This window comes from Lactobacillus melliventris, assembly GCF_042679465.1.
Lineage (GTDB): Bacteria > Bacillota > Bacilli > Lactobacillales > Lactobacillaceae > Lactobacillus > Lactobacillus melliventris.
In genome coordinates this window covers 143,583-201,253 of sequence record NZ_JBHTMT010000003.1, presented here as the reverse complement: position 1 = coordinate 201,253, position 57,671 = coordinate 143,583, and the positions used below count along the sequence as shown (strand labels likewise).

Genomic DNA, 57,671 nt, shown 5'->3' with positions numbered 1-57,671 from the left:
TTCTGGGGCTTATGGTATTTTCAGGCCATAGCTGGATTCGTCACAATAGTGATAGTAATTGCTGTTACCAGCTTTTTTAAGATTAAGTACGGTCAATATTTACTATTAATGGTGCCATATCTTATTTCCGCTCAAGTTGATATTTCGTGGTTCTTTCAGGGATTAGCTGATTTTGGTCGTGTTGTGTTAAAAAATACTGCGGTTAAGCTGGTTTCTGTCATTCTGATCTTATTATGGGTAAAAAATCCAGGCGATCTCTGGAAGTACATGTTGATCATGTCAGTTTCAACAATGCTAGGATCATTTGTTTTTTGGTTTGACATTCACCGCTATGTTGGTGGGCCGGTCAAACATTTTTACCAATATCGCGCAACTGTTAAAGCAATCATTACCCTGTTAATTCCGCAAATTGCTACCCAAATTTATACTTCTCTCGATAAACCTATCTTGGGTCTCTTTCAAAATTCGACGCAGGTTGCCTTTTATGACAATTCCCAAAGAATTTCTAACATGGTTTTGGGGATCGTCACTAGTATCTCTCTGGTAATCATGCCTAAAATGGCTGGTGAGGGGAAAAAAGAACAACGGATAGTTTTAAAAAAGTCCCTTGAAGCGACAGTGATGCTGGGAACTTTGTTTGCAGTTATTATTATGGCTAATACCAAGGAATTTGTACCCTTCTTTTTCGGTCATAAATTCATTCCTATGACGCCATTGATGTTTTTCTTTACTCTCACTATCATTATGATTCCAACTGGCGGAGTATTCGCTAATCAATTTGCGCTTGCCAATCATCGAGATCGCGATTATGCCATTCCAGTCATAGTTGGTGCTTTCTTGGAAGTAATATTAAGCTATTTTCTGGATCAACTGTACGGTGCAACAGGTGCTATGATAGCAATTTTAATAACCGAGTTTATAGTTTTACTTTTGCGTTTGTGGATTGTGCGGGATGGTTATGATTTTAAATACTCTTTTCGTGAAATTCCTAAGTATTTTATAATTGCCGTTATTGTTTTGGCATTGGGTCTTCTTTTACCCCAAATGTTTGCTTCGGCATTTCTTAATATGCTCTGCAAATCAATCATTATGTTTGTTTTATATATCGCGTTAATGTTTTTGTTAAAACTTGATTTTAACCAAGACATAATTTTATTATTGAAAAAATTTTTTACCAGAGGTTAATAAATGATTCCCAAAATAATTCATTATGTGTGGGTAGGGGGTAACCTTAAACCACAAAATATTCAGCGCTGCATGAAGACCTGGTCAAAGCACTTGCAGGATTATCAAATTATTGAATGGAACGAACACAATTTTGATATTCACGAAAATAAATATGTAGAACAAGCATATCAAGCTAAAAAATGGGCCTTTGTTTCAGATTACATTCGAGCTAAAGCAGTCTATGAAATGGGCGGTATCTATCTGGATACGGATGTTTTAGTTTTGGATAATTTACACGATTTGTTAATTAATAAAGCTTTTGTCGGCTTTGAAAATAAGGATAATCCTTTTACAGCAGTATTTGGAGCGGAAAAAGGTCATCCACTGATTAAAGACATGCTTTCTTATTATGATGACCGTAATTTTACGTTTGACAAACAAGACCAATTAGCAGGAGTGAATACTGTTTCCGTATCTGACATTTTAAAAAATAAATATGGCGCACAGCCCAATAATCAGGAACAGAAGCTAAAGACGGGTATTCACGTTTATCCGGATGGCGTACTTTGTAATCCTTCTGCGCAGTCAAAGACCATCCATGTTTTTACCGGCACATGGATGGAAGGAGCTAAGCCGTTAAAAAGAAAATTAGTGACGGCTCTGAAAGTCAGGATCAAAACGAAAAAAGAGGCAGCACTATATGCCAAAGTTTTCAGATAATCTGACTGAAGAAGAATTGCAGATCTTGGTGGAAGAAATTTCTTTCAAATATTTTGGCAAACAATTTAAGCACCAAGTAAAAATTAATAAGCGCATGACAACAACTGGTGGTCGGTATCACTTAGGTGATCACCACATTGAAATTAATGCGCATTTTTTAGTGCCGCAATATTACCAAGAGTTGATCGGTATAATTAAGCACGAATTGACACATTATCACTTACATTTAAATCACAGAGGATATCGTCATCAAGACCATGACTTTAAAGCTTTGCTTAATAAAGTTGGCGGATCAAGATATACACCAGATATTGGTCTTAGACGCAAAAGCAAAGCAAAATACTTATACGTTTGCACAGTTTGCGGACAAAAGTATTTGCGAGTTCGCCGGCTAGATTTGCGACAATATGCGTGTGGTCATTGTAAAGGTAAATTGAAGCTGGTTGACTACGGATGAATTAAAAACAATTTTAAAATTTGTGATTTGACAAAATGTTAGGTACCAAACTATAATTAACTTGTAAAACATATTAGGTACCTAACAATTTGCTATTTTAGTTTAAAGGAGGGAAATAACTGTTTATAATTTTATAGAATATTATAGTTAAAAATAGGCAATTGCTATATAATAATCTTAAGAAAGAACAAAACATAGAAAGGATTGTTATATGGCTAGCTATAAGATTGGTGAAATGGCTAAATTGCTTGGTGTTACTGTCCGTACTTTACAAAAGTGGGATAGTAATAAAACATTAGTTGCACACCGCACACCAACTAATCGTCGCTATTACACTGAAGAACAAGTCGAACAAATTTTGCATAAATCCGGTAGTAAGCAGAAAGGTAAAATTATCGCTTATGCTCGAGTTTCAACTTATGGGCAAAAGAAAGATTTGCAAAATCAAATTGATTTTATTCAAACCTTTTTAAATGCCAAGGGCATTATTATGGATGAAGCAATAACTGATATTGGCAGCGGATTAAATTACAAGCGTAAAGCTTGGAATAAGCTACTTGAAGAAGTCGAAGCAGGTAAAGTAAGTGAAATTTATATTACCTATCAAGATCGTTTTATTCGTTTTGGTTATGATTGGTTTGCTGGTTTTTGTGAACGGCATGGTACTAAAATAATTGTTTTAAATCGTAAAAAGACCTCTCCTGATCAAGAATTGGTTGATGACTTAGTAAGTATCATTCAAGTTTTTTCTTGTCGCTTATACGGATTACGTAAGTATAAGAAGCATTTGGAAGCTGATAAAAGCTTAGTTGGGGAAGATACTGATGATAGTAACTAAAACTCAATTAGTCAGATTATGTCCTAATCAGATAATGACTAAGCAGCTTGTAGCCTTGTGCGACTATCGTCGTTATTGTTGGAATCAGGGCTTAGCTACTTGGAATGATATGTATGAAGCTAATACCATTAATCCAATAGATAACCCTAAGCCCAACCAATATCGAGTACGTAATGAATTAGTCGCTAACAAAGAAGATTGGCAAGATAAATTATCAGCTCGTTGCTTGCAATTAGCAATTAAAGACTTGGCACAGGCATGGCAGAATTTTTTTGACAAAGCTCAACCTGATTGGGGCAAGCCACAATTCAAAAGCAAAAAGGCGGCCCGTCAAGGCTTTAAAACAGATCGAGCTAAGATTATTAATGGCAAGTTACGTTTAGACCGTCCTCGAGGAGTGGTTAAAGAAGACTGGTTTGATATTAAACTAGCAGAAAAGCCACAAATGACGAAATTGTTAACCGTTAGTATCTTAAAAGAGAGCGGACATTATACAGCAGCTTTAACTTATCAATTTGAGCCTAAGGTAAAGGCAAAAACTGGTCAAAAAACTGCAGTTGATGTAAATGTTGGTCATTTTAATTGGACGGGCGGTAACTTACAAGTTTTACCTAGGAAACTAGTTAAACTATATGAGCGTATCAAACATTATCAACGTCAACTGGCACGTAAGCGAACAGTAAATGGTTTAAAAACAGCTCTTAAAAGTTGTAATTACCAAGCAGTGAAAAACAAACTGCAACGTGATTATCGTAAAGTTAATAATATTCAAACTGATTTACTGCAAAAGTTCACGACTAAGTTAGTAACTGATTACGATCAAATTGTCATTGAAGATTTAGATGTTAAAGCAATGAAAATGGGAATAGCATCTAAAGGTTTACATCGTTCAATGTTTGGAAAGTTTCGGCAGGAATTAGTTTATAAGTGCAAGTGGTATGGTAAAGAATTGGTTTTAGCAAGCCGCTTATACCCATCCACACAACGTTGTGCTAACTGTGGTTACATTAAAACTGGTCCAGAAAAGATCAAGCTAGCAGGCAATGTTAAGCACCATACTAAGCACAATGAGTATATTTGTTATCAGTGTGGCTATAAAGCCGATCGTGATGAAAATGCGGTGCGTAATTTATTAGCACTAGCCAAGTAAAAAGTAATAATGGGGCAGGATATGTCCTCAAGCTGTAAGAGTTAGTCAATGTGATCACCTCAAGAGAGATATCAGAAAACTAATGAAGACGACAGTAAGTAAAATAAAGAAAGGAAAAATATTTTCTTTCGGAAAGTAGAAAAAACAAGAAATTCTGCTTTCTTCTATGTTTTATATATCAGCTTAATAATGAGTCAAACAAGTGATCAATTAATGAAACAACTTCATTTTATTATGCGTGCCAGTCGCTACTACATGTTTCAGAATAAAGAGCCGATATCTGGTCAAAAACGAGTTTTAGCAATCTTAAAGTTGGAAGACGGCCTAACCCAAAATTATCTGGCTGAGATTTTGGCTCTGAAGCCCGGGTCTTTAGCAGAATTGTTGAAAAAAATGGAGTTAAAGGGCGGTATCCGACGTGAAGTTGATGAGCAAGACAAACGGGTTAAACGAGTTTATCTAACAGAGAGCGGAAAAGAAAAGGCCACAAAGTTAGCCGAACAAAAAGCCAAGCAAGATACTGCGCCATTTTTTGCCGGTTTAACTGCAGAAGAGCAAGACCAATTCGGTCAGTATCTGCAAAAAATTGCTGCGGGCTGGGATGATGATTTTAAGGATAAAGCCAGTTCTTTTGTTGATCCGGCCTATCGGATGGAAAGAATTAAAAAATGGCGTGAATATGCCGCTGAGCATAACTTTTCAAGATCAGATATGCGCGCTATGTGTCATCATATGCATGAACGGCATCACTACCATCATGACTTTCCTCGCACTGATTTTAACAGAAATTATTGCGATTATGATAAGATGCACGGTTATGACCGCGACTTTTGGCGTAAATTTTGGCATAATGAAGATGAAGATTTATAATTAGCAACATGATTAAAGTTTTTCAATTATTGAAAAACTTTTTTATTTAGTCTAAATAAGGAAAGCCGGTATCTTTTATGGCATTTGGGTCACGTAAAGATGGAAAGCAAAATGTTAAAATTAGTGACTTTTTAGACCTGCTAAAAAGTTTAAATGTGAAAAAGTCTTTGTTCATAATTGGTTTACTACTTAGTCTTGTCACAAGTGCAGCCAATTTAGCATTACCTTTATTAACCAGGCAGCTGGTGGACACTAGTAAATGGGATAACTTTAATTATTCAAGTTTAATTATTATCATTGTAGTTTTTGTGTTGCAGCTAGTTTTAGGAACTTTGGGCGGATACGTACTGCGCTATTTTGGTGAAAGCGTAGTCAAGACCCTGCGTGAACGGTTATGGGCTCACCTGTTAAAATTACCTGTTACTTATTTTGATGCTAATAAAGTGGGTGAAAGCAGCTCGCGACTAGTCAATGATACTGGAATAATAAAAGATTTACTGGCTTCGCAGTTTCCTAATTTTATTACCGGCGCAATCCAATTATTTTTCTCATTAATCATTTTATTTGTGATGGATTGGGAAATGGCCACCTTAATGTTTGTCGTAGTTCCTATTGTGGTAGTAATTTTATTACCGGTTGGTCGCATAATGGTGAGACTAGGTCGGAAACTACAAGCGGAAACAGCCAAATTTAATGGTGAGGTCAGTGAAAAACTATCTGAGGTCCGCTTAATTAAATCCAGTAACGGTGAAAAACATGAGCAGGAAGCTGGTAATCACCGAATCAATAAAATTTTCACCATTGGAGTTTTAGACGCACGCGTCGAAGCTGTTTTACAGCCAATCATTATGACCTTGATGATGGCTGCTTTTGCCGGCATTTTGGCTTTTGGCATTATTCGCGTTGGTCAAGGTTCTTTAACAAGTGGTTCATTAGTGGCCTTTTTACTGTACTTATTTAATGTTATTGGCCCTGTTGCCAATTTTGCCACCTTTTTCTCCCAGATTCAAAAAGCCTTAGGCTCAACTGAACGTATCCAAGAAATTTTACGAATAGAGCCCGAAAAGAATTTGGGTCAACAGACCTGCGATTTAACTAATAAAACTTTAACTGCACAAAATCTGAATTTCAGCTATGTGAAAAATGAACCAGTTTTACAGTCAATTTCATTTGTTTCGCGGCCTAATTCTGTGATCGCTTTTGCTGGTCCCAGCGGTGGCGGGAAGTCAACTATTTTTGCATTACTAGAGCGGTTTTACCAACCGGATAGTGGCAAAATTACTATTGGAGAGCAGGATATTCAAGATATTGACCTGGCAAATTGGCGCTGCCAAATAGGCTATGTTTCTCAAAATAGTGCTATTTTTTCTGGTACAATTCGGGAAAACCTGGTTTATGGTTTAACTAAAAAGATGACCGATGAAGATCTTTGGCATGGACTTTCTTTGGCTTATGCGGACCAATTTGTCCGTGAATTTCCTGATCAGATGGAGACTGAAATAGGTGAGCGCGGAATTAAGCTCTCTGGTGGTCAAAAGCAACGCTTAGCTATTGCCCGAGCTTTTTTACGTGATCCCAAGATTTTAATGCTGGATGAAGCTACTGCGAGTCTCGATTCAGAATCAGAGGGAAAAGTGCAACAAGCACTCGATAAACTGATGGTTAACAGAACTACTTTAGTAATTGCGCACCGACTGGCGACGATTGTTAATGCCGATCAAATATATTTTATAGAACACGGTAAGGTTACAGGCCATGGAACCCACCACGAATTGATGCAAAAGCATAGTTTATACGCTAAGTATGTCACCGAGCAGATGGTAAATTAACCGCTTTTAAATAAAAATGATTAAGAAAACTCTTGTGCTAAATTCAATTTTGGGTTATAGTATTGAATGTGTTGCGGGCATGGCGGAATGGCAGACGCGCAAGACTAAGGATCTTGTGATCGCTTTTAGATCGTGGAAGTTCGAGTCTTCTTGCCCGCATTTGCTTTGATGGAGCTTTGGCTCCATTTTTTTGTGCTTAATTTTTTTAAGCAGATTTATTTTGCAACCAACTAACTTTATTTTAAAAATTAATTATATTGCATAGTTTTATAATTAAGAGAGGTTATACTTAAGAAGAGATTTTTTTAAAGCAAGGGAAAACAAATGGCGAGAAAACGAAGAAGCAAAAAGTTATCTAATACAGCAATCATTATGCGCACTTTTATTATTTTATTTTTGTTAATAATTGCTTTTGTGGCTTTTCGTTATTATCGGAGGCAGGCAATTCAGTCTGAGCAGATCAGACAAGAGCAGCTTGCGCGTGAAGAGGCAAGACAAAAGATTATCAGACAGCATAAGGCGTTTATCCGCGAAATTGGCCCGATAGCTAAAGAAGTGGATAAATCTTTTGATCTTTTACCTAGTATCACAATTGCTCAAGCCTGTCTCGAAAGTGATTATGGTAAAAGCGATCTTTCCCAAAAATACAATAACCTCTTTGGCGTCAAAGGCAATAACCCTAATACTTCTGCTGTCTTGAAAACCAAAGAATTTGAAAAAGGTAAATGGATTGAAATCAAAGCTCGTTTTCAAATCTATGACTCTTATGAAGCTTCAATCAGGGCTCATGCGCGCTTGTTCCAAAAGGGGACGACTTGGGATGCCAAGCAGTACCGGCACGTTCTGGCAGCCAAAAATTATGAGGCTCAGGCTCGTGCTTTAGTCAAGGACGGCTATGCCACCGACCCTGATTATGCAGATAAACTGATTAAATTAATTGAAGAATACAATCTTGACCGTTTTGATAAATAGAATGCACAGGGGAGCAAATACAATTACGATTTTTGGTACAATAGAAGAGTTATAAATTTTAGGGTGAAAGGATTCAGAATGAGCGTAGAATCAATTTTAAAAGGTTTAAATCCAGAGCAAAAAAAAGCAGTACAGATTACAGAAGGGCCTTTATTAGTCGTTGCTGGAGCTGGTTCCGGGAAAACGTCTGTGCTAACGCGGCGAATTGCTTATCTAGTTGCTGAAAAAGGGATCGCGCCTTGGAATATTTTGGCTATTACTTTTACCAATAAAGCTGCTACTGAAATGAAAGAGCGTGAATATAAGTTATTGGGACAGCAGGCTGACGGTATCTGGATGTCGACTTTTCATGCTCTTTGTGTCCGTATATTAAGACGGGATGCTGAAAAAATTGGTTATAGCGGTAACTTTTCGATTGCTGATTCAGCTGAACAGCTCACTTTAATTAAACATATTCAAAAAGAGCAAAATATTAATCCCAAAATGTATGAACCACGGAGGATTTTGTCTGCCATTTCCAATGGCAAAAATGATTTACTTACTCCAGATGCATTTTCAGCCAGCGCTGCCTCACCTTTTGAAAAAATAACTGCTCAAGTGTATCAGGAGTATCAAAAACGCCTAAAGAATGATCAAATTATGGACTTTGATGATTTGATTATGCAAACTCTGGTTTTATTCAAAAAGGCTCCGACAGTTTTACATTATTATCAAAATAAATTTCGTTATTTACTGGTAGATGAATACCAGGATACCAACCAGGCACAATACGAACTGTGTCATGCTTTAGCTGCACAATATAAAAATATCTGTGTTGTCGGTGATGCGGATCAGTCAATCTATGGCTGGCGCGGTGCCAACATGGAAAACATTATGAATTTTGAGCAGGACTATCATGATGATGGCGTGCAAACTGTCAAACTGGAGCAAAATTACCGTTCAACTGGTCATATTTTAGCAGCTGCTAATGCCGTAATTAAGAATAATCGTAACCGCAAAGCCAAAAAGCTGTGGACAGACCAAGGTGAAGGTGCAAAAGTAACTTATTATCGCGCCCAAAGTGGCGACGATGAAGCGCACTTTATTATTGCCAAAATTCAAGAAGAGGTAAAAGAGAAAAAGCGCTCTTACCACGATTTTGCGGTATTATACCGCACTAATGCGCAATCCAGAACAGTTGAGGAGTCCTTTGTTAAGTCAAATGTTCCTTACCAAATTGTTGGTGGGCATAAATTCTATGATAGAAAAGAAATCATGGATATTATGGCTTATTTAAAGTTAGTAGCTAATCCCAGTGATTCCATGAGTTTCAACCGGATTATTAACACCCCTAAGCGCGGTATTGGACCAGTTAGTGTGCGGCGTTTTATGGACTTTGCCCGTGATAACGGTTTATCAATTTTAGGAGCCTTTGATCACATTAGTATGTCGGGCGTTACTGCTCGGGCAGGCGCCAGACTGAGTGATTTTGGCGCTAAATTACGCGATGCGATTAACTTTGCTAAAGATCATACAGTTACTGGTCTGACTGAAAAAATACTGCAAGATTTTGGCTATACTGCTGCCCTGAAAGCTGAACATACAATTGAAGCAGAAACTAGATTAGAAAACCTGGATGAATTTTTGTCTGTTACTAAGCGCTTTGATGATGAATATGAAGAAAATGATGACGCTGAAAATGCTTTGAGTGAATTTTTGGCCGAGGTTTCTCTTTTAAGTGACCAAGATGATTTGGCCAATAATGATGATCAAGTTGCGTTAATGACATTACACGCCGCAAAGGGACTGGAATTTCCAGTAGTCTTTTTAGTGGGAATGGAAGATGGACTTTTTCCTTTGTCACGCGCTTTGATGGAAGATGATCAGCTTGAGGAAGAGCGCAGATTGGCTTATGTGGGTATTACCCGAGCTAAGCGCGAACTGTTTTTAACCAATGCATACTCACGCATGATGTATGGCAGAATGCAAAATAATCCTCCTTCCAGATTTTTAGCAGAAATTGATCAAGACGACCTGAATATTGAAAATTCCGTTCCAATTACTTTGACTAGTGCCAACTTGCAAGCTGAAACCGCACCTTTTGCTAATAGTGATGAACGGGCACGTGCACAGGTTTATACTCCCAAAGTTAAACCTGCTGGTGCAGTGGGAGCAGAGAAAAAAGGCTGGAATGTCGGCGACCAGGTAGAGCATAAGTCCTGGGGCAGAGGTGTTGTAACTAAAGTTAACGGCAAAGGCGAAGACATGGAACTTGATATTGCTTTTAGTGGTAAGGGAATCAAGCGGCTTCTAGCAGCATTTGCACCAATTAAAAAGGTATAATAAAAGCAGAAATAAAAAAATAGTTTTAAATCAGGAGGAAGAAAATGGCAGATTTAACTCTTGATGAGGCCAGAAAAGAAGTCGCAGCTCTAAGAGATAAACTAGACGAATGGGCAAATGCCTACTATACAAAAGACACACCTGAAGTTGAAGATAATGTGTACGATAAAAACTATAATCGTTTAGTTGAACTTGAGCAGGAATTTCCGCAACTGGTGTCACAAGATTCCATTACTCAAAAAGTAGGGGGACAGATTGACAATCAGTTTACTAAGGTTTCTCATGAAATTCCGATGTTATCAATGGGAGATGTTTTTTCTAAAGAAGAACTGCAGGAATTTGATGACAGAGTGCAAAAACAAATAGGTCACGAAGTTGCTTATAATGTCGAATTAAAGATAGATGGTTTGTCTATTGCCTTAGAATATACTGACGGTAAATTAACCAGGGCTTCTACCAGGGGAAATGGTCAAGTAGGTGAAGATGTTACTCCTAATGCACGCTATATTTCTGATATACCGCAAACCTTGCCCGCAAAATTGACCACAGAAGTTCGGGGTGAATGTTACATGGGTAAAGAGCCATTTGCTAAACTCAATGCGGAACGTGATGAAAAAGGTGAAACAACTTTTGCTAATCCGCGCAACGCCGCAGCCGGCTCTTTACGGCAATTAGATGCAAGTATTACCAAACACCGGCACTTGAGCACATTTATTTATACTTGGGTTAATCCGCCAGCAGAAATTACCAGCCAACACCAAGCCATTGAAAAGATGACGCAGCTGGGTTTTCATACTAATCAAACCGGTCGCAGAATTGCGAAAATGGCCGATATTTTTGCTTTTATTGACGAGTATACTGCTAAAAGAAATTCGCTAGATTACGGTATTGACGGGATCGTTTTAAAAGTTGACGATTTGGATTTGCAACAAGAACTAGGAAATACCATCAAAGTGCCCCGTTGGGAAATAGCGTATAAATTTCCTCCTGAAGAGCAGGAAACTGTGGTTCATGAAATTAAGTGGACGGTTGGTCGTACTGGAGTTGTAACGCCAACTGCAATTATGGATCCTGTTCAGTTAGCTGGTACTACAGTTTCTCATGCTGTTTTGCATAACGCCGATTTATTGCAACAAAAAGATGTCCGTATTGGCGACACCGTTATGTTACATAAAGCGGGCGATATTATACCCGAGATTTCAGAAGTGGTATTAGCTAAAAGGCCGAAGGATGCTCAACCTTATCCGATTCCAACAACGTGCCCGTCGTGTGGAGAAAAATTGATTCATCTAAAAGATGAAGTAGCATTGCGCTGTGTTAATCCGTCGTGTCCTTCTCAAATTGAAGAGGGCATAACTCATTTTGCTTCAAGACCGGCTATGAATATTGACGGCTTAGGGCCTAAGATCGTGCGGCAGTTAATTAAGAATGGTCTAGTTCATAATGTAGCTGATTTGTATCATTTAACCGCTGCTGATTTGGAAAAACTGGATCATTTTAAAGATAAATCTATCAGCAATTTATTAAACGCCATCAATAATTCAAAAAGAAATTCCGTTGAATTATTGTTAACTGGACTTGGAATTGATCATGTCGGTGCAAAGGCTGCCAGATTAATTGCACAAAAGTTTAAAAATATGGCAAAGATTATAACTGCAGACGTGCAAGATGTAGCTGCTATCGCTACAATAGGAATGACAATTGCAGAATCTTTAACCACTTATTTTGCTCAAGATGAAGTTAAAGATCTAGTTAATGAACTTAAAAATAGTGGTGTTAACATGGATTATCTGGGTGCAGAGCCAGCAGACACTGCAGCAATCCCTGACAATTACTTTAAAGGTAAAACTGTCGTTTTAACAGGAACTCTGGCGCATTATACTAGAAGTGAGTTTACCAAGAAATTACAAGCACTTGGTGCTAAGGTAACTGGTTCAGTTTCTGGAAAAACCGATTATGTAATTTATGGTCAGGACGCTGGTTCCAAATACACCAAAGCGCAGAAGCTCGGTGTACCGTTATTGACTGAGGAAGAAGCAATTGCTCAAGTTAAATAAAGGAACTTTTAAAGTGAAAAAATACTTGCAAATATTAACGCTTTTGGGAATATCATTGAGTTTGACGGCTTGCGGCAACTTGAAAAATTCCAACTTGGCGAATAACGCTAAAACATCATCGAATTCAAGCCCTAAAACATATCAAACTACTGATACTGGTAATAATGGGTATACTGTTTTGCTTAAAAACGGGCATTATGTAACAAGCCCAATATCTGGCCTGACAGCGACTGATAATGATAATTCTGTTGACACCAGAGAATTAGAACGAGGTTTGGTTCAGATTTCTAAAGGTGTTTATTCAACAAATTCATATGTCTTTCAGGAAGGCCAGTACATTTCTGCCACTGTAGCCAATCAATGGCTGGGACGAAAGTCAAAGTCAAATCCCACTGGCCTTAATCCCAAAATAGGAACTAAGAAAAATTACCAACCAATTTATTTAGAAGAAATAATTGAACAAGATTTTTTGACGGGTTCCGGTTCAAATTACCACATAGGTGGTATTAGTATTGGGCTTGCTCTTAATTCAATTGACTATTATCAAAAGAAAAAAGATGGTCCTGAATACCAGGCACAAATTTCACGTAAGCAGCAAAAGCAGTATGGACAAGCTGCAGCTCAAAAAGTAGTGGCTCGTTTACGGAAAAAGAAAGCCTTAAAGAACATTCCAATTACGGTTGGGCTTTTTGCTAAAGAAAGTAAGGATTCTTTAGTAGCTGGAACTTACTTTTTGAGCGGGACAGCGGCCGCTAATAGTAGTAAAATAACTAAATGGAAAACTATTAATACTCAAGCGGAAGTTTTACCAACGGTTGGTGGTAAAAAAGCAATTAATAGCAGTGATGCTTCCAGTTTCAATAGTTTTAAAGAATCTATTCAAAATTATTTCCCTAATATCAGTGGTGTAACAGCAACTTTACGCTATGAAAATGGTAAGTTAGCTCAAGAAAATATTACAATTACTACCCAGTTTTATGGGTATGAGCAAATTCAAAGTTTTACCAGGCTGGTTTTATCAACCGCAAAGAAGTATTTGGCTAATAACGTGCCCATCGAAATTAAGATTGGTTCCGTTAATGATATCCAGGCTTTAGTTGCTAAAGAAACAGGGGATAGCAGTTATCAAGTCCATATTTATGGTGGCGAATAAGGAGGTATATTTGCGTGGAAATTACAGAAGATACAATTAAACACGTTGCGACTTTGTCGCGGCTTGAGATTGATGAAAAAGATATCAGCAAGGTAACTGAACAAATGAGTTCAATTATTAATATGGCTGATCAATTATCAGAAGTTAATACTGCTGGTGTGAAAGAAACCGTTCAGGTTGTTGATCGTGATACTGTCTTTAGAGAAGATGAGCCTGAACACTGGCAAGATCGAGCTGAATTAATGAAAAATGTTCCTGAACAGGCCAATGGCTTCATTAAGGTTCCGGTAATTATTAATAAGGATGAGGACGAGTAATGAATTACTTAAATGAAGATATTGACTCTTTAAATGAAAAACTTGCCCACAAGACTTTGTCAGCCGACAAATTAGCGCAAGATACAATTGATAATATTAAAAAGACAGATGACAAATTGAACGCCTGGATTACTGTTCAAGAAGATGCAAAGCCTCAAAGTGATTTAGACTTTGCTCATAATAAACTTGCTGGCATTCCCATTGCCATTAAAGACAACATTATTACTGATGGTGTTAAAACAACGGCAGCTAGTCATATTCTAGATAATTACATTCCGGTATATGATGCGACTGTCATTGAAAGATTGAAAAAGGCGCAAGTGACTTTTGTGGGTAAAACCAACATGGATGAGTTTGCGATGGGTTCTTCTACTGAACATTCATACTTTGGCATTACCCACAATCCGTGGAATTTGGACAAAGTACCAGGCGGTTCATCTGGTGGTTCAGCTGTTGCTGTTGCCTCGGGCCAAGTCGTTGCTGCTTTGGGTTCAGACACTGGTGGTTCGATCAGGCAGCCTTCCGCGTTTAACGGCATTTTTGGTATTAAGCCAACATACGGTCGCGTTTCACGTTGGGGTTTAATTGCTTTTGCTTCTTCATTAGATGAAATCGGCGTGATGAGTAAGCGGGCAAAAACTTCGGCTCAAGTTTTAAATGTTATTGCGGGTAGTGACGAGCACGACTCTACTCTTTCGACTAGAGCAGTGCCTGATTTTACCAAGTACATTGGTCAAGATGTTAAGGGTATGCATGTAGCGGTAGTTAAAGAATATATGGCTGCAGTGGATGGCGATATGCGCAAGGCAATTCAAGAACAAATTGATGCTCTGGAAAATGCTGGAGCAATTATCACTGAGGTATCTTTGCCTTTAACCAAGTATGTAGTTCCCGACTATTACATTATTGCTTCAAGTGAGGCTTCATCAAACTTGCAAAGATTTGATGGTATTCGCTACGGCTACCGTGCTCAAGATACTAAGAACCTATTAGATGTTTACGTTAAGTCGCGTTCAGAAGGCTTTGGCGAAGAAGTTAAGCGGCGGATTATGCTGGGCTCTTTTGCACTTTCGGCTGGCTCTTATGATCGTTTCTTTAGACAAGCATCTAAAGTCAGAACGTTAATTTGTGACGAATTCGATCAGATTTTTGCTGAGAATGACGTGATTGTGGGCCCAACCACCACCACTCCTGCTTTTGGCATCGGTAGTGAAATTTCTGACCCAATTAAAATGTACAATAATGATATCTTGACAATTTCAGCCAACCTAGCAGGTATTCCTGCTGCCAGCGTTCCTGCTGGTTTAGTTGACGGAATGCCTGTAGGACTGCAGATTATGGCCAAACGCTTTGATGAAGGCAGTATTTTCCAAGTTGCTGACTTTATCGAAAGAACTAATAAGTTTTATGAAAAAACACCAACTGGAATGGAGGATTAACTGATGAATTTTAAATCAACGATTGGGTTCGAAGTTCACTTTGAATTAAAAACTAAAAGTAAGATTTTTTCACCTTCGCCAGTAAGTTATGGTGCAAAACCCAACACGGAAACAAATGTAATTGATTGGGCGATGCCGGGTGTTTTACCTTACGTTAACAAGGACGTTTACCGTTTAGGCATCATGGTTGCATTGGCCACACATGCTCATATTTTGCCAACAACTCATTTTGACCGGAAAAATTACTACTACCCTGATAGTCCTAAGGCTTATCAGATTACCCAATTTTTCCAACCACTAGCTCGTGACGGTTATGTTGAAATTGAATCTCACGGTAAGAAAAAGCGCATTGGAATTCATGAAATGCATATTGAAGAAGATGCCGGCAAGAATACTCACGGTACAAACGGTTATTCCTATGTTGACCTAAACCGGCAAGGTGTTCCTTTACTTGAAGTTGTTTCTGAGCCAGAAATTGCAGATCCTGATGAAGGCTATGCTTACCTTGAAAAATTGCGTAAGATAGTGCAATTTACCGGTGCTTCCGACGTTAAGATGGAAGAGGGATCAATGCGTGTTGATACCAACATTTCCATTAGACCTGCCGGTCAAAAGGAACTGGGTACCAAAGTTGAAATGAAGAACTTGAACTCTTTTGAACACGTGCGTAAGTCTTTGGCGTATGAAGAAAAAAGGCAAGCGCAAGTTCTCCTTTCTGGTGGTCGCGTGCAACTTTCTACTCGCCGCTTTGATGAAGCAACGGGTAAAACTGTTTTGGAGCGTGTCAAAGAAGGCGATGCAGATTACCGCTACTTCCCTGAACCTGACATTGCTCCTGATCATATCAGCCAAGAGTGGATTGATGAAATCAAATCAACTTTGCCGCGCTCAGCCGAAGAACGTTACAACCAATATGTGAATGAATTTGGTTTGAAAGAATATGATGCAAATGTTCTTCTGCAAACCAAAGAAAGTTCAGACTTCTTTGATCAAACGGTTGCTGCTGGAGCTGATCCACAGCTTGCTGCTAACTGGATGAACACTCAAGTTAATGGTTATTTGAATGATAATCGGGTTGAACTGGCTGATATTAAGTTGACACCAGAACATTTAGCTGCCATGATTAAATTGATTAAAGATGGTACGATTTCTTCTAAGATAGCTAAAAAGGTCTTTGCAGAGACTATTGCTAATGGTACGGACCCTAAGAAATACGTTGAAGACAAAGGTATGGTGCAGTTATCTGATACCAGCGTCTTGGCACCTATGGTTAAAGAGGTTGTTGATAACAACCCACAATCGGTAGAAGACTTTAAGAACGGTAAGGATCGGGCAATTGGTTATCTTGTCGGACAGTTGATGAAACAAACCAGGGGCAAGGCCAATCCAAAGATAATTAATAAGTTGCTGAATGAAGAATTGCAGAAGCGTTAAGTAAGTTTTGAAGTAATAAGGGTAGAAATTATGACTGAAAAAGCAAGATTGATCTATAATCCTGTATCTGGTCACGAACAGATGCCTAAAAATGTCGCGGATATATTGGACGTTTTGGAACAAGCTGGGTATGAGGCAAGTGCATTTAGAACCAAGCCAGAAAAGCAGAGTGCGCAAAAAGAAGCAACTCGGGTAGCTAATGAAGGCTTTGATTTGATTGTTGCCGCTGGCGGTGATGGCACCATTAATGAAGTGGTCAACGGTATTGCGAATTTGGAAAAAAGACCAAAGATGGCAATTATTCCTGCCGGTACTACTAACGATTATGCTCGTGCTCTGCATATACCGCGAGATGATATTGCTGAAGCAACAAAGGTTATTCTCAAAAATAAAACCCGTAAAATGGATATTGGTGAGGCAACTTTTGCCAAGGATATTCAGTATTTTGTTAATATTGCTGCTTGTGGTTCATTGACTGAACTGACCTATGGTGTTCCGTCAGAAGTAAAGTCTGCACTTGGCTATACTGCTTACTTAATTAAAGGTGCGGAAATGCTGCCTCATCTTACTGAAAACGAACTTCGTCTTACCTATGATGAGGGCGTATACGAAGGTAAGCTGTCTATGCTTCTTCTGGGGATGACCAATTCTATCGGTGGCTTTGAACAAATTATGCCTGATGCTGAATTAAGTGATGGCTTGTTTCAATTAATAATTGTCAAGCCGTCTGAACCAGTAAAGTTGTTAAAATTAATGGCTTTAGCTTTAAACGGCAAACACGTTGATGATCCTGACATTATTTACACTAAGACGCGTAGTTTAAAGATTGAATTAATGGGTAAAAGCAAAGGCGAAAAATTGCCGGTTAACCTTGATGGTGAAATTGGCGATTATTGTCCTGTTACTTTTAAAAACTTACAACAACGAATTGAATTTTTCGTTGGTGAATAATAAAGCACAAAAAAGAAGCAATTACTTTCACGAGTAATTGCTTTTTTAGTTTAGTAACAAAATCAATTAGTTGCGACTGTTGCCACTGCCACCAAAGATTTCTAGTAAGAACATAAAAATGTTAATGAAATCAAGGTAAAGTTGCAATGCACCAAGCACTGCTAAGCCGTTAGTTGAAACTTGGTCGCCATAATTAGTGTAAATGGCTTTCATTTTGTTGGCGTCGCTGGCAGTTAAACCTGTAAAAAGAATGACCCCAATAAATGAGAAGACATAAGTAACGGCCGGGTTACGTAAAAACATATTAACTATCAAGGCAACAACAAAACCTAGTAAAGCAGCACTTAAGTAAGAATTCCAGTTAGTCATATCTCTTTTAGTAAAAGTACCAAACAAAGCCATGGCAATGAACACCGCTGCCGCTGAAACAAAGGCAGAAGTGATTTGCGTGCCGGTATAAAAGCCTGCAATTAAAGCAAATTCAAAACCGTAAATTGCTGATAATATTATTAACATTACTAAACTGGCAACTGGATTGCGATCAGCTTTAAAACTAATACCCATTGATAAGCCAAACGGGACAAATAAAATGAGCCACATTATGGCCACTGGCATGTTCATCACAGCACTTCTGAATACGGTCATTGTTAAGTAGGCTGCTAACGCAGAAACAAGTACCGCACCAGCCATCAAGGCATACATTTTAGTTAAAAAAGTATTGGTTTCGGAGATGGTGTGAATTTGGCGCCTATCTGAATTAGTATCATAATTGTTCATGAAAAACGTCCTTTCTTTAAGTTATTAGTAATAAAAGTAACACAGACAACAATAAGTGTGAAGGGATAAAGTTGAAATTAATCCAATATTAAGAAACCGACTTGTGCATTACTTTTGCTAGGATTTTTAGTAAAATAAAGATATTAATTAGTGTTTGTAAAAAAGGACAAAATATGGAAAAGAATCAAATTATCAAACTTGAAATTACAGATTTATCATATGAAGCTATGGGAGTAGCTCATTATGAGGGCATGACGGTATTTGTCAACAATGCCTTACCGGGTGAAGCGGTTGAAGCCAAGATTTTAAAAGTCAAAAAGCACTTTGCTTTTGCTAAAATCGAGCAAATCATTAAGGAAAGCCCTGACCGGGTTAATATTAAGCTAAACCAGTGGGTTCAAACTGGCTTAGCTTCTTTAGCACACATCAAATACGATAAGCAGCTGGAGTTTAAACGTAATCAAGTAGTAAATTTACTGCAAAAAGCACATTTGGATGATGTAAAAGTGGGCGAGACCCTGCCTAGTCCTGAAGAAACGGGCTACCGTAACAAGGCACAGGTCCCAGTGCGTGAAGTTAAAGGCCAGCTTGAAATTGGCTTTTTCAGAAAACATTCACACGACTTAGTGCCTCTGACCAATTTCTTTACTACTGATCCTGAAATTGACCGCGTTTTAGTCGCTGTGAGTGACATTTTAAGACAATATCATGTCCCAGCATACGATGAAATTCATAATCAAGGTGAAATCAGGTACCTGGATATTCGTCGGAGCAAGGCTACCGGTGAAATCATGGTCATCTTGGTTTGCCTGCACAAGGATTTTCCGCAACTACCTAAAGTAGCAGAGGCAATTAAACAAATCGATGGCGTAACTAGCCTAGTCTTGAACTATAACCCGAAGAAGACCAACGTTATTTTAGGTAAAGTTGATTACTTAATCTTTGGTAAGCCACAAATTACAGATCAAATTGGTGATGTTAAGTTTAAGATTTCCCCTGAAAGTTTCTTTCAAATTAATTCACTGCAAACTCCCCGCTTATATGATTTAGCTATTAGAAAAGCTGATTTACAGCCTGATGATATCGTAATTGATGCTTATTCTGGTATTGGAACCATTGGTTTAAGTGTTGCCAAACACGTTAAATCTGTTCGTGGAATTGAAAGCGTGTCTGACGCGGTGAAAGATGCCAATAATAATGCTAAGTTGAATGGTATCAATAATGCGAAATACGTGACTGGTAAAGCTGAAGAAGTGATGCCAAGATGGGCTGCTAGGGGGATGAAAGCTGATGTCATCTTTGTCGACCCACCACGCAAAGGATTAACATCAGAATTTATTGAAGCAGCAGTAAAAACTAGTCCAAAGAAGATTGTTTATATTTCATGCAATCCTGCAACTATGATTCGTGATTTGCAAGAATTTATGAATGGAGGCTACACCTTTAGTCAAATCGATCCTGTTGATATGTTTCCACAAACGCCACATGTTGAAGCGGTGACGGTGTTGGAACGGGCTAGGAAATAAATACTAAATTTCTATGTAAAGACAATTTTATATAGAATAAAAGCGTGCTAATTCCTATTTTAAAGATTAGAATTAGAACGCTTTTTGTTTTCGGAGCTATACCGCAGTCTTTTCTCGATGAAACCATAACTACAGATTGTTTATACTTTAATTAAAAAGTTTTCACTAGTTTGTTCAGCTGTCTAACAAACAAGAGAAATTTGTACCAGATAATTAATTTTTGAGTGATATTTTGTTGGTGTGAAAAGTTTATTAGCAAAATTCACTGAATCAAATTCTTGGCACTGATCAAAAATTTTATTAAAGTATTTGTAAAAAGTAAGACGTAAAACAAAAGGGAGGAATAGTTATGGACTGCGTTTTTACTGGTAAAGTTTCACAAAAAGGACAAGTTGTTATTCCAGCACCAATCAGGAAAGCTTTAGGTTTGAAAAAGGGAAGCAAAGTGTTATTCGAGTTAAATAATGGTGAAATTACTATCAAAAAATTACCAACGGCATTAGATTGGGCTAGTTTGGTTAAGCAAATTCCAGTTGAAGATGTCAAATTCGATAAAAATGGTTATTTAGATCCTAAAAAATCACCGGATTTCCATGACTGGATGGTTAATGGCTAATAGAGTCAGGGGAATGAATGACTTTTGCAAGTATACTTAAAAAACATTGAACGTTTGAAAAATTTCTATCAAAGTGATTATTACAGTTGGTTGGAAACTAATGATCCTAAAATGGTCAAAAATGTTGAAGATACTCTATATGAAGATCCAGATAATTGTGATGTTGAATTATACAAAGATCTAGCTCTTAAATATAATTTAGAGCGCAAGAAATGGAATTTATTTGTTGGCGTCAATAAGCAAAAGATAAAAATGTCTGCAGATATTATTTGTGGTATTAAAAGTTTAAAAAATTTAGGGTTAACTACGCCAGAATTTTTATCAAATTATGCCAAAATCAGATCAAGTATAAAGTTACATTTCATATGGCCCCAGCATAAAGTTCCGACAATAAATACTTATCGCTATCAAATTTATCACGATCGCATTGATTACTTGTTATATGATTTGAAACATTATTTTATGGGTAAAGAAACACCGATGCAAAAAGCCTATCAAAATAATAATACTAAGATTTGGCTTAAAGCTTTTAACAATGATTTCCCAAAATTTATTCAGGCAATGCACTTCGAAGATTTTGTTAATGAAAATTATGATGTGTTAGATATTGAATTTGGACAAAGAAAAACTGTTAATGGTGATTTACAGCAACTTAAGAGTAAAGGTAAGAATAAAAACGCTCAAAGACAATACATGAAACAGCTGTTAGCTTTGGACAAGTTATTTTAATAAAATTAGTTTCATTCGTTTGTTGCGAAATAGTATTTAGTAATAAAATTTAGTTAGGAAGAATTTATTATTAATAAAACTATGTATGTAAATACTTGAAAAAGCAGGACAAATGAAAATGAATAAATGGCAAGAAGAATGGGCCTACAATAAATATTGGGTAATGGCTCATTCGCAACAGTGCTATGAGCAGATTAGGCTGCTGGCTAAAGACAACGAATGGTCGGAACAAAAGAATATTGAATTCAAGGACTTATTAGAAAAAGCAGCTAGTCAAACCCCAACAGTTAAAACTTTAACTAACGCTTATCAGCATGTCTGGGGCTACTTTAAGAAAATGTGTACACCAGAGGAAAAACAAACATATTTACATTTATTGCAAGAATTATCGCCACAAGACGATAAATTGGGTCCATTTTTAAGTCGTTTAGCTGAAAAGTATCAAGTTTCTTATTTACTAAATTCACGTTTAATTCAGGAGAATAAAGAAAAATCATGAGATTATGGCATCAAGACTTAATTTGGCGTTTGCCTAGGCAACAATTATTGGGGCAACACCGCGAAATTGCTGCTTTGCGCGGACGTGGCTGGGGCAAGCCCCATGCTACTGTTAACTATGTTTTTCAACATTCACCTTACAAATTGTATCAATTTCATTTGTTAGTATTAGCTGAAATGCAACGTCGTCATTATCATCCAGATCTTAAATGGTTTGATCCATATTATAGAGGACAATATTGTTCTAAGTACGAAAGTTTACCAGCTATTCCGTGGACTGATCCAATTTATCCAGAACATGATGAGGCTTATTTACAAAGTTGTTTGGATAATTTGCACCAAAAAGGAATTGATTTGTATTAAGTTCGGTTTGTTAAAAAGCAGAAGATTGACATTGAATGAAGACATTCTCCTAAATTTCTTTTTAAGAAACGTAAGAAAAAAGTTGAGCACTTTGATATGAATGCTCAACTTTTTTGACATTGTAATTAGATTACTCTTTTTTGATTTTATGATTAATATTTGCAATTTCCTTTGCAATTTTATGGTAATTATAATACCAGCAAATTAAGTAGATGATGACAAAAATCACAGTAAATTTTGTGAAGTTAATCAAGTCTAACGAAACCCAACCAGCTAAAAGGGCCAAAAAAACAAACCCAAAATAGTAGGTGAAGAAATTTATAACTGTTTTCTTTAATAATGACCAATGGTTAATAGTGAAGATAAAACTGCCAAAACCGAAAAATATTCCAGTGACCGCCCAAAGAATAATTGAAGCGGTAAAAGCATTAAGCAAATTGCTAAAGTTTGTCGTAAAAGATGGACTGGATGGAACATAAACTGAGCTATGTGATGCGTAACTGCAAAAGATAGAAATCATTAAGCCAATGAAGATGCCTTCAGTAGCAAAAGTAAACAAATAATTGATAAATCTCTTGGTGTTTTTCATATTCCTAACCTCTCTTTCAGGTTCTTAATATTTCTTCTAGATATCTGCACTCTATGATTATTAGTCAAAACTACATCAATTAACCCATTATTAAGTAATTCAAGGTGATCGATGTGTTGATAATTAAATATAGCGCTGCGTGAAGCTTCAATAAAATATTTCGGTAGATCTGTTTTCAAATTTGATAAACGATCATTATATATAAGCTGCTGCTTTTCTGTATAAACATTAATATCTCTATTAGCAACTTCAAGTGAATAAATATCTTCAAAATTAATCGGATAAATTTGAGATTGATAATGGCACCATAAAGAATTTTCAGACTGCGATAATTTTTGCAAAAGTTCATTAATTGCTGGTGTCATTTTTTTGATCCATAATTCACCGTGCTCTTCACTAATATTAGGATCGATGTGACAATTAATTTTCATTCCTGGCGCTCCTTTCTGTTAGTAAGTATAGTAGATGAATTCAACTTTTATCCCAGGATACTGCAAATGGTGAAATAAATGACATTAATGGTTACAAAATTTGTCTTTCTGGTTGAAATTTAGCTTTTATAATTAAAAGAGAGTTTGAGTGTATGAATATACTAAAGTATAATTTAAAAGAAAAGGTGTTTTACTTAAAAGGATGAAGATGATGCAAGAAATTAATGAATTAAGGTTAGATTGTGCAATTAAACAAAAAGAGGACTACATATAATACTAGCTTCAATTTTTATTTGGCTAGTCATTTTAATTGTTCAATTTTATATAATTCTAACAAATAAACTTTCATTTAAAGCAGATTTTTCTGTTGATGTAAGAATTATCAGAGCAGGTAAATTAAGTCAGTTTAAAAGTAATATTGAAAACATATTAACGGGTTAGCAAACTATGATTTATATGATATTGACTCTGAAATTTTAAATCAGAATTATCTTGACATAGGTTTTTTAGAAAAAGACTATAGTGAAGATTATTACCACAGAAAAAGATAAATTTAGTTAGAATAGAAAATGTGGAAAATAGATGACAAAAAATAGACCCGATGCAATAGTATTTCTTCTGAAATACGTTAAAAACAAGTCGAAATATATCAAAGATTTTAAAAACGGCAATTTATATTTTACAAAATTACAGTATTTTAATGATTTAGAGAATAAGGAAAACAATGATAAGACGGGCGATAAAAATGAAAGTAAATTTCATTGGGAGATTAATGATTTAAAGTCTCTAACTATAGCTGGTCACAAGGTAAACCCAGAAGACATTACTAAAATTTCTTTGGATCTTGAAATGAATTCCATTGATAAGGATAACTGTGGAATTTGTAGTTTCTTTGCGGTTTATTTTAGAGATTTAGAAAAAGACAAAGATAATGAGAATGTGTATCGAATTAAACCTAAAGTTAAAGAAGATCTTCAAAAATTAAAAGATGGTGATAGGAAACTATTTGTCGTTAAAAATGTAAAAGGTTTAATTAGAGAGAGTAACGAATACCAAATAGAACATGGTTCAGTCATTTATTATGATCCTAATAATTATGAAATAAATAAAGTTTCGACGAATCACCTTATGTTTTACAAAGCTAATAAGTATAAATATCAACATGAATATCGATTTGTTAAAAAAGATATTGGAAAAGGTAATTTGGTACATTTCAATTCTTTAGAAAAAGATATTCTTGAGATAAAATTTAAAATAAAGGAAAATTAATACAAAATATCATGCTCTATAGTTTATTGAATGAATGTTTAAAAAATAACCGTTCATAAAATTTATAATTAAACCATGTTATTAAAATTCGTTATTTAGGAGAATAGTTTTGTCAGAAGATTTAATTAAAGACCCTGTAATTTTTGATACAAAATACGATGTAGAAAGTGCTAATGAACTTGAAAATAAAATTCATGATGAATATAAAAATAATAAATTAGCAGAAAAATTACTAATAGAATATCCAACTGTCTACATTATTAATTCAAAAATTTCGGGAAACAAGGAATATTCAGTTTATGTTGGTGAAACTAATGATATCCAAAGAAGAACGATTGAACATCTAGGTGAAGATCCTAAAGTTAGAGTCGACTTTGCAGATTTTAAACATTCAACTAATGCAAAAATGTATGTCATAGGGCAAGAGCATTTTAATAAATCTATGACATTGGATATTGAAAATAGGCTTATGCAATATCTAAGCAGTGTTTCAGCTGTTTCAAGACTAAATAATCGCCGTTTTAATGAACAGAATAAATATTATGATTCTGAAGAATTTGATGACCTATTTAAAAGGATATGGTCGGAGTTGCATAAAAAAGACGAGAATCTATTTCCTGATGCTGAAGACTTAAAAACAAAGGCTATTTTTAAATCTTCTCCATTTAATAAACTTACAAATGAACAACTTAAAGTTAAAACGGAAGTAATTTTTAAAATTGATCAGGCTTTAAGATCAACTACTAATCTTAATGAAGCAAAATTGATTTTGGTTGAAGGTAAAGCTGGAACTGGGAAAACTGTTTTGGTAAGCAATATTTTTTATGATTTGATTCATGAAGATAGATTAAATGACTCTTCAGTTAAGAAGAAGACAAATCATAATCACCACTTAAAGATAACGTTATTAGTAAACCAAAATGAGCAGTTAAAAGTTTATGAGGAAATTGCAGCTAAACTTTTTCCAAATGATTCGGATATTAAAGTATTAAAGCCATCAACTTTTATCAGAAAAACGACCAAGAGTAATAAAGATGATATTGTTATTATTGATGAAGCGCATTTGTTATTAACTCAAAAAAGCCAAGCCTATTATGGCCATGGTGACAAAATGATTGATGACATTTTGAAAAGAGCAAGAGTTGTGGTAGCTGTATTTGATCCACAACAAATTTTATCAATTGACTCAATAATTGATAATCGGTATTTAGAATCTTTAGTTGAAAAAACAGGTGGTGAAACTACATACTTAAAAGATCAATTAAGAATTGATGCTAATGATCAAACCATTGAATGGATTCACAGGCTAATTGACGAAGGAACAATAGAGCCAATCCCAACAGATAGAAAATATGAAATAAAAATATTTGATTCTCCAATGTTAATGCAAAACTCGATTGAACAAAAAAATCAATCCCAAGTTCATGGCATAAGTCGCATGGTTGCCACTTTTGATTGGAAATATTCCGGCGGTAAGGAAAAATTACCAGAGGGACAAAGGTATTGGGAAGTTAGGACTGGTAATTGGAGCATGCCTTGGAATTACGAAATTAATAGAAGAGACCATATAGAAAAAAGAATCAGATATAAAGATAAGGAAAATAATCTAAATAAATCTCGTTTAAGAACGGTAAAGTATTGCGATTTGCCTTGGGCTGAAAAAGACTATACTATTAATGAAATAGGATCTCTATACACGGTTCAGGGATTTGATCTTAACTATGTTGGAGTAGTTTTAGGTCCATCTGTGAAATATCGCAATGGTAAGATAATTCATGATTATCAAGGTAGTGAAAATAGAAAAGCAATAAATAAGAGAAATTCTAAGAAAAGCTATGCAAAAGAATTATTAAAAAATGAGTTTAACGTTCTAATGACTAGAGGAGTTCATGGTCTCTACATTTATGCTGTTGATCAAGAATTACAAGATGCATTAAAAGAAGCAGCAAAGAATAAATCTTAATTTAACTCATAATTAGTCATTAAAAAGCTCTAACCTATGAGTTAACCCAAGTTAATATTTTTTTACGATAAGTTAGATAAATAAAAAAATATAAGTCTGTACTGAACATCAAACAAAAGAACTAAGTAGCTAATAAACTGCTTAGTTCTTTTCATTTTAACTTGCTTTATGACATTCTTATCCTGGTTAGTAAATTATGGAAATTGACGTAGCCAAAAGTTATTCGCTTCATTTATTTAATTTTGCGATTATAGACCTCTATGTATCCGTTGGAATACTTCGAAGTTATTTCGTTGATTACTTCTCTTAAGATTATGCTTAAAAGTTAACTTAAAATCTAACCTTGACTATATTTATTTTCGACAGGATACTATTAGTATAGTTGGTTTAAATAAAGATAAGCATTTGAGTAGGAAAAAAATATGGAAAATAATTTAAGTAAAAATTTAAGAAACCTTGCTATCACAAAAAGATTAAACTTTTTAATTGGTTCTGGAGCTTCCTCTCCGGCAATCAGTTTGATGTCACAAGTAAAAGACCCGACCGCTGAAGAAATAGCAAATATACAGGTATCTGATAAAAATTTAAGTGATGAAGAAAAAGAAAAAATTGCAAAAAACGAAAGGTTGATTAAGGAAGTAAAAGAAGTTAGTAAAAGTTTGTTAAATAAAACTCTCGATGATACCCAAAAAAAGAAACTAGAAGAATTTAAAGATTTCATTAGAAGTATTTCTGTAATATTAAATTTTTCAAATTCCAGAGAAACACCTCGAGAAGCAAACATTTTTACTACAAATTATGATCTTTTTATCGAAAAAGCTGTTGATGAGGTATTAAAAGAAGAAGTTTCATTAGTTTTTAATGATGGTGCTAGGGGCTATTTTAATAGATTTTTGGATAGTTCAAATTTCAATAGAACAGTTTCTTATGAGGGATTAAATAATAATTATATTGATGAACTACCATCATTAACTTTAATTAAGCCGCATGGCTCTGTAAATTGGGAAAAAATCGGAGAAAGTGAGAATGCAAAAGTAATAATTAAAAATAAAGTCGTCGAAAGTCCCATGGTAGTTCCTCCAACTGGGAATGAGGGTAGAGATACTTTTATGGATAATCACTTTCACGATATGTTGCGAGTTTTCCAACTGGAACTGGACAAACCTGAGTCTGTTTTATTTATATTAGGATTTTCTTTTCAAGATGATCATATTGCCAGAATGATTCGAAGAGCATTAAGAAACAGAAGTTTAATTATTGAATGCTTTTGTTGGAAGAATGAAGATGAACAAAAATATAAGGAGAATTTGGGTTTTAATAGTCAGGGAATTCCTCATAATTTTAAATTTATTAAACCAAGTCAATTTGAGGATAAAGACAATCTGGAACTCAAAGATTTGACCAAAGTTTTGAGAGGAATTTTATAAATGGAATCTTTAGGAGTAATTGTAGCTGTTGATGGAGATATAGCTACAGTGGGTATGTATAATATGTCTAATGATTCTACTTTTCTTTGGGATGGAAATTTGTTAAATGGACCTAAAATAGGAGCTTTCCTCACCATTGAGCAAAATGACATTAGAATTATATCTACTGTTATTTCAGAAAAAGTCCAGGATCAACAAAATACAGTTAATAGTGAACAGTTTGATAATAGATATAGGAAAAATTCAATAAATAGAATTTTGATGTTAAAAACGCAAGGGGTAATTGACGAAAACAAATTTCAGCTTACGAGTCAATATGTTCCAATGGTTGGAAACAAGGTTGTGATTACAACTAAGGAAGATTTGAAAGCAATTTATGATGTTGATGATATAGGATCTACAATAAGTATTGGGAAATCAATTAGAGAGGGACAAGAAATAAATCTACCAATTAATGAATTTTTTGCTTCTCATATAGGCATTTTCGGTAATACTGGAAGTGGAAAATCAAATACTTTACATAAGCTTTACCTAAAGTTATTTAAATCTAAGTATAGCGAGAAAATTTTTAAAAAGTCTAGGTTTGTTGTAATTGATTTTAACGGAGAGTATACGCAAGATAAACAGTTTGGGGTAGAAAAAGAGCAAAAACGAATTTTTAGAATTAGTACACGAGGAAAAACAGATAAAATTCCGATAACTAAAGAATATTTTTTAGATCCCGAATTCTTATCTCTATTATTTAGTGCAAGAAAAGCAACTCAAGTACCATTCTTAAAGACTGCTATAAAGAAATTTAAAGAATTAAGCATGCCAAAGAAAAATCATGCAAATAAAGTGGTTTACACTGATAGCCAAAATTTTGCTGATTTAGAAGTTGGTTTACTAGTCTCGTTACTTAAGGACTATAAAAGAGTTGAATTAATATCAATTGAAGAATGGGTAAGTATAGCGAAAGATTTGGGGCTTGACTTGCCTATTCTTGATACGTTAGCTAACGCTAAGCAATACAATGCGTATGGTAATTCTAGAATATTTGAAGGAGAAATGAGTGAGCAACTAATTAATTCATCCATTCAGCAATCAAACGATATATTGTTTCAAGGTCAACTAACTGATAATGGAAAATGCAAGATAAAAAAATTAAAGACATTATTGGAATCATGTTATGAAAATAAATCTGATTTTGAAAAATTAAGTTACTTTTTAAAATTTGAAAAAGTTTATAAAACTGCTTGGAAATCAACAAATTCAGAATATATTAATCCTCTTTTTTCAAGAATTGAACAAACTTTGAATAGTCTAGAGCCGCTGATTGAACTAGTAAATAGTGGTATTGAAGTTGAGAAGGAGTTTAAGTGTTTAAATATAATTTCTTTAGTAAATACAAATCAAGAAATAAAACGACTAATTCCAATGATGGTTTCAAAAATGCTTTATGATATTCAAAAGAAAAGAATAAGTAATACAGAATCTATTGATTTTACTTGTCATCTAATTATAGATGAAGCTCATAACATTCTTAATTCTGAACATATAAAAAATGGTGACAATTGGCAAGATTATAGACTATCCGTATTCGAAGAAATCATAAAAGAAGGGAGGAAGTTCGGCTTTTATTTGACACTAGCAAGTCAAAGACCGGCTGACATATCTCCCACTATTATGTCTCAAATTCATAACTTTTTTATACACAGACTAGTGAATGATAATGATCTTGATATGCTAAGTCGGACTGTTCCAACATTAGATAAAAATTCATATAAAATGCTGCCCACTCTTGGAAAAGGTGAAGCACTAGTAACTGGTAATGCAATAAAAATACCCATGCTTTTAAAAGTGGATAAAGAAGAATCAATTAGACCTAAAAGCGACGATGTTAAACTTACAAAATTGTGGGAAAATTAAGGTTAAAATAATAGTAATTTAATGTTATCGCTCATGAAATAGATAAGTTTCGCAGCGCAATGGATAAATACAACGCGGAATTTGGTATTTTTATTACGAATTCTGATTTTACTCGCGGTGCAATTAAGACGGCACGTCAGGGCACAAGAATTATCACTTTGATTGATGGTGAGGAAATCTGTGACCTAGTGGCAAAGTACAATTATTACGTTGAACCGGTGACTACCTATAAGTTAAAATCATTTTATACTGATAAAGATTAAATTGTTTTAGCAGAGACTAAGTGCTGGTTATTAATCTTTAAAGTACTTTCTACTTACAATTTATGAAGTAAGATTAAAAATAGCATCTTTTAAGAAAATAACATCAAATGAACAAAAACGAGACATTACATTACCTAGATCAACTTGGAATTAAATATGAGATAGTGGAGCATCCAGCCGTCTACAATATGGCAGAAATGGAGCAGATTGAACTGCCACACCCTGAAGCAGATGCTAAAAATCTGTTTGTGAGGGATGACAAGAAACGTGACTACTAACTTTTGACTATTAAGGGTAATAAACGTGTTAACCTCAAGCAATTTCAGGAGGAAAATGGCACACGCAGACTTAGTTTTGCTTCGCCGCAAGATTTAAAAGAAAAATTGGGCTTGGAATCGGGCTCAGTCACACCTTTGGGGTTGTTAAATGATTCTCACCACGAAATCCCCTTTTACTTAGATTCATATTTTAGTGACCAGCCTAGAATCGCTATTCATCCCAACGATAATACAGCTACTATTTGGCTAGATCCGCAAGTTTTGCTTAAAGTCATAAAGGACTTGGGCAATCCCGTAAAAGTAGTGAAAATGTCGTCCAACCAATAACTGCTGAATATTAAGACGCAAATTAGCAATTTGCGTCTTTTTTATTTAAAGACATACAGACTATTTGTTTGTATATATTTATTAAATAAATACCATTAAATTATTAACAAAAGGTAAATATTTTTATTTGTGAATTTAATTGGTTAAATTATTTACTCTTTCATTGTAAAATCTTTTTCGTTGCCGTTAATCTCTGATCAGGACTATGATATTGCTTTAAATGCACAAAGAATTAAAGACCTGAACGCAGCTAATGATGGTAACAAAGCTGATGTTAAAAAAGTAGTTATACGTTTAACTGTGATAACGATTCAAAATATGTAACTTTATCTTGTATTATTTATAGTATCTTTCTTTCTTGTGTATAAACCTAAATTCTCAAAAAACTGTTGTTTAAGTTGGAATAAAAGATATTTATTTAGTCAATGATTTTTAATATAGATTTTAAGTCATTTATAGATAAATCTGCTAATATCTCATCACCGTTGAAATAAAATAGCAATTGATTGTAGCAAAAAGTTGAGGCTATATTTTATCCCCTTTCAGGAAAAAGGATTGTTAGTTAATCACTCGGGAAAAGCTGGTTAGGAACTAATTTTATAAAAAACGCATATGAGTAGGGATAGATTAATTATTAGCATTCTGACTGAACATCAAAATAGGAGTATTAATAACTAATTTTAAAATCGTATTTGGAGGTGCGGACAGTAAAGGAGTTATTAATTACTTAGCAATAAACTAAATAAAAGCAATATCATCATGTTAAACGAGACTATGATTTTAAAAGCATCAGTAAAGCATGACTAAAACGAAAAGTCGTTTTAGCGAATAATTTTTACTGCTCTTTAGTGAAGCTATTTATGCTATACCCCCCGAAGAGTACCGCCTAATCTTTATTTTTCTTTTATGGAGTTGACATAATTAAGAAAAAATGATAGATTAAAAGTCAATTAAATAGCAAACATCTTGCAAAGCAGAGTAACTATTTTATTACTAATAAAGAGAGCTGATATTTGGGTGAAAGTCAGCTAGCGATATGTAGTGAACATGGGCTTCTAATTGATGTCTATTGGTGATAATCAGCCAATAGCGGAGTTGCATCCGTTATCTTTGCAAGCTATTGTTTGATAGTTAATGAGGTTTATTACGTGAGTAATAAATGAATAAAAGGTGGTAACGCGAGCACTCGTCCTTAAGTAGAAAAGGATGAGTGCTTTTTTTATACAAAAATATGGAGGTTTTTAGATGACTAAAACTGCTTATACTAACGTTAATTTGTTTAACGGGATTGATGACAAAATTCAATCTAATACCACGTTGGTGGTTGATGATGAAAGTGGCAAGATTACCAAAATAGGTGAGGGTATTGCACCTGAGGCTGATCAGACGGTAGATTTACACAATAAATATGTGATTCCTGGTCTAATTAATTGCCATACACATATTATTATGGATCCCTTAACCCCTGATGGTGGTAGTGAAAGTGATGTAGTTTCTTCAACTGTGCGTGCAGTAAAACATTTGCATGATTTATTAAAATCTGGTGTTACCTATATTCGTGAATGTGGCAGCACTTATAATATCGATATTGCCCTTAATAATTTAATTAAGAAAAATAAGTTAACCAAAGTCCCAGAAATCGTGCCTGCAGGTCACCCGTTTTCTATGACGGGGGGACACGGTGATTTGCCTAATTTTGGTGTGCTGGTCGATTCACCAGATGAAATGCGCAAAGCTGTGCGCCAGGGAATTAAGGCCGGTGCCAAAGCGATTAAAGTCATGGCCACAGGTGGCGTAATGACTGAAAACGATTCTCTTGATGATCCTCAATTAAGTGAAGCTGAGATGCATGTTGCTGTTGAAGAAGCCCACCACAAGGGTTTAACTGTGGCCGCACATGCGGAAGGCAACCCGGGAATTTTGAATGCGATTAAGGCCGGCGTTGACAGCATTGAGCACGGCTTCTACGTTAATGATGAAGAAATTAAGCTGATGATTGAAAAAGGAACATATTTGACGCCAACAATAGTTGGAGCTTGGGCATTCATCGAATATGCTCCCGGCAAAATTCCAGACTGGGAAATGAATAAAATAGCTGCAGCTTGGAAAGACTTGCGCGGCAACATTACTAAGGCCAAAAATGCTGGTGTCAAAATTACTCTAGGTACTGATGCCGGCACACCATTTAATGACTTCACGATGACTCCGCAAGAATTACCTTTACTGGTAGAACAAGGTTTTACTAATTTTGAAGCTTTAGAAACCAGTTATAATTCTGCTAAGCTACTAAAAATAGATAAAGAATATGGTTCTTTAGAAGAAGGCAAATACGCTGACTTTTTGGTACTGGATGAAAACCCACTAGAAAAAATTAGCGCGGTTGTCCAAAAGGATAAGGCTGTTTATAAAAAGGGTAAGAGAGCTTACTAAACATCAGCAAATTATTTTTAATTCTGAACAACCGTTCTACAATAAAAGAAGCTACTGTAAAAGCGGCTTCTTTTTATTTTTGGAGCAGAAAAATGAATCAAAATTTTTAGACTTCATGAATTATGAGGGACCTGTCACCATTGTTACTATTAATGCAAAACCTGCTAGCGTAGTGAACAGTTGGATGTCCTATGTTAAAATCGACAGGAAAAAGTACTGGCTATATATTCCAGCTTATTTTTAAATAAAAATTATTAATCACTCTTTTTTAAAATTTATCTTTAATTTTATCCTAATTTTAGATACAATAAGAGATATAATTTTTTATCCAAAAGGAGGATTAATAATGAAAGCTTTACTTTACAATATGACCCCGGAGCAGCAGGTCTATGTAGATAAGTGGAACCAAAATCATCCGGAAGATGATTTAGTAACCACTGATGACAAGCTTGATGCTAAGACTGTGGAGATGGCGCAAGGTTATGATGTTGTCAGCGTTTTGCAGGTCTTTGACATAGATGAGGAAGAGGTCTATCGTAAATTGAGCTCATATGGTATCAAACAGATTGCCTTAAGGTCTGTGGGTTATAATATTATCAATTTTGACTTTGTTCATAAATATCATATGATCGTTACTAATACACCAGCTTATTCTCCCCGTGCAGTGGCTGAAAATACTTTGACTTCTGCAATGTACTTGTTAAGAAAATGGGGTCCTATTTTAAACAATGAAAAGGAACACCTTAACTTTGTTCGTGAAGAGAACTTAATGAGTGACGAGATCTATAACCAGACAGTGGGTATTATTGGTGTTGGACGTATCGGTTCTTGTGTTGCAGAAATGTTTCATGCCTTGGGCGCTAAAGTGATTGGCTATGACTTGGTTGAAAATCCTGCTAATGAGGCATTTTTAGAGTATGCAGACTTTGATACTGTAGTTAAAAATGCTGATATTTTGACCTTGCATACACCTTTAGAACCTTCAATGGCAGATATGATTAGTGCCAAGCAATTTAAAGAAATGAAGAATACTGCATATTTGATTAATGCGGCTAGAGGTCCTCTGGTTAACACACAGGATCTAATTGCAGCGCTCAAGAATAAAGAAATTGCTGGTGCTTCATTGGATGTTATGACTGGTGAAGAAGCAATTGTCATGAAAAAATTTAAGGATATTTCCGAATTGCCAGTTGAGTACCAGGAATTAGCTAAAATGCCTAACGTAGTCTTTACGCCTCACTCCGCGTACTACACGAAGACTTCCGTCAAAAACATGATTGAACACAGTATGACAGACGTTAAACGAGTATTAAATGGTCAAAAACCAGTTTACTTAGTTGAAGAATAGCTCATAGTTTATTTTTAGTTTAAAAGTTGACCGACCGTAAAGCCGGTCACTTTTTTATTGTTAAGATTGTAGTTGGCAAGTATTGCAGAAAAATTGCTATAATGTACAGGTGTAGAAAAAATTATCGGAGAAAAAGATGAAAAGGTTTCATCATAAGTTTACGTTACCCGCGATTTTAATTTTGCTCATCGTTGCAATCGTCCTTCTTCTTACGGGTATAGCGAATATGCGCAATCAAACTACTTTGCCGCCAAATGGTAATGCGAGTGCGATCGGTGTGGAATTAAATCAGGATTATGGCTATATTGATTTACATGAGTTGCAAGCTAACGGCATTTCATTTGTCTATTTGAGAAGCACACAGGGGCGGTCATACTTTGACGATGATTATTTATTATATCGGGATCAAGTATTAGGAACAAAATTAGCTTTTGGGACAGTTATTGCATACAGTAATGAATCTACACCCATGCAGCATTATCAATATTTTTTGAAAAAAGTAGGCACTGATACCGGTAGTTTGCCAATCTGGATTGAACCAGCAATTGATAACTATGATATTGCATATATCAAGCAAATGGCGCAATTTACCGGTATGCTTTTAAGATTGAATAAACGGGTCATAGTAGATGTTGCTGTAAAGTACAAAAAGTATTTTCCGCATGATGTGCAATTTATTACTGGTGGCAGAAAAGCACCAGATAAAATGCAGTATGCTTTTTGGCGCTATACCAATGACGGACGGGTAAAATCAGTTAAGAACTTAGAAGATGGGGTAGTTATGTTAACATACAATGGTACGGTTACTCAATATAAAGAAAAATACGGACAGTTAACACAATAATGAAAACAGAAATTCAAGCAGTTTTAACCAGATTAAAAATGACTGAACCAACTTTGATTCAGCAAGAAACGCGTACACCCATTTTAAAGGGTGCAAGTTGTATAGCTCTTGCTAAGACGGGCACGGGAAAGACCTTGGCTTATGCATTGCCATCATTAGAAAAGCTGGAAAAAGGCAAACCCAATAGTTTAGTGATTATTGCTCCCACAACAGAGCTGGCGGTACAAATTCGCCACGCTATTAACCCATTTATTAATGCCCTTGATTTAACGGGCATAACGCTTGTAGGTGCTGGTAATCGCAAGCGGCAGGAAGACAACTTGAAGAAAAAACACCCTGAAGTAGTGGTTGCCACACCAGGACGTTTTTTCGATTTCTTTTCGGCTAATCGTATTAAAGTTAATCAGATAAAAATTTTAGTTATCGACGAAGCTGACGATGTTTTAGAGTTTAATAAAATGGAATTATTAAGTTCTTTAGGACAAAACTTGGCCGCAGATGCGCAAATCTTGCTTTTTGGGGCTACAGAATCTGAAATAACCAAGCAAGCAGAAGATATTTTTGCCCGTAAGTTTATTACAATTGATGTCAGACCGGAGCAGAAATCAACCGTAGCAAATTATTTTTTGCAAATAGATAATGCCCATAAAATTGATTTTATTCAGCGCTTAATGCGTCTTGATGGTTTTAAAGGAATTTTGTTTTTTGATTCCAACCAAACTATGATGCGCTTTGCAGGCATTTTAGCACACACTAAAACTAAATTTGGTATCTTGGCTAATGATTTTGGCAAGCAAAACAGAGCAGCAACTCTGAATGATTTTAAAGTCGGAAAAATCAAGTTGCTGTTAGCAACGGATTTAGCGGCTCGTGGTTTAGATATTCCTGGTGTTACTTATGTGGTAAATTACGATATTCCTAGTGAATTTAACACATATATGCATCGTGCTGGTCGAACTGGCCGCATGGGGGCAAAGGGATTTGTTGTAAGCATAGGTGACGACCACGATTTTCGTGATCTGAAGAAGTTACTCGCTCGAAGTGTTAAAATTGAACGGGTATATTTTGCCGGCTTTCATTTGTCTACTAAAATGCCACGTAAAAAGGAAAATAAAAAGCGGGACGTAAATGAAGAAAAGCAAAATGCAGCTCCAAAAGAAAAACATAAAAAGCGTAAAAATAAAAATAAGGGGTATCATCCTCATTATTTAAAAAGAAAGGGGTAAAAATGAGTCGATTAGTTGCTTGGCTGGAAGACTATATTTTGCCTTTAGCAAATAAATTAGGGCAAACTCACTGGCTGGTAGCATTAAGGGATGCTTTTGTTTCCGTGATGCCGATCACTATTGCCGGTTCAGTGGCTGTTCTGATTAAAAGTTTAATAGCTGCCGCCAAAACCGAATTAGGCTGGAAAACTTTTGCGTGGGTAATGCAGCCTCTTTCTTTAGTCTGCAACGTTGTCTGGCGGGGGACATTTGCCTTATTTGCACTCTTTTTGTCGATGTCTTTAGGTTATCACTTAGCAAAAAGCATGGAGGTCGACCCAGTTGCTGGAGCAATTGTTTCATTATCATCCTTAGCAATGAGTATCGCCAATTTAACCAAACTTAAAATTAACGGCAAAATTATCCCTGTTCACAAAGCTTTTAATATCTCACAATTTTCCACTACGGGAATTTTTACCGCCATTTTATTTGGAACAATTGGCGTAACAATTTTTGCAATTTGCTTTAGAGCGCGAATTAAGCTTCACCTGTCAGCCAATTTACCTTATGCGGAACAGATGGCTTTTGATTCGCTTGTTCCAGCTATCATTGCCATTTTCTGCGTGGGCATGATTAACTTTGTTTTTCAGACAATTACGGGCACTTTCTTTGGCAATTGGCTCCTTAATTCAATCCAAACTCCACTGGTAAAATTAGGCCAAGGTTTTGGCATGGTAATGCTTGTAACCTTATTAGTGCAAATTTTCAGCTTTTTTGGTTTCAATGGCCTAAGCGTCTGGGCACCGATTTTAGACTCAATCTGGCTGACTGCACAAAATGTCAATGTTACTGCAGCTCGCGCGGGAAAAGAAGCGCCTTTTATTTGGGTTCGGGGATCATTTGATGCCTTTGCCTGGTTTGGTGGAGCAGGTGGCACGTTGATGTTGATTGTAGCTATTCTGCTGTTTTCAAAACGCAGTGATTATCGTACGATTGCCAAAGTTGCATTGGCTCCAGGAATTTTTAATATTAACGAACCCATAATTTTTGGGTTACCCGTTGTGCTCAATCCTGTGTACTTTATCCCGTTTGTGCTTGCACCGCTAGTTAACGTAGCTTTTGCCTATGGTGTAAGTATGATGAACTTAGTTAATCCTGTGCAAGTGGCGGTACCGACAGTGGTACCACCAATTATTGGGCCATTTTTAGCATGCAATTATGATTGGCGTGCAATTGTACTATCTATTATTAACATGTTAATTGCTTTGGCAATATGGACACCATTTGTTTTTGCGGCTGATAAAATCGCTGATTCTAACACGCCACAACCATATTTTACCCGTCAATATTAATTACTAAAAAAATTGGCTTTTAGCGCTCAAATTTGGTAAAGTTAATTTATTGCGACCCTGTAGTTTATCTGGATAGAACAATGGTCTCCTAAACCGTAGAGGTGAGTTCGAATCTCACCGGGGTCATAGATACATCAGTGATTACTGATATTTGTTGTATAACTTTGAGTTCAGTTGTTAACTGACTTATCAAAGTTATTTTTTTATATCACAAGTAGTGAAAATAGTATCACGGTAATAGAGGCTACTATTAACTGTAATCAACAACATTTAAAAAGTCTGACTATCAAGAAGACAATCAGACTATAGCTTGAAAAATTTGTTATTTAAGTAAATATGAAAATTTATATTTTTGTTTGAGAAATAAAGATAAATTATAATGTCAGATCTAGATAAAATATGCAAATGATTTAAGATAAATGATGATAATAAAATCTAACCTGGAGTGTTGGGATTATCATGACCATAAGAATTTTTTAGATTAATGCGGCCATTTCTTTTTTGACTAATTAGTTCGGTTTTTTCTTTTTTAGCCAAATTTTTAGCATATTCTAAAGCATCAGCCTTGCGCTCAAAGACTTTAGAAACTTTGTCACTCCCGGCAATTTTGACAGCCCATTTATCACCGTGAGTAGTAACCCAAACATTTTTAGTGACTTCTTCTTTACTCATAATTTATTCACCTCTTTTCAAAATAATTATACAGCGAATTAAGGGTAGATGTGAAAGAATACACATTTTAGCTTATATCATTTATTAAATGCTATTTTGCTTATCTAAAAATTAGTATAAAAAAAGCTGATAAAGTGAAATCATGAATTACATGATTGAACTATCAGCTTTTTTATAACTTTTTTAAAATACCTAAATATTAAATCAACTTAAATTTAAAGCACCTATTTTATCACCGTGACTGACATTGGTGTTAGATACTCTGTCTATGCTTTTAAGTTTTTCCATATTGGTAATAACTATTATTATTTCAGTAGATTTTCCAGCTTTAATTATTTGATCAATATCCATTGTTCCTATTTCATCACCGGCAGATATGTGTTCTCCCTCATGCACTAAGATATTGAAAGGAGCACCTTTTAGCTCAACCGTATCAATTCCTAAATGTAAAAGAACCTGAATTCCGTCATCGGTGTTGAATGTGATTGCATGCTTAGTGGGAAAGACAGAAAGTACGGTTCCACTGATCGGGGAATAAAGTTTATTCTCAGTGGGCTTAATAGCAAAACCGTCACCCATTACTTTTGTTGAAAAGACTTCGTCAGGAACAGAAGATAGTGGAATTACCTTACCCGTCACAGGAGCTTGAATATTAATTTTTTTTGTAAATAATTTTTTAAATAAACTTACCATTTTTAAACCTTTACTGATACATTGTTTCCCATACATCAGCCATTCTTGTCATGGCTTCTTCGATAACAGCGTGTGAAGTTCCTAAATTTAATCTCAAAAAGTTGTCTGCATTAGCAACATAATCATCACCAATGCCCACTACAACCCCGGCTTTTTCCGCCATTACTTGCGCAATTGTATGCATATCTATTCCACTTGCGGAAATGTCAACCCAAGGTAAGTACGAAGATTCCATGTCCATCATTTTCCAGCCAGGAAAAGAACTAGCAATCGCTTCTTGAGTAATTTTAAGATTTTCCTTGATATAAGCGGTACATTGCTTTAACCATTCATCACACTTTTCATAAGCAGTTATCATAGCTACTTGACCTGGTACATTTGGCGATGTTACTGAATTTCGCACATATTGTTGCCGAAATTGCTCACGGATCTTAGGATTGGGAATTATGGAATATGAGAGTTTTAAACCACCCAAATTAAATGCTTTATTAGGTGATGTAAACATTACTAAATTATCAAGATACTGCTTGTCTAATTGTAAAGAGCTGGTAAATGGGCCTTTCATTATTTGTTCGGAGTGAACTTCGTCTGAAACTAATAAAACATTGTATTTCTGGCAAAGCTGTGCCATATGAGTAATTTCGTCTTTACTCCAGACTCTGCCTGAAGGGTTATGAGGATTACAGAAAAAAGTAAGTTTTGGTTGCTTTTCTTTCATTTCGTACTCAATTTTTTCCCAATCAAGGTAATATCTGTTATTAATGTTTTTCAAAGGAACGCAGATTACCTTTCGATCATTGTGTTCTGCAGCATAGGCAAAAGGACCATAAACTGGGGTGTTTAATAAAATGGAGTCAGTCGGTTTGAGTAAAGCTTGAACAATAATATGCATATTTGGTACAGTGCCGTAGCCTAAGCTAATCCAATCATGTTCTACATGATTATTATGCTTTTTAAGTTGCCAATTAATTACACTTTGGTACCAGCGCTCCGTAGAGTAGGTATAGCCATAGGCCCCATTATTTGCGACTTTAGCTAAAGAATTTCTAATTTCAGGTGCTGCTTTAAAATCCATGTCTGCAATCCAAAGTGGAATAAAATCATCCCTGACTTTGGGGAACTTGCTGTGAACAATTTTATTATCCCATTTTCGTGCATTATCAATAGTTCTGTCTGCTAACGAATCAAAATCATATTTTTCCATTTTTCTCCTCATTAAGCCGTTATGCCGTTATTCATTAATTTTTCTACACCGTCTTTAACACTTTGTACTTGAGCCCCGTATACTACTTGGACAGATTTTTCTGCCTTCATAACTGCAAGTGCACCAGATTGTTTAAGTTTGTCTTCATCTATTTTAGACGGATCATTTACTTCTAGTCTGAGCCGGGTGACGCAATTATCAAGAGAAACAATATTGCTTTGACCACCAAGGGCCTCTAAGATGACTTGGGGATCATAAATACCATTATTCTGGGTCATTAAAACGTCACCTTCGCCTTCACGACCTGGGGTCTTAACGTTGTATTTTAAAATGTACCAGCGGAAGAAGAAGAAGTATATTGCAAACCAGATTAGTCCAATTGGAATTAAAACCCACCATTTGGAGTTAGGTTGAAGCCAGCCAAACAGAATCCAGTCTAATACACCACCATCAGTGTTACCCATACATGCTCCAGCAATCATCATTACTGAAAGTGATAAGCCTTGTAAAATAGTGTGAAATACATATAGCAATGGTGCTATAAATAGAAACAAGTATTCCGTCGGTTCAGAAATTCCAGAAACAAAGGCTATTAGGGTAGCTGAAAGAAGTAGGCCTTTGATTCTATTGCGATTTTCTGGTTTGGCAGTGACATAAATTGCCAGACAAATAGCTGGTAAACCAAACATGAATGTTGGCATGAATCCTTGTGAAAGGAAGGCTGTAGCTTTGTGAGAAATTGGTACTCCTGCATTTAGTTGTGCATAAAAGATGTTTAATGCCCCTGTTACAACTTTACCTTTAACAATTGCTGTACCGCCAGCATCCGTAAATCTAATCATTGCAAGTAAAATGTGGTGTAAACCCATTAATTTTAAAATGGATAGGGCGATACCGTATAGAAATGGACCAAAGACTCCTGCATTTTGAATTAAGTGTCCCAAAGCAACGATTCCACTTTGAAAAGTCGGCCAAATAAAAGGAATGATCAAACCTACGAAGGACTCAACTATTACCGAGATAATTGGCACAAATCTGATTCCGCCGAAAAACGAGAAGGCGTCGGGTAATTTGATCTCCTGATATTTTTCAAGTAAATAATAAGTGATCAAACCAACCAAGATACCACCTAGGACACCCATTTCCAGACTTTGGATTCCTAAAACGCTAGATTGGCCCATTGCCTGCATTTTGCTAGCTGGGGCAAGCTTATGCTGCTGCCCCAGCATAAAATTAATTCCCATGTTCATGGAAATATATCCAGCTAGAGCTGCTATGGCACCGACCCCTTTGTTTCTTTTGGCTAAGCCAAAAGGCAAAGCCATAGCAAACATTACTGGAAGATAGGTGAAACCAAAGCTGCCCACAGTATTTATAAAAGTAAAAATGACGTTAACAATATGATTTTGCAAAAACGAAAATCTTGCCATCATTGGCGGAGCCGTAAAGGCACTACCAATTCCTACTAGAATCCCCATTGCAGATAATGTAGCAATTGGGAACATAAACGATTTTCCTAAGTCTTGCAAGAAAGCATAAACTCTGGTTTTCATGCTTTCCTTTTTGATAGGTTGTTCCATATAATTTCCTTTCTCAATATTTGATAAAAAAATACCCAACAACTGTACACAAAAATGTACTAGTTATTGGGTATTGCCTATTTAAAGTAACAAGCCCGTATTTAATTAAGAAGTAACATGAATAATATGAATTAGTAAATATAAGCGATCCGAATCAGAAAAGTTGTAATTAAGCTTGTCTTGTAAATAATAAACAACTTCATTTAAACAACTTGCTGCTTTACGATTATGCTGGCAAAGCAATTTCAGTAGATCCGAATCATTCTGGTTTTCATTTTCACTTTTATTATTTTTACTATTAGTTCTGAGAATCAAATAGTGTAGATGGTTCATCAAACGACTAACAGCAATGCTGTTTTCAGAAAATTTCCGACCAAACTTTGCTTCAATTATATTATTTACTCCATTCGAGATTTCCATAAAATTGGAAAAATTTTTAATGGAGCTATCTGATTGTTGAATTTTGTATTCAACAAGATGAATTGCAATAAATCCAGCTTCATCATCAGATAAGGAGACACCTGAAACTTGCTCGATTAGACTGACAGCTTGTTTACCAATCTTGTATTCTTGTGAAAAAAAGCGTTTAATGTCGAACAACATAGGATTAGAAAGTTCCAAACCCATATCGTAACGCTTTACTGCGAAGAAGATGTGGTCTGTTAAAGGAATTAAAAGGTGTTCATCAAAATTAGCATCAATTTCTTCCCTAGCAAGCTGAATTATTTTTTCAGTTAGTTCAAAATATTTTCGTGGTACTTCCTCAGAAAGTTTTTTGAAGGAAGCTAACCACTTATCGTCATCAGATATGGCAGAAAAGACTTTATCTTGAGATTTTAATTTGTAATTTTCTCCTGCGTGAGCTTTAAAGCCAATACCGCGACCCCATATTATCTTCTGTTTACCTCCATCTTCCACGAGTATCACATTATTATTCAATACTTGTGAAATTAGCAAAGTAATCTCCTAATTTTAAAATAGCAGATTCGTCAATCCTATATTTTTTCGTAAACGTTTACAAGATGAATTCTAAAAAATAATTATTGGTTTGTCAAGCTCTATTATCAATTTCGGCAATATAATCATATTATACAATTATATGTTATTTAATATATAGTTGACTTTTCAACTTCTACTTGAATTCGTTAGGTAATAAAGCTATTAATCAGCTACTTATTATGCTTAAAGGCCATTATAGAAATCATTAATTTAATTACAATTAGCACCAACTTTATTTCTTAATCTAGGGGCCAGTTCCAAATTTTAACGATGAGTAATCCAATTATTAAAAATAGCAAAAGAGATACCCCTAATAAAATTTTTCTGGTTTTAGATTTATTTCTCTTATCAAAACTGAAGACAAAGCAAAAAGTTGCCACAACAATTAGCAGCCCAGTAATTAGTAATAATTTAAATCCATGTGCCATTTTTTCACCAGCCTTAGTTACTTGTTATTTATTAAACCATAATTAACTTGTTTTTATGTAGTTAATATATTAATATAAGATAGAACATGGAGGACTTTATGAAAACAATTAAAGTGATGACTGTTTTTGGTACCAGACCAGAAGCTATAAAGATGGCGCCTTTGGTCCAGAAACTAAAGCAAGATGAGCGATTTGAAGAAGTCACGGTTGTAACGGCGCAGCACCGAGAGATGCTGGATCAGGTGCTTAACATTTTTAAAATTCAGCCCGACTATGACTTTAATATTATGAAGAAAAACCAATCTTTAGAAGGCATAACAGCTAAAGTTTTGGTTGATATGACTAAGGTGTTGAAAGAGGTCAAACCAGATATTGTTTTAGTTCACGGAGATACAACTACTACTTTTGCTGCTAGTTTGGCTAGCTTTTACCTTCAATGTCCTTTGGGCCATGTTGAGGCTGGTCTGAGAACGTGGAATAAGTACTCACCATTTCCTGAAGAGATGAACCGGCAAATGACTGACGATTTGACTGATCTTTATTTTGCCCCAACTAAAGTAAGTAAGCAAAATCTAATTAAAGAGAATCATCATTCAGAAAATATCTTTATTACTGGTAATACTGCCATTGATGCTCTAGCAGAAACTGTGCAGGACGATTATCATCATGAAGTATTGGATTTAATTAAACCGGGTAATAAAATAATTTTGGTGACCATGCACAGACGGGAAAATCAGGGCGAGCCAATGAGACGAGTTTTCAAAGTTATGAAACAAGTTGTTGACAGTCACGATAACGTTGAAATAATCTATCCGGTCCACCTTTCTCCCAGAGTACAAAAAGTGGCCCACGAAATTTTAGGCAATGACTCCAGAATTCATTTAATTGCACCTTTAGACGTGGTTGATTTTCACAATTTAGCTAAATTGAGCTACTTTATTATGACAGACTCCGGTGGGGTGCAAGAAGAAGCACCTGCCTTAAACAAGCCGGTTTTAGTTTTGCGGGATACTACGGAACGGCCCGAAGGTGTCGAGGCGGGAACACTTAAATTAGTAGGAACACAGGTTGACCAGGTCAAAAAAGCAATGCTGGAATTACTTGAAAATAAAGCAGTTTATGAGCAAATGGCCCAGGCAAGAAATCCTTATGGTGATGGTCATGCTTCTGAAAGAATAATGGATGATATTGCTTATTACTTTTCGCAACATAAAGGTGCAAGACCAGCAGATTTTAAATAAGCCAAATAAAAAAGCCAGGAAAATTATTTCTTGGCTTTATTTCTTGCTTTTTTCTTTACGAGCTTTAATTTTCTCTTTAGCTCGCGCAATCATAGTTGTTTCTTGCGCCTGAAAAACGGATCTGGTAGTGAGGTAATTGAAAACACCAACCAAAATTTGGTCAACTATTTTTACTAAGAGGGCATCTAAATGAAGCCAGGACAGTCCTACCAGCATTATTAAGCTGTCTGGAATAAGACTAATGATTCTGTAAGTAAAAAAGACCAGCAATTTTTGCCAGGTTGAATGTTTCTCATCGACGTTATTAATAAATACGGCTTTTTGATTAAATACAAAAGAAGCCAGGTTTGAAATAATAAAAGCGATCGTATTAGAAACCAAAACTACGCTGTGCCACCACTTATGCAACACCATAAAAACAATAGTATTAATAAGAGCTGCAATAAAGCCGAAAACCATATAAACAAATAAGTTGCGGTGCCTTTTAACCAAGTTTTGTGCTAGATGATGAATTTTGGGGTCAGACATTGAGTCAAATTTTTGCGAATCCATTTTCTTGTTCTTAACCATTTAGTTGATCAGCCATTTCCTTAGCTGCATTATCAATTGCGGCGATATCATCATCACCCGGGGCATTTTCGATTGTTACAGGTTCAGTAACTTCTTTAGCACCCACCTGTTTGAATATTTTTTCAAAGTCAAAAACATTTTCACAAAAATGACCAGTATATACTTTGTCGCCGCTTCCCATCACCGCAAAATATTTTCCAGATAAATCTAATTCTTTTAGTTGGTCGTAAAAATCAGCAATTTCGTCGGTCATGGTCCCTTCACCATAAGTATAGGTGACAAAAACACACAAATCAGCCGCCAAATAGTCACTCGCATCGGTAAATTCGGCTTCGCTGGTTTCAACCTCAAAACCATAATCTTGCAGATCTTCTTCCAGTATATCTGCCATATCAGCATCGTTACCTGTCATACTTGCATAGACAATTCTAGCCTTCATTTTGCTCATACCTTTCACACAAAACTGATTCACCAAAACATTATACCTAATTTTGTGCATTTAATGAAATTCTTTAGTAAAGTTTTAAAAAACGCTATAATGTAATCAAATATCATTTTACAGAGGGGAATTTAAATTTGATTACGATTAAATCTGTTAGAGAACTAAAGGGTATGCAAGCTTCAGGCCGACTATTAGCTTCAATGTTTGAAGGCCTGCGGGATGTGATTAAACCTGGAATTACTACTTGGGTAATTGAAGAATTTTGTCAGGATTTTGTCAAAAGCCGTGGTGGTCGCTTGTCAGAGCAGGGATTTGAGGGCTACAAATACGGTACGTGTATTTCCGTTAATGATCAGATTGCCCATGCTACTCCGCGTAAGGACACTATTTTAAAAGAGGGCGACCTGGTCAAGGTTGATGTTACCTGCAATTTAAACGGCTTTGAAACAGATTCTTGCACGACCTATCCAGTCGGCAAAATTTCTCAAGCAGATCAGGATTTAATGGAAACTACCAAAAAGGCTATGTATTTGGGTATCGATCAAGCAGTCTTAGGAAACAGAATTGGAGATATCGGAGCGGCCATTCAGCATTTTGTAGAAGATGAGCATCATTATGGTGATGTTAAAGAATTGGTAGGTCATGGTATTCAACCAAGCATTCACGAAGATCCGGAAGTACCACATTGGGGTAAGGCCGGTCATGGTTTGCGTCTGCGTGAAGGGATGACTATTACTTGTGAGCCAATGGTCGAAGCCGGTGGAGACTGGCGCATTATTGAAAAAAGTGTCCCGGATCCAAAGGACGATTGGGTATTTTATGCTACTCCTGATGGCTCAAAGTCAGCACAGTTTGAGCATACATTTGCCATTACAAAAGATGGTCCTAAGATTTTGACTTTACAAAAGCCCTATGACGGCTACGAAAAATATTTACCACATTTTGATGAAATGGATGATTAAAGTGCATGGGTAAAAAAGCTGAGGCAATCAGGAAACGCTCTTTTTTATTTTATAAAACTGTCTCTGTGAAATTTTCTCAGGGAGAAGTTTTAACCAGTGCAATAGCGATTGCATACTATATTTTATTTTCCATATTTCCTTTTATAATCATTATCGGAAATATTTTGCCTTTATTTCATATTGATACTAATCCCATAGCCAGCTACTTAAAGTTAATTTTTCCGGATAAAATTGCTAAATTTATCATGCCGATAATTAACTCATTGCTAAAAAGCAAATCAACCGGGTACATTTCATTTGGTATTATCTTGGCGTTATGGTCCGTGTCTTCTTTAGTAAACGCTATTAGAATCGGTATGAACCGAATATATGGCGTACGCGCTGTTGAATTAAAGCAAAAATGGCAGATCACCGTCTGGACACGTTCGATTACCATTATGTTAACCAATATAATGATTATTGTTTTTGCGCTACTCAATTTAACGCTTATTTTTGGTCAACAAGTTTTAGAATTTTTACGACCAATATTTTCTTTTTCTGTTGGTGAAATTGAAAAAATATTCAGTTACCGCTATCCGGTCATAATTATTACCATGATTGGTTCCTTGTATTATCTGAATTCTTTTTTACCTAATATTAGATTGAAGAAAAAGGTTATTTGGCCTGGGGTTTTTACTACATTATTGGGCTGGATTGTATTGTCTTGGCTTTTTAGCTTTTATCTGCATCATTTTCGTATCAGCTGGGAAAACTACGGGATTATTGGTACTTTTATCATTTTCATGTTGTGGCTGAATATTTCATCAATTCTCTTTTTACTGGGGACTTGTGTTAATGCTGCAATTGCGACCATAAAATACGGCGAGGTGCATTACTCAGTAGGGCACTTAGCAGAATATATTCAAAGAAAGCGCAACCGGTAAAAATTGGCACAATGGGCTTTATTTTGGTATATTAGTTTTATGTTTTATAGAAAGTGTAAAAGGTATGAAAGTTAGAAAAGCAATTATTCCTGCAGCAGGTCTTGGTACGAGGTTTATGCCGGTAACTAAGGCAATGCCTAAGGAAATGTTGCCTATCGTAGACAAACCTACAATCCAATTCATTGTTGAAGAAGCCAAAAAGTCCGGTATTGAGGATATCTTGATTGTCACTGGTAAAAATAAGCGGCCGATTGAAGACCATTTTGATTCAAATCCTGAACTTGAACAGAATTTACAGGAAAAGGGTAAAACGGGCCTGCTCAAAATGTCGCAAGAAATTACACACTTGGGTATTAACATTTACTACACGCGTCAGCCTTATCCTGCTGGCTTAGGTGACGCAATTGCTCGTGGCCGCAGTTTTGTGGGGAATGAACCATTTGTGGTAATGCTCGGTGATGACTTGATGATGGATAAAGTGCCCTTAACTAAGCAACTGATTGATCGCTATAATGAAACTAGTGCTTCTACAATTGCTGTTATGCCAGTGCCTCATAAAGAGGTTTATAAATATGGCATAATAGAGCCTGATACTGAGATTAAGCCTGGCTTGATTAATGTTAAGTCTTTTGTGGAAAAACCGGCAATTGATCAGGCACCAAGTGATTATGCGATTATTGGGCGTTATCTGTTAACTCCTGACATTTTTCCGATACTGGCTGAGCAAAAGCCTGATAAGAGTGGTGAAATACAGTTAACAGATGCTATTAACACAATGAATAAAACTCAAAGCGTACTTGCCCATGTTTTTAACGGCGATCGCTACGATGTTGGTAATAAGTTAAGTTATCTTGAAACTTCGATTATTTACGGTCTAAAGCATCCCGAAACTAAAGACGCTTTGCGTGAATATATTATTGACTTAGGTAAAAAATTGGCAGAACAATCATCTAAATAGCTAATTAACATTTTTAATAATTATAAAAGCCATTAACAAATGGTTTTTTTTATATAAAATTTTTCTTAATGTCGGGCTAATCACTGTCTTCGGGTAGAAAATTTTTGTATCATGCTGCTTGGAACTTTTTGCTGGAGGATAGATAAAATGAAAGAGATATATATTGTTGCAGCTAAAAGAACACCTTTTGGTCGTTATCATGGCTTATGGGCTGAAAAAAGTGCAATCGATCTAGGTGAAATTGTATTAAGGGAAACCTTGAAAAGCATTAATTTAAATCCGGAAAATCTTGAAGCACTATTTATGGGCAACGTTTTAGGCGCCAGTTTAGGACAAAACATGGCTCGCCAAGTTGCCTTGAATACTGGTATGAGTCCGCAAAGCAGCAGCGTCACAATTAATGAAGTTTGTGGCTCGAGTTTGAAAGCTCTGCGCTTAGCTCAAGGACAGATGGAAATGGGTGACTTTGGTCTGGTCGCAGTTGGCGGTGCGGAGAGCATGTCTAATGCAATTTACCTGACGGCAAGCAAAGAAAAGCCCAAATTTGAAAGTGAAATGCTGCAGAATGGACTGACAGATGCTTTTTCAAGCTCACATATGGGACTTACAGCAGAAAATGTGGCAGAAAAATACGGTGTAACCCGCGCGGAAATGGATGAGTACAGTGTAGCTTCACACCATAAGGCTGCTGAAATTGTCCAACAGGATTTTTTCAAAGATGAATTGATTAACGTTGAAATTAACGGCAAGACTGTTGGCCAAGATGAAAATATTCGTCCCGACACCAATTTAGCAGCGCTTAGTAAATTAAAGCCGGTCTTTAAAAAAGATGGTAACGTTACTGCCGGTAATTCTTCTCCTCTAAGTGACGGCGCCAGCATGGTTATTTTAGCAACAAAAGAAAAAGTAGCAGAGTTGAATTTACAGCCTCTGGCTCGGCTTGGTGCCTTTGCCGAATCAGGAAATGATCCCGCTTATATGGGCATAGCACCATACTATGCTGTAGCAAAGCTATTGCAAAAAAACAACAAGACAATTAATGATTATGATGTGATCGAAGTTAATGAAGCTTTTGCTGCGCCCAGTGTGGTTTTAGCGCAGAAATTACAGATTCCACCAGCAAAGTTAAATATTTTTGGCGGAGCTATTGCCCTAGGTCACCCTCTAGCAGCTACAGGGACTCGACTGGTCGGCACAGCGATTAATATTATGAATCATATTAATGGCCAAAAAGCGTTGGTTACTCTTTGCATTGGCGGGGGTCAGGCAATTGCATGTGAAATTGAGAGAATCTAAATGAAATTTTATGAATTAACACCTGCAAAAAGAAGGGCCTTATTGCATCAGCGCGGTATTAAATTGGACGAAATTGATGAGCAGGTTTTGCGTGAACTTGATTTATTAAGTGAAAATGTCATAGGGCAATTGCGACTTCCAGTTGGTCTGGTGCAGAATGTGCTGGTTAACGGCCACAAGTATCAAGTGCCACTATCTACGGAAGAGCCGTCGGTAGTTGCAGCAGCTAATCATGGCGCGAAGATTGTGACAGAAGCTGGCGGTTTTACTGCTGTTAGTCAACGCAATGGCATATGGGGGCAAATCGTTTTACAAGCTGCTGCTGATTTTAAAATAGCTAAATTACAAGCTTTTTTTCCTGAATTAATCAAACAGGCAAATATTGCATATGCTAGTTTAGTTAGGCATGGCGGTGGAGTAAAAACTATTACCGCAGAACAAGAAAAAGATCTAGTTTTTTTGAAGGTTTTGGTTGATCCAGCCGAGTCAATGGGCGCCAATAGGGTGAATTCTATTTTAGAGTATATGGCTGAGCAGTTAGCTGTCTTTTCGGGTATTAAGCAAAAATTATTTGCTATTTTATCTAACTATCCTAGTCAAATAACTAAGGTAGAAGCAGAAATACCAGTAGAAGTAATTGGTGGAATAGCGACTGCACAAAAAATTGCGTTACTAAGTAGAATTGGTCAAACTGATCCTATGAGGGCTGTTACGAATAACAAGGGGATTATGAACGGTGTTGAGGCAGTATTGCTTGCTAGCGGTAATGATACTCGCGCAGTTGAAGCTGCCTGCAGCGTTTGGGCAGCAAAAAGTGGTTCGTATACCAGTCTTAGTGAATGGTTTGTGCAAGATAAAAAATTGCTGGGAAGGCTGAGCCTTCCTTTACCGCTTGGTGTTGTAGGTGGCTCAATTAAATCCAGAAAAGATGTTACGCAAAACTATCGGATATTAGGAGAAAAAATTACTAGTCAGGAATTAGCGAACATTATTGCTGCGATTGGATTGGCTAACAATCTGGCAGCCTTATTGGCCATTGCTACTTCGGGAATTCAAAAAGGACACATGAAGTTGCAAGCCAGAAATATTGTTGCTAATTTGAAGGCCACTACTTCTGAAAAGAAAAAAGTATTGCAGATGTTAATTAAAAGCAATCTTTATAGTCAAACAGCGGCACAAGAATTTTTAAAGGAAATTAGAAAGGAAAATAATGCAAGTCGGAATTGATCAAATTGGTTTTTATACGCCTAATAAATATGTTGATATGGTAGATTTAGCCCATGCTCGTAATGAAGATCCGAATAAATTTCTGATTGGAATAGGACAGCAAAAAATGAGTGTAGCTGATCAAACCCAGGATGCGGTGTCAATGGGAATTAACGCAACATTAAGGTATTTGGATCATATTGCAAGGGAAAATGTTGGTTTATTAATAGTGGGAACAGAAAGCGGAGTTGATCAATCCAAATCTGCTTCACTTTTCATCAAAACTGCATTAAACCTACCACCAAATGTGAGAACTTTCGAAGTAAAAGAAGCATGTTTTGGCATGACCGCCGGAATTATGATAGCTCGTGATTATGTGCGCTTGCATCCCAATCACAGCGCAATTGTGATTGGAGCTGATATTGCTCGTTATGGTATTAATACCGGTGGGGAAGTAACTCAGGGTGCCGGGAGTATCAGTGTGCTTGTTAAGGCTGACCCGCAAATAATGACTTTAAGTGCTGGTCACAGCGCTTATAGCGCAGATATTAATGATTTTTGGCGTCCCAACGATTCTGCAGTTGCCCTGGTAGATGGTAAATATTCTAAAGATGTTTACCTCGACTTTTTCAGGTATACATTTACGGACTATCAGAAGCAAACGGGGTTAAAAGCCAGCGATTTCACCGCTCTTCTTTATCATTTACCATTTGTGAAAATGGGCTTTAAGGCTAACCAATTGGCTATTGAGAAGCAAGATGACGGAACTAAAAAGCGTCTAGAAGATAATTTTGCTGCAAGTGCTTGTTATAGTAAAGCAATTGGTAATATTTATACTGCATCTTTATACTTAAGCCTTTTGAGCTTGTTGGAAAATGCTCAGTTGCCCGCGAATGCAAAGGTGGGTTTGTTTTCATATGGTTCAGGTGCTATGGGAGAATTTTATTCTGGTCAAATAGTTAAGAACTACGAAAAAGCAATAAACCAAGCAGCAGATCAAGAACTGATTGCACGCAGACAAAAGTTAACTATTCCGGAATATGAACAAATCTTCAATCAAGCTTTAAAAAACCCGCAAGATGGTTTAACACTTGAAAGTGATGAACAGAGTGGTACTTGGTATTTCGCAGGTACTGAAAATCACATTCGTCAATATCGCAAAAAATAACTAAACAAATAAAAATGCTGCTAAAAAGCAGCATTTTTTAGGTTAATCTGACTGCATTTTGGTCAGGTAAAATTTGAATACCGTAAACGGCAATTTTTTCTTTTTGATAACTAATATATATTGGAATACTGCGACCATGAATATTTTTTACTAAGCTGCTGAATTTGCTTTTGGTTAATGGTTTTTTGCCGGGAAAAAATAGGCAAGCCGTACTAGTAATCTTTACTTTTGCCAACGGAACATTTTTGTGAGCAATAGTTAAATAAAAGCTGGTTTGATTGTTAAAGTCATTAGTTAATTGTAAAAAATCTGTTAATCTCATTTTTTCTTTTTTCCTATACAAATTAAAAATGTTATACTATAAGATATTATTTTTAGTGAAGGTGGCTTAACTAATTGCAAAAATTAAAACATAAAAAGTTGTGGCTTTCATCAATTATTATTATTTTATTAGTATGTTTACTATTTACCGGGGCCGGTTACTATTTCTTTAGAGTGGCTTGTGTTCCTGGTAAAAAGAGTTTTTTAAGTTCTTCAAGTAAGGTTCTCAAAAAGACTGACCCCCTTTACCATGAAAAAAAGTGGTTTAAAGCTGCGGCTAAACAAAAATGGCACATTGAATCAGCTGATGAAAAGTTTAAATTAGAAGCAAACTTCATTCCTTATAAAAATTCACACAAAACTGCCGTAGTTTTACCAGGATACATGGATACTAAAGAGGACATGGGAGAATATGATGCCTTGTTTCACGAATTAGGCTACAATACTCTGACGCCGGATCCAAGAGCACAGGGACATAGTGAAGGGCATTATATTGGCTATGGCTGGCCGGAAAAAGATGATGTGAAAAAGTGGATGTCATACTTGTTAGAAACCAAAGGTAAGCAGCAGCAGGTGGTAGTTTATGGCTTAAGCATGGGTGCAGCAACTGCCATGATGACTAGTGGGCTGAAATTGCCTCACCAAGTTAAAGCATTTATTGAAGACTGCGGCTATACTAGTGTTAAAGACGAAATCGAACACGAAGCAGGGGTTCTGTACAACATGCCCGCCTTTCCTCGTTTTCCATTAGTAGAAATTTTGAGTGGCATAAATAAGATTAAAGTCGGTTATTTTATGGGTGCTGCGTCCAGCGTGCAGCAATTACATAAAAATCACAGGCCAATGCTCTTTATTCACGGTAGTCAAGACAATTTTGTTCCAACCAAGATGGTCTACCCTAATTATAAAGCTACCAGAGGGCCAAAGGAAATATGGGTTGCTCCTAAAGCTAAACATGCCCAGTCTTTTTCAAAACATCGCCAAGAATATAAAAGACGGGTTGCAGCATTTTTAGCTAAATATATCAGGTAGGCCGTGCATTATATTTGCTAGCGCTTACATAAGTCTGATATTATAAAATTGTGGTTAAGGTTGACAAAATTTCTATCTCCATAATATGTTTGTTATTGAATCTTTAAAAACAAGTTTATCGCGAAAAAATTCGATTTTTGTATGTTTATATCTGTGAAATTTTTCATTTAAACTGAAAAGTTTTTAATCTACACCTGACCCACAAAAAATAGTTGTCACAGCAAGTGACAACTATTTTTTACCGTAAAGTTAATTTGACAACGCATTCACATCTTGGCGTTTGCGGTAACATATCTACATTTTCAATTAGTCTGACATTATATGCTTCGCTCAAAAGAACTAAGTCTTGTGCCAGAGTGGAGGGGTTGCAAGAAATGTATACAAAAGTTTTAGGCTTCACGCTTAGGATGGTTTTGATCAAGCTTTTTGCCAGTCCCATGCGTGGTGGGTCAACAATCAAAGCATCAATTGGCATACCATTTTGAACTAATTCCGGTAAAATTTTTTCTACGCTTCCCTGAATGTAATTAGCATTTTTAATATGATTCAATTCTACGTTATGATTAGCATCTTCGACTGCTTCGGGGATAGTTTCAATGCCAATAACCTGTTTAACCTGATCAGCAGCTAAGATTCCGAGTGTACCCACGCCGCTATATGCATCTATTAAAGTTTCAGTTGGGGTCAAATCTAAAAATTTTAATGCTTTTGAGTATAACGTAATAGTTTGAACCGGGTTTAATTGGAAAAATGCTCGCGGTGACAAGGCAAACTTTTTGCCCAAAATTTCATCAGTTATCTGATTTTTTCCTGCCAATTTAACTGTTTTGTTACCCCATACCTGGGGGTTGCGCCAGTCAGTTTCATTTTGATAGACACTAACTACGTCAGGCAAGCGCAGAACTTGTTCTGCAAGTTGACCTAAATTTTTAATGTTGCGACCAACAGTAATTAAAGTTACTTGTATTTCATGAGTAGCATACGCTTGACGCACCACAATTGTTTTTAGACCATCAAAATGGCGGTAGGGGTCGGCAATTTTAACGTGCATTTTTTCTACTAAGCTTTTGATTTTGCGTTCAGTATCCTGGGTGGCCTGGCTTTGCGTTGGCATAACTGGTAAATCAAACAATTCATGCGAGTTAGGGGCAAAAAGACCCAAACTGATTTGACCATGAGATTGTTCAATTTGGTATTGCGCTTTATTACGATAATGCCATTCTTCTGGAGCCGGAATGGTTTTTTTAACTTTATACTTACTGTATCCCCGGGGATGAAATTTTTTCAAAGCTTCAAGGACGTTGTCTCGTTTAAATTCAAGCTGCTTGGGATAAGCTAAATGAGCAAGTTCCAGCCCACCTATTGCCGGATTAACTTTAGCCGGAAATGATACTCTGTTTGGACTTTTTTCTTTAATGCGGACCAGTTCCGCATCAATGTAACGGGGATATTCTTTGATGATCTTGGCAACGACCACTTCTGCGGGCAAGGCACCCGGAATAAAAATGATTTTTTTGCGGTAATAGCCGATTCCTTCACCATTAATGCCCAGTCTTTTGATTGTAATAATAATATCCTTATCTTTTGGTTTATTTTGATTAAATTTCTTGTACATAGTTTTCTTTCTACAATAAAATAGTAAATGTTAACAATTTATTGTACTCCCTGAAAAAAGTATTTAGCAAGATTAAACAAAATTTGCTAGCATGGAGTTAAGCACTTGAAAGGTGAAATTGTGATGCCAATTATTACTAAAGTAAGCAGTCAAAAAAGACCCGGACGATTTAATATTTTTTTAGATGGTAAGTATTCTTTCTCCGCTACTGAGCAAACTGTGGCTGAATTTATGCTTTTAAAGGGGCAAGAACTGACTGAAGAACAAATTGCTGAAATTAAGCAATTTGATCAAGACGCCAAGGCTACCAATATTGCATCTAATTATTTAAGTTATGAACCTAGAACTGTTTATGAAGTTTTACAATATCTTAATAAACATGGCATTGATAATGACTCTGCACAGGCTGCTGTCAGTCAACTGACAGAAATGGGGTTTTTAGATGATGCTAAGTACACGCAATTAGTGATCGCACAAAACTTGCGGATTGGTACTGATGGACCAGTTAGTGTCAGCAATAAGTTGAGACAAAAAGGAATTGATCCTGAAATAATTGCTAATGCGCTAATGGAAATAGCTGATGCTGACTGGCTGGATGCAGGTAAGAGAGTGCTTAAGTCAATGAAAAGTAAAGTGGGCAAATTGGCACGGCGCGAACTGGAACGGAAAATGACCAGTAAATTATTGAGTCATGGCTTTTCCAGCGCGCTTGCCAGTACAATAATTGCTCAAATTGATATACCGCAAAATGATGAAGATCAAATCGCAGCATTAAAAAAGCAAGGGATCAAAGCCTATAAGCGGTTTCGCCGTTTGCCAGAAAATGAGAGACAGCAAAAAATACGCAATTACTTATTTACACACGGATTTGCCAGTAATGAAATTGATGCTTTTCTAGCGGGTGAAATTATTCCTTTAGCTGAATTAGCTGAATATTAGGAGAAATTATGAAAAAACTACAGAAAAAAGTAACTTTTGTTGGTCGTCCTTTTCCCGATCAATTGATGGACGAACAGAAAACCTTTAATCAATCAAATATGGAAATGGAGCAGAATCAGGTTTTTCAGGATTTTATCGCTAAGAATGATTTAACTAATACTCGTAGCAATATGGTTGTTTTTGGACCTGAAAATTTTATGTATTGGTATGGCGTAATTGCACCCAACGAGGTTGAAGTTCCAAAAGGCTTAATGAAATTTGTTTTGCCTGAAGCCCAAGTGGCAATTACAGAAAAAGACAATCAAAATATTTCCTTTTTTAGTCAGCCATTAAATATGGTTATATCGCAGTTTTTAGCTGCAGTTGCTGCCGAAGGAATTAAAATTTATCAAAATCCCGGCGATAGTTTAACCCCTTACGTTGTGCAAAATTTAGATTTAAAGACAAAAAAACTGACCCAAGAATTATATCTTGAGGACAGTCATTAAATAATTAATGTTGTTTAGGGTCAATTGATAAGTTGTCGTATTCAACATATGCACCAAGACAAGTTGATAAAAGCATAATCAGCATCACAATTCCAACAGATTTACCCACAATTTGATCAAGGGTTAGGAATTCACGCACCACAAAAGTGGCTGCAAAACAAAGAATAAAATCTAAGATGACATTAGCAATTTGTAAAAAATAGCGTCTTCTAATACTGAAAAAGCGTAATAACTGCTTTAATAAACCATCGTCTATTTCAACCGCTAATAAATCTACTGGTCTTTGAATTGTAGCTTTGATGGCAGACATAATTAAAGCACCAACAATAGCGCCAATGGTGGTCCGGAAAAGATCAGCTGAATGCAAAACAAGAGCATCATAGCCAATACCAATAATGGTTAGACTACACAGATAAGGAATTAACAGTAAGAATGTAAAAACAAGTATGACATGACTTTTTTTCATGGGATAACCTCATTTCTTACGTGCTATTCTAACATATTATGTGCGTACATGATATAATGTTGGTATTTAATATGTTATTTTAAGAAAGAGAGCACAAAAATGGCTAGCGACCCCGACAAGGGGAATTTATTTGAGCGTTTCAAAAATAAATTTTCCCCTACAAATGATGAAGAAACAAGAGAGCACTTAATTACAGAAATTGAAGATTTACATCAGCAGAAAAAGCTTAGTGACAATGAATTTACAATGTTAAATGCAGTTTTGGATTTTCAGGGACGGATGGTACGTGAGGTAATGGTGCCGCGAATTGATGCTTTCATGGTAGATTGCCAGGAAAGTTTGCAGGACCATCTTAAAGAAATACTGCGTGAACCATATTCCAGAATACCGGTTTATCGACGTGATAAAGACAAAATAGTAGGTATTATTCATATTCGAACTGTCTTGCGTAAGGCATGGGAAAAGGGCTTTGATAATATTACTTATGATGATGTCATGAATCCGCCACTTTTTGCACCGGAAACAACGGAGCTCAGAGAACTTTTAGTAGAGATGCAACAAACTCAGCAGCAATTGGCTATTTTAACGGATGAATATGGTGGAGTTGTCGGGCTTGCAACCATTGAGGATATAATTGAGGAAATAGTGG

The 57,671-nt window shown here is 36.0% G+C and carries 55 protein-coding genes, 2 tRNA genes, 2 pseudogenes and 1 other annotated feature (2 of these 60 cut by a window edge); of the genes and pseudogenes, 46 read left to right on the top strand and 13 right to left on the bottom strand.

All coding sequences use genetic code 11. The features are described 5' to 3' along the window. From ACFQ32_RS04915 to ACFQ32_RS04840, 16 genes are all read left to right on the top strand, one after another. On the top strand, window positions 1-1,185 hold the 3' portion of the coding sequence (locus ACFQ32_RS04915; protein WP_046324519.1) for an oligosaccharide flippase family protein. It extends 246 nt beyond the left edge of the window; the window shows 1,185 of its 1,431 coding nt (coding positions 247-1,431); its start codon lies beyond the left edge, outside the window; the stop codon is at window positions 1,183-1,185. A gap of 3 nt (window positions 1,186-1,188) precedes the next feature. Continuing rightward, complete coding sequence (locus ACFQ32_RS04910; protein ID WP_046324520.1) at window positions 1,189-1,887, top strand: glycosyltransferase family 32 protein; 699 nt, start codon at window positions 1,189-1,191, stop codon at window positions 1,885-1,887. A 1-nt stretch (window position 1,888) separates the two neighbouring features. Then, window positions 1,889-2,344 carry a SprT family protein gene (locus ACFQ32_RS04905; protein ID WP_046325180.1) on the top strand — a complete coding sequence of 152 codons (456 nt, stop codon included), beginning with the start codon at window positions 1,889-1,891 and terminating at the stop codon, window positions 2,342-2,344. 211 nt (window positions 2,345-2,555) lie between these two features. Next, on the top strand, window positions 2,556-3,182 hold the full coding sequence (locus ACFQ32_RS04900) for an IS607 family transposase (RefSeq protein ID WP_046324521.1): 627 nt from the start codon (window positions 2,556-2,558) through the stop codon (window positions 3,180-3,182). After that, complete coding sequence (locus tag ACFQ32_RS04895) at window positions 3,169-4,332, top strand: RNA-guided endonuclease InsQ/TnpB family protein (protein WP_046324522.1); 1,164 nt, start codon at window positions 3,169-3,171, stop codon at window positions 4,330-4,332. The genes ACFQ32_RS04900 and ACFQ32_RS04895 overlap by 14 nt, the downstream gene beginning before the upstream one ends. Before the next feature lie 213 nt (window positions 4,333-4,545). After that, window positions 4,546-5,202 carry a MarR family winged helix-turn-helix transcriptional regulator gene (locus tag ACFQ32_RS04890; RefSeq protein ID WP_052724631.1) on the top strand — a complete coding sequence of 219 codons (657 nt, stop codon included), beginning with the start codon at window positions 4,546-4,548 and terminating at the stop codon, window positions 5,200-5,202. 77 nt (window positions 5,203-5,279) lie between these two features. Further along, window positions 5,280-7,031 (top strand): ABC transporter ATP-binding protein, encoded by a 1,752-nt coding sequence (locus ACFQ32_RS04885; RefSeq protein ID WP_046324523.1) that lies wholly within the window; start codon window positions 5,280-5,282, stop codon window positions 7,029-7,031. Between the two features lie 73 nt (window positions 7,032-7,104). Further along, window positions 7,105-7,190, top strand: a tRNA-Leu gene (locus ACFQ32_RS04880). 165 nt (window positions 7,191-7,355) lie between these two features. Beyond that, window positions 7,356-8,003: a glycoside hydrolase family 73 protein gene (locus tag ACFQ32_RS04875; protein WP_046324524.1), complete on the top strand. Its 648-nt coding sequence runs from the start codon at window positions 7,356-7,358 to the stop codon at window positions 8,001-8,003. Between the two features lie 78 nt (window positions 8,004-8,081). Continuing rightward, window positions 8,082-10,325, top strand: a complete 2,244-nt coding sequence (gene pcrA / locus ACFQ32_RS04870; RefSeq protein WP_046324525.1) for a DNA helicase PcrA — start codon at window positions 8,082-8,084, stop codon at window positions 10,323-10,325. A gap of 44 nt (window positions 10,326-10,369) precedes the next feature. Beyond that, entirely contained in the window at window positions 10,370-12,382 is a 2,013-nt protein-coding gene (ligA, locus tag ACFQ32_RS04865) for an NAD-dependent DNA ligase LigA (RefSeq protein WP_046324526.1), read from the top strand. A 13-nt stretch (window positions 12,383-12,395) separates the two neighbouring features. Continuing rightward, entirely contained in the window at window positions 12,396-13,535 is a 1,140-nt protein-coding gene (locus tag ACFQ32_RS04860) for a CamS family sex pheromone protein (protein ID WP_046325184.1), read from the top strand. Window positions 13,536-13,549: 14 nt separating this feature from the next. Further along, window positions 13,550-13,852, top strand: a complete 303-nt coding sequence (gatC, locus tag ACFQ32_RS04855) for an Asp-tRNA(Asn)/Glu-tRNA(Gln) amidotransferase subunit GatC (protein WP_046324527.1) — start codon at window positions 13,550-13,552, stop codon at window positions 13,850-13,852. Then, entirely contained in the window at window positions 13,852-15,291 is a 1,440-nt protein-coding gene (gene gatA, locus ACFQ32_RS04850) for an Asp-tRNA(Asn)/Glu-tRNA(Gln) amidotransferase subunit GatA (protein ID WP_046324528.1), read from the top strand. The genes gatC and gatA overlap by 1 nt, the downstream gene beginning before the upstream one ends. Window positions 15,292-15,294: 3 nt before the next feature. Beyond that, on the top strand, window positions 15,295-16,725 hold the full coding sequence (gene gatB, locus ACFQ32_RS04845) for an Asp-tRNA(Asn)/Glu-tRNA(Gln) amidotransferase subunit GatB (RefSeq protein ID WP_046324529.1): 1,431 nt from the start codon (window positions 15,295-15,297) through the stop codon (window positions 16,723-16,725). Between the two features lie 30 nt (window positions 16,726-16,755). Further along, window positions 16,756-17,676 carry a diacylglycerol kinase family lipid kinase gene (locus tag ACFQ32_RS04840; RefSeq protein WP_046324530.1) on the top strand — a complete coding sequence of 307 codons (921 nt, stop codon included), beginning with the start codon at window positions 16,756-16,758 and terminating at the stop codon, window positions 17,674-17,676. Between the two features lie 66 nt (window positions 17,677-17,742). Here ACFQ32_RS04840 and ACFQ32_RS04835 read toward each other — a convergent pair whose 3' ends face one another. Further along, window positions 17,743-18,453 (bottom strand): Bax inhibitor-1/YccA family protein, encoded by a 711-nt coding sequence (locus tag ACFQ32_RS04835; RefSeq protein WP_046324531.1) that lies wholly within the window; start codon window positions 18,451-18,453, stop codon window positions 17,743-17,745. Window positions 18,454-18,626: 173 nt separating this feature from the next. On the opposite strand from ACFQ32_RS04835, the gene rlmD (ACFQ32_RS04830) reads away from it, so the two are divergent. The 5 genes from rlmD (ACFQ32_RS04830) (at window position 18,627) to ACFQ32_RS04810 (ending at window position 22,185) form a co-directional block, all read left to right on the top strand. Beyond that, complete coding sequence (rlmD, locus tag ACFQ32_RS04830) at window positions 18,627-19,979, top strand: 23S rRNA (uracil(1939)-C(5))-methyltransferase RlmD (protein WP_046324532.1); 1,353 nt, start codon at window positions 18,627-18,629, stop codon at window positions 19,977-19,979. Window positions 19,980-20,328: 349 nt separating this feature from the next. Further along, window positions 20,329-20,595 (top strand): AbrB/MazE/SpoVT family DNA-binding domain-containing protein, encoded by a 267-nt coding sequence (locus ACFQ32_RS04825; RefSeq protein ID WP_046324533.1) that lies wholly within the window; start codon window positions 20,329-20,331, stop codon window positions 20,593-20,595. Between the two features lie 24 nt (window positions 20,596-20,619). Further along, the gene (locus ACFQ32_RS04820; protein ID WP_046324534.1) at window positions 20,620-21,324 is read left to right on the top strand and encodes a DUF6994 family protein; all 705 of its coding nucleotides are present in this window, start codon (window positions 20,620-20,622) and stop codon (window positions 21,322-21,324) included. Window positions 21,325-21,442: 118 nt separating this feature from the next. Continuing rightward, window positions 21,443-21,823, top strand: coding sequence for a YbgA family protein (locus ACFQ32_RS04815; RefSeq protein ID WP_046324535.1), 381 nt, complete (start codon window positions 21,443-21,445; stop codon window positions 21,821-21,823). Further along, on the top strand, window positions 21,820-22,185 hold the full coding sequence (locus tag ACFQ32_RS04810) for a TIGR02328 family protein (protein ID WP_046324536.1): 366 nt from the start codon (window positions 21,820-21,822) through the stop codon (window positions 22,183-22,185). The genes ACFQ32_RS04815 and ACFQ32_RS04810 overlap by 4 nt, the downstream gene beginning before the upstream one ends. Window positions 22,186-22,315: 130 nt before the next feature. Here the strand turns inward: ACFQ32_RS04810 and ACFQ32_RS04805 are convergent, their stop codons facing one another. Together ACFQ32_RS04805 and ACFQ32_RS04800 are read right to left on the bottom strand one after the other, a co-directional pair. Then, a complete protein-coding gene (locus ACFQ32_RS04805; protein WP_046324537.1) occupies window positions 22,316-22,774 on the bottom strand; it encodes a DUF3021 domain-containing protein in 459 nt (152 codons plus the stop codon). Next, window positions 22,771-23,205, bottom strand: a complete 435-nt coding sequence (locus tag ACFQ32_RS04800; protein WP_046324538.1) for a LytTR family DNA-binding domain-containing protein — start codon at window positions 23,203-23,205, stop codon at window positions 22,771-22,773. Before ACFQ32_RS04800 ends, ACFQ32_RS04805 begins: the two co-directional genes overlap by 4 nt. A 582-nt stretch (window positions 23,206-23,787) precedes the next feature. On the opposite strand from ACFQ32_RS04800, the gene ACFQ32_RS04795 reads away from it, so the two are divergent. From ACFQ32_RS04795 to ACFQ32_RS04730, 14 genes and pseudogenes are all read left to right on the top strand, one after another. Then, window positions 23,788-24,474, top strand: coding sequence for a hypothetical protein (locus ACFQ32_RS04795; protein ID WP_046324539.1), 687 nt, complete (start codon window positions 23,788-23,790; stop codon window positions 24,472-24,474). A 109-nt stretch (window positions 24,475-24,583) separates the two neighbouring features. Continuing rightward, complete coding sequence (locus ACFQ32_RS04790) at window positions 24,584-26,437, top strand: DUF2075 domain-containing protein (protein WP_084619525.1); 1,854 nt, start codon at window positions 24,584-24,586, stop codon at window positions 26,435-26,437. A gap of 422 nt (window positions 26,438-26,859) precedes the next feature. Further along, window positions 26,860-27,864, top strand: a complete 1,005-nt coding sequence (locus ACFQ32_RS04785) for an SIR2 family protein (RefSeq protein ID WP_046324541.1) — start codon at window positions 26,860-26,862, stop codon at window positions 27,862-27,864. Next, a complete protein-coding gene (locus tag ACFQ32_RS04780; protein ID WP_046324542.1) occupies window positions 27,865-29,772 on the top strand; it encodes an ATP-binding protein in 1,908 nt (635 codons plus the stop codon). A gap of 23 nt (window positions 29,773-29,795) precedes the next feature. Continuing rightward, a pseudogene (locus tag ACFQ32_RS04775) lies at window positions 29,796-30,035 on the top strand (restriction endonuclease); the annotation flags it as partial. 107 nt (window positions 30,036-30,142) lie between these two features. Then, on the top strand, window positions 30,143-30,313 hold the full coding sequence (locus ACFQ32_RS04770; protein ID WP_244885256.1) for a hypothetical protein: 171 nt from the start codon (window positions 30,143-30,145) through the stop codon (window positions 30,311-30,313). A 3-nt stretch (window positions 30,314-30,316) separates the two neighbouring features. Next, on the top strand, window positions 30,317-30,640 hold the full coding sequence (locus tag ACFQ32_RS04765) for a YbaK/EbsC family protein (protein WP_244885257.1): 324 nt from the start codon (window positions 30,317-30,319) through the stop codon (window positions 30,638-30,640). A gap of 957 nt (window positions 30,641-31,597) precedes the next feature. Beyond that, window positions 31,598-31,837 (top strand) — a binding site (T-box leader). A 48-nt stretch (window positions 31,838-31,885) separates the two neighbouring features. After that, a complete protein-coding gene (locus tag ACFQ32_RS04760) occupies window positions 31,886-33,070 on the top strand; it encodes a metal-dependent hydrolase family protein (RefSeq protein WP_046324544.1) in 1,185 nt (394 codons plus the stop codon). 115 nt (window positions 33,071-33,185) lie between these two features. Continuing rightward, window positions 33,186-33,305, top strand: a pseudogene (locus ACFQ32_RS04755) (pyridoxamine 5'-phosphate oxidase family protein); the annotation flags it as partial. Window positions 33,306-33,416: 111 nt separating this feature from the next. Further along, window positions 33,417-34,418 carry a D-2-hydroxyacid dehydrogenase gene (locus ACFQ32_RS04750; RefSeq protein ID WP_046324545.1) on the top strand — a complete coding sequence of 334 codons (1,002 nt, stop codon included), beginning with the start codon at window positions 33,417-33,419 and terminating at the stop codon, window positions 34,416-34,418. A gap of 136 nt (window positions 34,419-34,554) precedes the next feature. After that, window positions 34,555-35,262: a GH25 family lysozyme gene (locus ACFQ32_RS04745; protein ID WP_046324546.1), complete on the top strand. Its 708-nt coding sequence runs from the start codon at window positions 34,555-34,557 to the stop codon at window positions 35,260-35,262. Beyond that, on the top strand, window positions 35,259-36,488 hold the full coding sequence (locus tag ACFQ32_RS04740) for a DEAD/DEAH box helicase (protein ID WP_046324547.1): 1,230 nt from the start codon (window positions 35,259-35,261) through the stop codon (window positions 36,486-36,488). The genes ACFQ32_RS04745 and ACFQ32_RS04740 overlap by 4 nt, the downstream gene beginning before the upstream one ends. 2 nt (window positions 36,489-36,490) lie before the next feature. Then, window positions 36,491-37,819 carry a PTS sugar transporter subunit IIC gene (locus ACFQ32_RS04735; protein ID WP_046324548.1) on the top strand — a complete coding sequence of 443 codons (1,329 nt, stop codon included), beginning with the start codon at window positions 36,491-36,493 and terminating at the stop codon, window positions 37,817-37,819. 53 nt (window positions 37,820-37,872) lie between these two features. After that, window positions 37,873-37,945: transfer RNA gene (locus tag ACFQ32_RS04730), tRNA-Arg, on the top strand. 309 nt (window positions 37,946-38,254) lie between these two features. Here the strand turns inward: ACFQ32_RS04730 and ACFQ32_RS04725 are convergent. The 5 genes from ACFQ32_RS04725 to ACFQ32_RS04705 all read right to left on the bottom strand — a co-directional run bounded on the left by ACFQ32_RS04725 (window position 38,255) and on the right by ACFQ32_RS04705 (window position 42,925). Further along, a complete protein-coding gene (locus ACFQ32_RS04725; protein WP_046324549.1) occupies window positions 38,255-38,491 on the bottom strand; it encodes a DUF2188 domain-containing protein in 237 nt (78 codons plus the stop codon). Window positions 38,492-38,695: 204 nt separating this feature from the next. Continuing rightward, window positions 38,696-39,184 (bottom strand): PTS sugar transporter subunit IIA, encoded by a 489-nt coding sequence (locus ACFQ32_RS04720; protein WP_046325185.1) that lies wholly within the window; start codon window positions 39,182-39,184, stop codon window positions 38,696-38,698. Window positions 39,185-39,194: 10 nt separating this feature from the next. Continuing rightward, a complete protein-coding gene (locus ACFQ32_RS04715) occupies window positions 39,195-40,388 on the bottom strand; it encodes a MalY/PatB family protein (RefSeq protein ID WP_046324550.1) in 1,194 nt (397 codons plus the stop codon). A gap of 11 nt (window positions 40,389-40,399) precedes the next feature. Then, a complete protein-coding gene (locus ACFQ32_RS04710) occupies window positions 40,400-41,968 on the bottom strand; it encodes a PTS transporter subunit EIIC (protein WP_046324551.1) in 1,569 nt (522 codons plus the stop codon). 105 nt (window positions 41,969-42,073) lie between these two features. Next, a complete protein-coding gene (locus ACFQ32_RS04705; protein ID WP_046324552.1) occupies window positions 42,074-42,925 on the bottom strand; it encodes a PRD domain-containing protein in 852 nt (283 codons plus the stop codon). Between the two features lie 568 nt (window positions 42,926-43,493). Here ACFQ32_RS04705 and wecB point away from each other — a divergent pair. Further along, window positions 43,494-44,636 carry a non-hydrolyzing UDP-N-acetylglucosamine 2-epimerase gene (gene wecB / locus ACFQ32_RS04700; RefSeq protein ID WP_046324554.1) on the top strand — a complete coding sequence of 381 codons (1,143 nt, stop codon included), beginning with the start codon at window positions 43,494-43,496 and terminating at the stop codon, window positions 44,634-44,636. 36 nt (window positions 44,637-44,672) lie between these two features. On the opposite strand, the gene ACFQ32_RS04695 is transcribed toward wecB, so the two are convergent. Beyond that, window positions 44,673-45,206, bottom strand: coding sequence for a GtrA family protein (locus tag ACFQ32_RS04695; RefSeq protein WP_046324555.1), 534 nt, complete (start codon window positions 45,204-45,206; stop codon window positions 44,673-44,675). After that, a complete protein-coding gene (locus ACFQ32_RS04690) occupies window positions 45,199-45,645 on the bottom strand; it encodes a flavodoxin (RefSeq protein ID WP_046324556.1) in 447 nt (148 codons plus the stop codon). The genes ACFQ32_RS04695 and ACFQ32_RS04690 overlap by 8 nt, the downstream gene beginning before the upstream one ends. A 137-nt stretch (window positions 45,646-45,782) precedes the next feature. Between ACFQ32_RS04690 and map the strand changes: the two genes are divergently transcribed. From map to ACFQ32_RS04660, 6 genes are all read left to right on the top strand, one after another. After that, window positions 45,783-46,610 carry a type I methionyl aminopeptidase gene (map, locus tag ACFQ32_RS04685; RefSeq protein ID WP_046324557.1) on the top strand — a complete coding sequence of 276 codons (828 nt, stop codon included), beginning with the start codon at window positions 45,783-45,785 and terminating at the stop codon, window positions 46,608-46,610. Between the two features lie 5 nt (window positions 46,611-46,615). Beyond that, window positions 46,616-47,533, top strand: coding sequence for a YihY/virulence factor BrkB family protein (locus tag ACFQ32_RS04680; protein ID WP_046324558.1), 918 nt, complete (start codon window positions 46,616-46,618; stop codon window positions 47,531-47,533). A 64-nt stretch (window positions 47,534-47,597) separates the two neighbouring features. Continuing rightward, window positions 47,598-48,491, top strand: a complete 894-nt coding sequence (galU, locus tag ACFQ32_RS04675) for a UTP--glucose-1-phosphate uridylyltransferase GalU (RefSeq protein WP_046324559.1) — start codon at window positions 47,598-47,600, stop codon at window positions 48,489-48,491. Window positions 48,492-48,638: 147 nt separating this feature from the next. Then, window positions 48,639-49,787 (top strand): thiolase family protein, encoded by a 1,149-nt coding sequence (locus ACFQ32_RS04670; RefSeq protein WP_046324560.1) that lies wholly within the window; start codon window positions 48,639-48,641, stop codon window positions 49,785-49,787. After that, window positions 49,788-51,014 carry a hydroxymethylglutaryl-CoA reductase, degradative gene (locus ACFQ32_RS04665; RefSeq protein WP_046324561.1) on the top strand — a complete coding sequence of 409 codons (1,227 nt, stop codon included), beginning with the start codon at window positions 49,788-49,790 and terminating at the stop codon, window positions 51,012-51,014. Further along, window positions 50,998-52,161, top strand: coding sequence for a hydroxymethylglutaryl-CoA synthase (locus ACFQ32_RS04660; protein WP_046324562.1), 1,164 nt, complete (start codon window positions 50,998-51,000; stop codon window positions 52,159-52,161). The genes ACFQ32_RS04665 and ACFQ32_RS04660 overlap by 17 nt, the downstream gene beginning before the upstream one ends. Before the next feature lie 37 nt (window positions 52,162-52,198). Here ACFQ32_RS04660 and ACFQ32_RS04655 read toward each other — a convergent pair whose 3' ends face one another. Further along, a complete protein-coding gene (locus ACFQ32_RS04655; RefSeq protein ID WP_046324563.1) occupies window positions 52,199-52,483 on the bottom strand; it encodes a hypothetical protein in 285 nt (94 codons plus the stop codon). 74 nt (window positions 52,484-52,557) lie between these two features. Between ACFQ32_RS04655 and ACFQ32_RS04650 the strand changes: the two genes are divergently transcribed. Beyond that, window positions 52,558-53,514 carry an alpha/beta hydrolase gene (locus ACFQ32_RS04650; protein ID WP_046324564.1) on the top strand — a complete coding sequence of 319 codons (957 nt, stop codon included), beginning with the start codon at window positions 52,558-52,560 and terminating at the stop codon, window positions 53,512-53,514. A 238-nt stretch (window positions 53,515-53,752) separates the two neighbouring features. Here the strand turns inward: ACFQ32_RS04650 and rlmD (ACFQ32_RS04645) are convergent, their stop codons facing one another. Then, a complete protein-coding gene (gene rlmD / locus ACFQ32_RS04645; RefSeq protein WP_046324565.1) occupies window positions 53,753-55,129 on the bottom strand; it encodes a 23S rRNA (uracil(1939)-C(5))-methyltransferase RlmD in 1,377 nt (458 codons plus the stop codon). 123 nt (window positions 55,130-55,252) lie between these two features. On the opposite strand from rlmD (ACFQ32_RS04645), the gene recX reads away from it, so the two are divergent. Both recX and ACFQ32_RS04635 read left to right on the top strand, forming a co-directional pair. Beyond that, window positions 55,253-56,068, top strand: coding sequence for a recombination regulator RecX (recX, locus tag ACFQ32_RS04640; RefSeq protein WP_046325186.1), 816 nt, complete (start codon window positions 55,253-55,255; stop codon window positions 56,066-56,068). A gap of 8 nt (window positions 56,069-56,076) precedes the next feature. Continuing rightward, window positions 56,077-56,556, top strand: a complete 480-nt coding sequence (locus ACFQ32_RS04635) for a hypothetical protein (protein ID WP_046324566.1) — start codon at window positions 56,077-56,079, stop codon at window positions 56,554-56,556. 4 nt (window positions 56,557-56,560) lie between these two features. Here ACFQ32_RS04635 and ACFQ32_RS04630 read toward each other — a convergent pair whose 3' ends face one another. Next, on the bottom strand, window positions 56,561-57,022 hold the full coding sequence (locus ACFQ32_RS04630; protein ID WP_046324567.1) for a hypothetical protein: 462 nt from the start codon (window positions 57,020-57,022) through the stop codon (window positions 56,561-56,563). A gap of 99 nt (window positions 57,023-57,121) precedes the next feature. Between ACFQ32_RS04630 and ACFQ32_RS04625 the strand changes: the two genes are divergently transcribed. Further along, window positions 57,122-57,671, top strand: the 5' portion of a protein-coding gene (locus ACFQ32_RS04625) for a hemolysin family protein (protein ID WP_046324568.1). It continues 323 nt past the right edge of the window; only the first 550 of its 873 coding nucleotides appear in the window; it begins with the start codon at window positions 57,122-57,124; its stop codon lies beyond the right edge, outside the window.

What these genes read in the sequence shown, in the direction of transcription:
- ACFQ32_RS04910 (WP_046324520.1), top strand. Translation starts at nt 1,189, where the DNA reads ATGATTCCCAAAATAATTCATTATGTGTGGGTAGGGGGTAACCTTAAA.
- ACFQ32_RS04900 (WP_046324521.1), top strand. Translation starts at nt 2,556, where the DNA reads ATGGCTAGCTATAAGATTGGTGAAATGGCTAAATTGCTTGGTGTTACT.
- ACFQ32_RS04895 (WP_046324522.1), top strand. Translation starts at nt 3,169, where the DNA reads ATGATAGTAACTAAAACTCAATTAGTCAGATTATGTCCTAATCAGATA.
- ACFQ32_RS04890 (WP_052724631.1), top strand. Translation starts at nt 4,546, where the DNA reads ATGAAACAACTTCATTTTATTATGCGTGCCAGTCGCTACTACATGTTT.
- ACFQ32_RS04885 (WP_046324523.1), top strand. Translation starts at nt 5,280, where the DNA reads ATGGCATTTGGGTCACGTAAAGATGGAAAGCAAAATGTTAAAATTAGT.
- ACFQ32_RS04875 (WP_046324524.1), top strand. Translation starts at nt 7,356, where the DNA reads ATGGCGAGAAAACGAAGAAGCAAAAAGTTATCTAATACAGCAATCATT.
- pcrA (WP_046324525.1), top strand. Translation starts at nt 8,082, where the DNA reads ATGAGCGTAGAATCAATTTTAAAAGGTTTAAATCCAGAGCAAAAAAAA.
- ligA (WP_046324526.1), top strand. Translation starts at nt 10,370, where the DNA reads ATGGCAGATTTAACTCTTGATGAGGCCAGAAAAGAAGTCGCAGCTCTA.
- gatA (WP_046324528.1), top strand. Translation starts at nt 13,852, where the DNA reads ATGAATTACTTAAATGAAGATATTGACTCTTTAAATGAAAAACTTGCC.
- gatB (WP_046324529.1), top strand. Translation starts at nt 15,295, where the DNA reads ATGAATTTTAAATCAACGATTGGGTTCGAAGTTCACTTTGAATTAAAA.
- ACFQ32_RS04840 (WP_046324530.1), top strand. Translation starts at nt 16,756, where the DNA reads ATGACTGAAAAAGCAAGATTGATCTATAATCCTGTATCTGGTCACGAA.
- ACFQ32_RS04835 (WP_046324531.1), bottom strand. Translation starts at nt 18,453, where the DNA reads ATGAACAATTATGATACTAATTCAGATAGGCGCCAAATTCACACCATC.
- rlmD (WP_046324532.1), top strand. Translation starts at nt 18,627, where the DNA reads ATGGAAAAGAATCAAATTATCAAACTTGAAATTACAGATTTATCATAT.
- ACFQ32_RS04825 (WP_046324533.1), top strand. Translation starts at nt 20,329, where the DNA reads ATGGACTGCGTTTTTACTGGTAAAGTTTCACAAAAAGGACAAGTTGTT.
- ACFQ32_RS04815 (WP_046324535.1), top strand. Translation starts at nt 21,443, where the DNA reads ATGAATAAATGGCAAGAAGAATGGGCCTACAATAAATATTGGGTAATG.
- ACFQ32_RS04810 (WP_046324536.1), top strand. Translation starts at nt 21,820, where the DNA reads ATGAGATTATGGCATCAAGACTTAATTTGGCGTTTGCCTAGGCAACAA.
- ACFQ32_RS04805 (WP_046324537.1), bottom strand. Translation starts at nt 22,774, where the DNA reads ATGAAAAACACCAAGAGATTTATCAATTATTTGTTTACTTTTGCTACT.
- ACFQ32_RS04800 (WP_046324538.1), bottom strand. Translation starts at nt 23,205, where the DNA reads ATGAAAATTAATTGTCACATCGATCCTAATATTAGTGAAGAGCACGGT.
- ACFQ32_RS04795 (WP_046324539.1), top strand. Translation starts at nt 23,788, where the DNA reads ATGACAAAAAATAGACCCGATGCAATAGTATTTCTTCTGAAATACGTT.
- ACFQ32_RS04785 (WP_046324541.1), top strand. Translation starts at nt 26,860, where the DNA reads ATGGAAAATAATTTAAGTAAAAATTTAAGAAACCTTGCTATCACAAAA.
- ACFQ32_RS04780 (WP_046324542.1), top strand. Translation starts at nt 27,865, where the DNA reads ATGGAATCTTTAGGAGTAATTGTAGCTGTTGATGGAGATATAGCTACA.
- ACFQ32_RS04770 (WP_244885256.1), top strand. Translation starts at nt 30,143, where the DNA reads ATGAACAAAAACGAGACATTACATTACCTAGATCAACTTGGAATTAAA.
- ACFQ32_RS04760 (WP_046324544.1), top strand. Translation starts at nt 31,886, where the DNA reads ATGACTAAAACTGCTTATACTAACGTTAATTTGTTTAACGGGATTGAT.
- ACFQ32_RS04750 (WP_046324545.1), top strand. Translation starts at nt 33,417, where the DNA reads ATGAAAGCTTTACTTTACAATATGACCCCGGAGCAGCAGGTCTATGTA.
- ACFQ32_RS04745 (WP_046324546.1), top strand. Translation starts at nt 34,555, where the DNA reads ATGAAAAGGTTTCATCATAAGTTTACGTTACCCGCGATTTTAATTTTG.
- ACFQ32_RS04735 (WP_046324548.1), top strand. Translation starts at nt 36,491, where the DNA reads ATGAGTCGATTAGTTGCTTGGCTGGAAGACTATATTTTGCCTTTAGCA.
- ACFQ32_RS04725 (WP_046324549.1), bottom strand. Translation starts at nt 38,491, where the DNA reads ATGAGTAAAGAAGAAGTCACTAAAAATGTTTGGGTTACTACTCACGGT.
- ACFQ32_RS04720 (WP_046325185.1), bottom strand. Translation starts at nt 39,184, where the DNA reads ATGGTAAGTTTATTTAAAAAATTATTTACAAAAAAAATTAATATTCAA.
- ACFQ32_RS04715 (WP_046324550.1), bottom strand. Translation starts at nt 40,388, where the DNA reads ATGGAAAAATATGATTTTGATTCGTTAGCAGACAGAACTATTGATAAT.
- ACFQ32_RS04710 (WP_046324551.1), bottom strand. Translation starts at nt 41,968, where the DNA reads ATGGAACAACCTATCAAAAAGGAAAGCATGAAAACCAGAGTTTATGCT.
- wecB (WP_046324554.1), top strand. Translation starts at nt 43,494, where the DNA reads ATGAAAACAATTAAAGTGATGACTGTTTTTGGTACCAGACCAGAAGCT.
- ACFQ32_RS04695 (WP_046324555.1), bottom strand. Translation starts at nt 45,206, where the DNA reads ATGGTTAAGAACAAGAAAATGGATTCGCAAAAATTTGACTCAATGTCT.
- ACFQ32_RS04690 (WP_046324556.1), bottom strand. Translation starts at nt 45,645, where the DNA reads ATGAAGGCTAGAATTGTCTATGCAAGTATGACAGGTAACGATGCTGAT.
- ACFQ32_RS04680 (WP_046324558.1), top strand. Translation starts at nt 46,616, where the DNA reads ATGGGTAAAAAAGCTGAGGCAATCAGGAAACGCTCTTTTTTATTTTAT.
- galU (WP_046324559.1), top strand. Translation starts at nt 47,598, where the DNA reads ATGAAAGTTAGAAAAGCAATTATTCCTGCAGCAGGTCTTGGTACGAGG.
- ACFQ32_RS04670 (WP_046324560.1), top strand. Translation starts at nt 48,639, where the DNA reads ATGAAAGAGATATATATTGTTGCAGCTAAAAGAACACCTTTTGGTCGT.
- ACFQ32_RS04665 (WP_046324561.1), top strand. Translation starts at nt 49,788, where the DNA reads ATGAAATTTTATGAATTAACACCTGCAAAAAGAAGGGCCTTATTGCAT.
- ACFQ32_RS04660 (WP_046324562.1), top strand. Translation starts at nt 50,998, where the DNA reads ATGCAAGTCGGAATTGATCAAATTGGTTTTTATACGCCTAATAAATAT.
- ACFQ32_RS04655 (WP_046324563.1), bottom strand. Translation starts at nt 52,483, where the DNA reads ATGAGATTAACAGATTTTTTACAATTAACTAATGACTTTAACAATCAA.
- rlmD (WP_046324565.1), bottom strand. Translation starts at nt 55,129, where the DNA reads ATGTACAAGAAATTTAATCAAAATAAACCAAAAGATAAGGATATTATT.
- recX (WP_046325186.1), top strand. Translation starts at nt 55,253, where the DNA reads ATGCCAATTATTACTAAAGTAAGCAGTCAAAAAAGACCCGGACGATTT.
- ACFQ32_RS04635 (WP_046324566.1), top strand. Translation starts at nt 56,077, where the DNA reads ATGAAAAAACTACAGAAAAAAGTAACTTTTGTTGGTCGTCCTTTTCCC.
- ACFQ32_RS04630 (WP_046324567.1), bottom strand. Translation starts at nt 57,022, where the DNA reads ATGAAAAAAAGTCATGTCATACTTGTTTTTACATTCTTACTGTTAATT.